This window comes from Flavonifractor porci, from assembly GCF_037572415.1.
Taxonomy (GTDB): Bacteria; Bacillota; Clostridia; order Oscillospirales; family Oscillospiraceae; genus Flavonifractor; species Flavonifractor porci.
On record NZ_JBBHLB010000010.1, the window covers coordinates 1 to 54,800 of the forward strand.

Genomic DNA, 54,800 nt, shown 5'->3' on the forward strand with positions numbered 1-54,800 from the left:
TGACGCCATTGGAAAAGCATAAGTTGTGCCTCGCCGCATAAAAAGTGGCCAGCAGAAATGAACTGCTGGCCGGGGAATTTTTATACTTTTTCACTGTCCTCTTGACGGGTAGCGGTTCATTGCGCAGCCTGCGTTTTTTCTTGCGGTCAGTTCAAATCTTCCGGCGTATGGTGGCCTGGGGCATCGTTGAAGAGACGATAATAGGGGATCTCGTCTTGGTAGGCCGGGTCCACGGCGGGAACGTAGGCCACTCCTACGCCCATAAAGGAGCCGGGATCCGCTCCGCCGTGCATCCAGTCGGCAATGACCTCATCCCAGAAGTCCTGGGTAAAGAGGATACGGTACACGGGCTGGATATAGGGGTAGGCGGAAAAGTCGTATTCAATGGTGACCTGTAGGATCTCCGCCTGGTCGGGGTAGGCGGTATAGTGGCTGCTCCAGTAGTCCCCGGAGCGGAAGCTGGCCAAAGCGTCCGACTCCGAGCGGAGAGGGTAGGTACCCTTGACCAACGGATAGGTGTTTTGGCTGACTATGCCCTCCTGGGTGGAAAAACGGCGGAAGGTGTAGTTGTAGAGCTGCTCGCTCAGGGGTTGGGTGGGATCATCCACGAAAAAGGTCTGAAGGGAAGAATATAGCTCCCCGGCAAAGGTATAGCTCTCCAGCTGTTCCTGGGCCAGTGTGGCGCGGGACACAGCGGTCAGCTTGTGGGTCAGGCGGGCTTCGAACTCCTCCTGCCGGGCGGGATCAAACAGAATGGTCTGTGTCCCCAGACCGTCCAGCCGGATCTGGGAGCCGTCGGCGCACAGGGCCGTCAGAGTGGGCGGACGGGGGATGTGATAGTACTCAAGTGGGTCCCACTGATAGTCGGTGATGGTCAGTCCATACTCCAGAGCCAGGGCGTCGGCCAGGGTGCGCTGAAGGGTATCATCTGTCAGAGTTGGCTCCTCGTAGACTTTCAGCTCGGTCAGCTCGTCCAGCCGCCCGGCGGTGGGATTCTTGACCATGAGCTGGCTGGGGTCGGTGACGATGGAAAAACTCTCGTCCCACATCTGGGGGGCGGTAGGGGTGGGTGTGACCACCGGCTCCGGGGTGCGGGCCACGCCGGGACCGTCGGGGTCCATTTCGGTCCGGCCGGACAGCCATACGCCCCCGGTGACTGCTACAGCCAGAGCCGCCGCCGTGGCGGCGATGGCCATAGGCTTACGGGAGGGCCGCTTTTGTCCCTGAGCCTGCTTCATGGCGGCCAGGGTGCGCTCCCGCCAGGCGGGGGAGGGGGTCGCGCCGCCCAGAGTGCTGCGGTAATCCTTGTCGTTCATGCCCATTCCTCCTTCAGCGCGTCTTTCAGCTTGGCTCTGGCCCGGCTCAGCCGGGAGAGCACCGTGTTCCGGGGACAGCCCAGCAGATGGGCGATCTCGGCGGCGGTATAGCCCTCGATGTAGTGGAGGTATACCGGCCAGCGGTATTTGGGAGGCAGGGCGGCCACCGCCTCCCAGGTGCCGCCTGGCTCCGGCGGCGGGGCGGCCTGACGGGCCTCCTCCAGAGGAACGGTGCGCCTGTGCCAGGGGGAGCGCCCCCAGCTTTTGCAGCGGTTGGCGGTGGCCCGTATGAGCCAGGCCTTCAGGTGGGTCTCGTCGGCAAAGCGGGGATCACTCTGGATGAGGCTCACAAAGACCTCCTGGGCCACGTCCTCCCCGTCGGCCACACTGCCGGTGCCCTGGATGGCCATGCGGTAGACCAGCGGACCGTAGCGGTCCAGGATCTCCTCACAGAAGAGGGGATTGCCATTGAGGGTGGGCATTGCGTTCACTCCCTTCTTGTCCTTCTGCTCAGAAAGCGCGGCGGCGGGCCAAATGATTGCATCCGGGTAAAAAAAGCGGGCGGCCAAAAGGCCGCCCGCGGAATCGCAGGTATTTTACTTGATTTCCCGGACGGGGACGTTCCAGATATCCTTGGCGTAGTCCCGGATGGAGCGATCGGCGGCAAAGATGCCGGAGCGGGCGATGTTCATCAGAGACATCTGGTTCCAGCGCTTGGAGTCCTGATAGGCCAGGCCAGCCTGGACGTGAGCGTCCCGGTAGCTCTCAAAATCGGCCAGCAGCAGGTACTCATCGGCGGGGCTGCCGTCGCCGAAGAGCAGCCGGCGGGCGATGTCATCATAGCTGATGCCGTCGCCAAAGCCCAGATTGAGCTGCTCGATCACAGAGCGCAGATCGGGGTTGTGGATATAGTACTCATAGGACTTGTAGCCCTTGTGCTTCAGTTCGGCCACCTCGTTGGCCTTCAGACCGAAGAGGAAGATGTTTTCGTCGCCCAGCACCTGGTGCATCTCCACATTGGCGCCGTCCAGGGTGCCGATGGTAACGGCGCCGTTCATCATGAACTTCATGTTGCCGGTACCGCTGGCCTCCTTGCCGGCGGTGGAGATCTGCTCGGAGAGCTCGGAGGCGGGCATCAGTTTCTCGGCCAGGCTCACCCGGTAGTTCTCCAGGAAAACCACCTGGAGCCGGTCCTTGCAGATGGGGTCCTTTTCAATCATCTGGGCCACGGAGTTGATCAGGCGGATGATCCGCTTGGCCACGGCGTAGCCGGGGGCCGCCTTGGCGCCGAACAGGTAGGTGCGGGGGGTGAAGTCGAAGTGGGAGTCGTTCTTCATCCGCTGGTACAGATAGATGATGTGCAGCACGTTGAGCAGCTGGCGCTTGTACTCGTGGAGACGCTTCACCTGTACGTCGAACATGGCGTCGGTGTTGAGGAAGATGCCGTGCTCCCGGGCCACCCAGGTGGCGAAGGCCTTCTTGTTGGCGGTCTTGATCTCGCCCAGGTGGGTCAGCACGCCGGCGTCGTCCTTAAACTTCTCCAGCTCCTTCAGAGCGTCGGGCTGGAGCAGGTACTTGTCGCTGCCGCAGCAGTCCCGGATCAGCTCATCCAGGCGGGGATTGCACTCGCTCAGCCAGCGGCGGTGATCGATGCCGTTGGTCACGTTGGTGAACTTATCGGGGGTACGCTGATAGGCGTCGTGGAAGACATCCCTTTTCAGGATGTCGGAGTGGAGGGCGGACACGCCGTTGATCTTGAAGCAGGCGCACACGCACAGGTTGGCCATGCGGACCTCGCCGCCCCAGATGATGGCCATGGGAGCCACCTTGGACAGGTCGCCGTGGAAATAATCGGTGAGCGCCTTCTGATACCGGTTGGAGATCTCGATGAGGATCTGCCAGATCCGGGGCAGCCAGCGCTCAATAAGCTGCTGGGGCCAGCGCTCCAGAGCCTCGGCCAGCACGGTGTGGTTGGTGTAGGCGACGGTGTGGGTGACGATATACCAGGCCTCATCCCAGCCGTAGCCCTCCTCGTCCAGCAGAATGCGCATCAGCTCGGGAATGGCCAGGGTGGGGTGGGTGTCGTTGATCTGGATGACGTGCTTCTGATGGAAGTTGCGCAGGGTGCCGTACTCCGCCCGGTGCTTGCGCACGATGGACTGGATGGTGGCGGACACGAAGAAATACTGCTGCTTCAGGCGCAGGGACTTGCCCTCGTAGTGATTGTCCTCGGGGTAAAGGACCTTGGAGATGGACTCCGCCATGGCCCGCTGCTCCACCGCCTTCAGGTACTGACCGGAGGAGAACAGGTTCATATCCACCGGCGTGGGGCTCTTGGCGTCCCACAGACGGAGCAGGTTGGCGTGTTTGGTGCCGTAGCCGGCGATTTCCATATCCTTGGGCACAGCCAGGACCACATCATAGCCGGTGTGCTGGACACGGTGGTGGCCCAGCTCGTCCCAAACGTCCTCCACCTTGCCGCCGAAGCGGACCTCTTCAGTCTCGTCCATCTTGGGAATGAGCCAGGCGTCGCCCAGGCCCAGCCAGTTGTCGGGCAGCTCCACCTGCTGGCCGTCCACGATCTTCTGCTTGAAGATACCCAGCTCATAGCAGATGGAATAACCGGTGGCGGGGATGTCCAGGGTGGTCATGGAGTCCAGATAGCAGGCAGCCAGACGGCCCAGGCCGCCGTTGCCCAGACCGGCGTCGGGCTCAGCCTCAAACAGATCAGGGGCGGAGAAGCCCAGCCCCTCAATGGCCTCCTTCAGAGGCTCCAGCACGCCCAGGTTGTAGGCGTTCTTCATCAGGGAGCGGCCCATGAGGAACTCCAGGGACAGATAGTGGACCTGGCGCTTGTGCTCCTCGATCACCTTGTCCTCAGACTTCATCTGCCGCTCGGAGATGATATCCCGCAGCACCATGGCGCAGGCCTTAAACATATGAAGGCTGGTGGCCTCCTCCACGTCACGGCCGAAATTGCGGCGCAATTTGCCGGTAATGAGGGTCATCAGCTCTTTTTTCGTGTATTTATGCAATGCAGACATCTCCTATACAGTTAGGATGGCAACAAAATAAGCACTCCGCAGGGAAAATCCCCCTGCGGAGCGGAATTTTATCACAACTTTATTCCAGTTGTCAAGAGAAGGAAAACCTTCCCGTTACTTCCCGGTGACCCAGCCATAGATCTCCCGGTAGGCGGCGGCGGAACGCTTCCAGGAGAAGTCGGCGGACATGGCGTTCTTCTGGAGGCCCTTCCAGGCCTTCGGATCGTTGTGATAGAGGTTTACCGCGTCGGCAAGTACGCCGGTCATCTCGTGGGCGTTGATATTGGCAAAGGAGAAGCCGGTGCCCTCGCCAGTGAACTTGTTATAGGGAATGACGGAGTCCCGCAGACCGCCGGTCTCACGGACCACAGGGACGGTGCCGTAGCGCATGGCGATCATCTGGCTCAGGCCGCAGGGCTCCGAGATGGAGGGCATGAGGAAGATATCGGCGCCGCCGTAGATGGCGGTGGACAGGTTGGGGGAGTACATCATGTGGGCGGCAAAGCGGCCGGGATACTGATTCTGGGCCTGGCGGAAGGCCTCCTCAAAGTTCCAGTCGCCGGTGCCCAGCACGATCATCTGCACATCCATGCCCATGATGTCGTGGATGGCGGCGGTGACCAGGTCGAAGCCCTTGTGCTTCACCAGACGGGAGACACAGGCAATGATGGGGGTGTCGGGATTTTCCCGCAGGCCGGACATCTGCTGCAGGGCGGCCTTACAGTTTTTCTTGCCCGCCATCTGCTTGACGGAGAAGAACTTGGTCAGCCCCTTGTCCCGCCAGGGATCATACACCTCGGTGTCGATGCCGTTGAGGATGCCCCGCAGCTTGTGGCGGTTGTCGGCGATGACACCCTCCAGCCCGTGGGCGTAGAAGCTGTACTGCAGCTCATCGGCATAGGAGGGAGACACGGTAGTCACATAATCAGAGGCGTAGATAGCGCCCTTCATCAGGTTGACGTCACCGTGATAGGCCAGCATATGCTCGTTGAAGTAGCCGTCGTTCAGACCGAACAGGTCCTTCAGAGTCTGGCTGCCGTAGCGGCCCTGATACTCGATGTTGTGGATGGTGAACACGCTCTTCGTGTCATACAGCTGAGGAATGCGATGACGCTCCTCCAGCAGATAGATGGGCACCAGGGCAGTCTGCCAGTCGTTGCAGTGGAGCACATCGGGGTGCCAGTTGAGCCAGCCCATGGACTCCACAACGGCACGGGAGAAGTAGGCGAAGCGCTCGCCGTCATCGTAGTGGCCATAGATAGAGGAGCGCTTGAAGTAATATTCGTTGTCCACAAACCAGTAGGTAACGCCGTCCCGCTTCAGCTCAAAGATGCCGCAGTAGGGGGTGCGCCAGGCCACGGTGACGTGGAAGCACTGCAAAAAGGTCATCTGGCTGCGCCATTCCTCGCCGATCCCCTCATACAGAGGCAGGATCACCCGCACGTCGTGGCCGTCCTTGGCCAGAGCCTTGGGGAGAGCGCCGGCCACGTCGGCCAGTCCGCCCGTTTTGATAAAAGGAGCGCACTCAGAAGTGGCAAACAGAATATTCATACATTACCTCCAACCATAAATTTACTTGGATGCTAGACGCCTCCGGGGAGACGCCGCAGGAAGGGGAGGCGGCGGCGTTTTGCCGCCGCCTCCCCGTGCGCAGGTCAGACGATCTCGTTTTTGGCGATGGCCAGGGGATAGGTGCTGTGGCCCATCAGCATCCGGCCCGGATTGACCCGGACGTTCTTGTCGGTGATGGCATATTTCAACACGGCGCCGGCTTGGATGGTGGTGCCCTGCATCAGTACGCAGCCGGAGACCTTGGCGCCCTTCTCCACCCGGACGCCACGGAAGAGGATAGAGTTTTCCACCTCGCCCTCAATGATGCAGCCGTCAGCCACCAGAGAGTTGAAGGAGCGGGAGTCGGGGCCGTAATAGGTGGAGGGGTCGGAGCGGTCCTTGGTACGGACAGGACGGTCGGGGGCAAAGAGCTGCTCCCGGACGGCGGGGTCCAACAGCTCCATGCTGCGGGCAAAGTAGCCCGCCACAGACTGCAGCCGGGCGGCATAGCCGTCAAACACATAGGGGACAATCTTCAGCTGGCCCACCATGGCCTGGAGCACGCCGATGCTGAAGGAGTGAATGTTGTGGGCGGCACAGTGATCCACCAGGGAGAGCAGCAGCTCCTTGGAGAGGATGTACACTTCCAGAGATTCGCAGCCCTGGGCAATGGGGGGATGGACCGACACGTCGGTGATCCGTCCGCCGGCGCCGATGGTGAAGTAGTCGCAGCCCTTGGGATCGCCCTTGGGATGGCCGGTACACACGGCGGTAATGTCGGCGTCGTTGCGGATATGGGCCTCAAAGATGTCCCGCAGGGGGAGATTCACCGCCAGGTCTCCGCCAGCCAGCACCACATGGTCCTGCCGGATGTTCTGCAGGTAGGAACGGATCCCCGCCAGGGCGTCCATACGGCCCTTGTACAGACCCTCCCGTCTGCCGGAGTAGCTGAAGGGAGGCAGAATGCGCAGGCCGCCGTGCTTGCGGGACAGGTCCCAATCCTTGCCGGAGCCCACATGGTCCAGCAGGGACTGATAGTTGGCGTGGACGATCATGCCCACGTCGGAGATACCCGCGTTGACCATGTTGGAGAGCATGAAGTCAATGACCCGGTACCGGCCGCCGTAGGGGATGGAGCAGGTGTTGCGGTTCTGGGTCAGCTCCCGCAGGTCGGGGTTGGAAAGGTAGGAGAAGATGATGCCGTGCAGTTTGTTCATCATTTCACCCCACCTCCTTTCACGTTACGAGTAATCATGGCCTTGGGAGAGACCACGGCGTCGGGGCCCACGGTCAGGTTCTGAGCCACCACGGCCACGCCCCAGTCCTCAGTGCCGTCGGGGGAGGTGCCCACCCGGGCCCGCTCGCCGATGACGCTGTTTTCCGCGATGATGGAATACTCCACCACGGCGCCCGCCTTGACCACGGTGCCAGGCATCAGGATGGAGTAGCGCACCACGGCGCCCTCCTCTACGATGACGGAGTGGAACAGGACGGAGTTCTCCACAGTGCCGTATACCTCGCAGCCGCCAGTGACCATGGAATGGTCCACCTTGGCGTTCTTGCCCATAAAGTGAGGAGGCTTGGTGGGGGTGCGGGCGAAGATGGGCCACTCAGAATCATACAGGTCGATACCGTTGTCGGGAGAGAGCATATCCATGTTGGCGTCCCACAGGGAGTCGATGGTGCCCACGTCCTTCCAGTAGCCCTTGAAGCGGTAGGCGGTCATCTTCTCGCCGGCGTTCAGCATGGCGGGAATGATGTTTTTGCCGAAGTCGTTGGCGCTCTTCTCGTCCTCCTCGTCGGCGATGAGGTACTCCCGCAGCTTCTTCCAGGTGAAGATATAGATACCCATGGAGGCCAGATTGCTCTTGGGCTTTTTGGGCTTTTCCTCAAACTCGTAGATGTCGTCGTTCTCGTTGACGTTCATGATGCCAAAGCGAGGGGCTTCCGCCATGGGAACCTCCAGCACGGAGATGGTACAGGCGGCCTTGGAATCCTTGTGGCGGCGGAGCATATCGGCATAATCCATCTTATAAACGTGGTCGCCCGACAAGATGAGCACGTAGTCAGGATCATAGGTATCCAGGAAGTTGATATTCTGATAGATGGCGTTGGCGGTACCCTTGTACCAGGTGCCCTTCTCACCCTCCCGCATATAAGGGGGGAGGATATGGACGCCGCCGTAGGAGCGGTCCAGATCCCAGGGCTCGCCATTGCCGATGTAGGCGTTGAGCTCCATGGGGCGGTACTGGGTCAGCACACCCACGGTATCAATGCCGGAGTTGATGCAGTTGGACAGGGGAAAGTCGATGATGCGGTACTTACCACCGAAGGGGACTGCGGGCTTGGCCACGTGGCTGGTGAGGGCGTGAAGGCGACTGCCTTGGCCGCCGGCCAGCAGCATGGCGACACATTCCTTTTTCATTCTATCACCTCAGAGTTTGAACTGGAACAAACTGATAAACTCCGGCTGCCCGGAGAGGGGTCACTTTTCCTTCTTTTTCCGTACAACGGGCTTGGCGGACTCGGCCTTGACGGCGGGGACGGCGGCCTTCTTGCGGACGGCGGGCTTGGGAGCCGCCTCCTTCACCGCAGGAGCAGCCGCCTTTTTGCGCACTGCGGGTTTGGGTGTTTCCGCCTTTACCGCCGGAGCGGCAGCCTTCTTGCGAATGGCGGGCTTGGCGGGAGCCTCTTTGTCCGCTTTCTTTTTGCGGACGGGGAACTTGCGGGTACACTGATAGATCACCGCGCTCATGGGCGGCAGGGAGATGGTAATGGACTGCTCCCGGCCCTGACTCTCCACATAACGGCTGCGGACCGGCTCATGGTCGCCGCCGCCCTTGCCGCCGAAGTCGGGGATGTCGGAGTTAAAGATGCAGGTGTAAACGCCGGGAACGGGCACGCCCACGGTATAGCCGGTGCGGTCCACCGGGGAGAAGTTGCACACGATGACCAGAGCGTCTCCCTTGGCGTCCTTTCGGAGGAAGGCTACCGTATTGGCCTGATTGTCGTCGGCTTCGATCCACTCAAAACCTTCCCAGGAGAAGTCAAGCGCCCACAGCTGGGGATGGGCCAGATAGAAGGCATTGGCCTGCTTGAAGAACTGCTGCAGCTGGCGGTGGGGCACGGCCCACTCCTGATCCGGGTCCAGCAGGTGCCAGTCCAGGGAGTGCTCATAGTGCCACTCGTTCCACTGGCCGAACTCGCTGCCCATCATCAGCAGCTTTTTGCCGGGATGGGTGAGCATATAGGTATAGAAGGCCCGCACACCGGCGAACTTCTCCTCGTTGGTGCCCGGCATCTTGTTGATGAGGGAGCCCTTCATATGTACCACCTCGTCGTGGGACAGGGGGAGCACGAAGTTCTCCGAGAAGGCGTACATCAGGGAGAAGGTGATGTCTTTGTGGTTGAACTGCCGGAAATAGGGGTCCAGCTTGATATAATGGAGGATGTCGTTCATCCAGCCCATGTTCCACTTCAGGTTGAAGCCCAGGCCGCCCTCCAGGCCGCCCTCGCCCACCGGGTGGGATACACGGGGCCAGGCGGTGGATTCCTCGGCGATCATCATCACGTCGGGGTGGTCCTTGAAGATCTGCTGGTTGAGCTCCTGGATGAAGTCTACCGCCTCCAGGTTTTCATGGCCGCCAAACATATTGGGCACCCACTCGCCGCCCTGGCGGCCGTAGTCCAGATAGAGCATGGAGGCTACCGCGTCCACCCGCAGACCGTCGATATGGAACTGCTCCAGCCAGAAGAGGGCGGAGGAGAACAGGAAGGAGCGGACCTCGTGGCGGGCGTAGTCAAACACCCGGGTGCCCCAGTCGGCGTGCTCGCCCTTGCGGGTGTCGGCGTACTCGTAGCAGGGCTCGCCGTCAAACTCATACAGGCCGAAGGCATCCTTGGGGAAGTGGGCAGGTACCCAGTCCAGGATCACGCCGATACCCGCCTGGTGGAGCTGGTCCACCAGCCACATAAAGTCGTGGGGGGTGCCAAAGCGGCTGGTGGCGGCAAAATAGCCGGTACACTGATAGCCCCAGGAGGCATCCAGAGGATGCTCGGTGATGGGAAGCAGCTCCACATGGGTGAATCCCATCTCCTTCACATAGGGCACCAGGTACTTGCCGATGTCCCGGTAGGAGAGCATCTCGTCCTCACCGGTACGCCGCCAGGAACCCAGATGGACTTCATAAATATTCAAAGGTTTCTGGTAAATGGGATTGTTCTTCCGGTAGTCCATCCAGCTGTCGTCGCCCCAGCCATAACCGGACAGGTCATAGAGCTTGGACGCGGTGCCGGGACGAGTCTCGGCGTGGAAGGCGTAGGGGTCGGCCTTGGCCAGCACCCGGCCGGAGGCGGTATGTACCGCGTATTTATAGCTGTCAAACTGTTTCAGACCGGGAATAAAGGCTTCCCAGACACCGTCGGAAAGCAGTTCCATGGGGTGGTCGGAATCGTTCCAGCCGTTGAAATCACCCATAACAGCGACCGATTGGGCGTGGGGGGCCCAAACCCGGAAGACCCAGCCGTCCTGCCCATTCTGCACCGCAGGATGAGCGCCCATAAACTCCTGGGCCCGTACCGCATGGCCCTGTGAAAAATCATGGAGGATCGAACTCGGTTTGGTGGAAGCCATAGGTATCCTCTCCTTGTTGGCAGCCCCCAGAACAACTGGAATGACGTAAACTGGGGGTTCTTGTCATTGGTAATAAATAAAATCCAAAATACATGGATTTTATTTGTGTAAAGTATACAACCATATGGCAAGATAGTCAAGATAGGGATTGCCAATCGAAGTGTAAAATTTCCAGAAATATATGCAATATCTTTTGTAAAGAACGCGCAAGGTCCGCCGCAGTTTTACTGCGGCGGACCTTTGTCCACGGCGCTAGCCGGCCATGAGCAGGGTGCGTACCAGACGCAGGAAAATACCAGGGGCGGAAAGCCGGGCCACAGCCTGATTGGCCACGATGGGGATCTGGGCCAGGTCCTGGCCCCCGGCGGTCACCGTCATTCTGCCCAGGGTCTGACCCGCCTCCACCGGGGCCTCCACATCCTGACACAGCTCCAACTGAGTCTCCACCTGATTGACCATGGAGCGGCTGACCAGAATGCGGGTGGGCTGGGAGAGAACGGGCTGAATGGTTTCCTGTTCCCCCAGCAGCACATCCACCGGCGGCAGTGCCTGGGAGGGGTAGACGTCCATCAGGGTATAGTTGGCAAAGCCGTAGTTGAGCAGGGTTTGAGCCGCTGCTGTCCGGGTATCCTTGGTGGTGGATTTGAGGATGACGGCAATGAGCTCCATGCCGTCCCGCTCCGCCGTGGCGGACAGGCAGTAGCCGGCTGCGTCAGTGGAGCCGGTTTTCAGCCCGGTGGCTCCCTCATAGAAGCGGATCAGCTTATTGGTGTTGGCCAGCTGGAACTGACCGTTCCGGAGGGAGTCCATCCAGATGGTGGTGTAGTCCCGGATGGAGGGGTGGTTGCGGATGAGCTCCCGGCTCATGAGGGCGATGTCGTAGGCGGAGGTGAGATGGCCCGCCGCCGGCAGGCCGGTGCAGTTGACAAAGCAGGTGTCCGTCATACCCAGCTGAGCGGCCCGCTCATTCATTTTGGCCACAAAGGCCTCCTCGCTGCCGCAGAGGTGTTCGGCCAGGGCCACCGAGGCGTCGTTGCCGGAGGCCACCGCCACCGCCTTGAGCAGATCGTTTACCGTCATCTGCTCCCCTTCTTTTAAATAGACCTGGGAGCCGCCCATGGAGGCGGCGTGGGCGGAAACGGTGACCAGATCGTCTCTGGACAGGCTGCCGCTGTCGATGGCCTCCATCACCAGCAGCAGGGTCATGACTTTTGTGACGCTGGCAGGTTCCAGTTTATCGTGGGCGCTTTGCTCATAGAGAACGGTGCCTGTCTCCTTTTCCATCAGTACGGCCCCCGCCGCGTCCACGGTGGGCGCACCAGCGGCGGACGGATCGGCCTCGGCGGCCTGGACGGGCAGAGCCAGTAGGGTGGCGGCCACCAGGGCCGCGGCCAGTTTTTTCATGGTGTGTGATGCCTCCAATGCTGAAATGCTCTGTGGGAGAGGATATGGAGAGGAAAAGGCTTCTATACGGCTTTTGACGGGGGTAATTTTTTCTGGTACAATGGCAAAATCATTCAAAAGCACTGGGAGGCGGGAGGATGGAGCGCACCATTACGGTGATACTGTCCGGCGGACAGAGCTGCCGGATGGGCTGTGACAAGGCGGGGCTGTCCCTGGCGGGGAGAAGTTTTTTGGACCGGATGGCGCAGGAGCTTTCCCCGCTGTTTGGTGAGGTATATGTGTCGGTGGACCAGCCGGGACGCTATCCCGGATACCGGGAGCTGCCCGATCTGCGGCCGGGCCAGGGCCCCCTGGCGGGGCTGGAGGCCGCCTTTCTTCGCACCGGGGCGGAGGCGGTGTTTCTGGCCGCTGTGGACCTGCCCTTTGCCGGACCCGCGCTGGCGGCCCGGGTGCTGTCAGAGGCAAAGGGTGGCGACGCCTGGGTCATTCGGCGGCGGAGCGGGGAGGCGGAGCCTCTATTTGCCCTGTATCGCCGCAGTTGCCTTGAGACGCTCAGCGCGTGCCTGGACCAGGGACGCCGGGCCATGAAGGCTCTGCTGGATCGGGTGGACTGCCGCTGGCTGGAGGAAGGCGATCTGGGGGAGTTTGATCTGGAGCGGGTTTTGTGGAATGTAAACACAAGGGAAGACTACTGCCGGGCGGCACAGACAGAATGATGAAATGAAAAATTCCTCTTTACAATAGCGCTTTAGTGTGGTAATATACGAAAGCAACCACGACACACATGGTTTGGAGGAATGTACATGAAACGCAGACTGACTGCTTTGGCCCTTGCGCTGGGCCTGACCTTTACCCTGGCTGCCTGCGGCGGCACCGGCGGTACCGCCAATACCCCTGGGGGCAACAGTGAGAGCCCCGCCGGCAATTCCGGGACTCCTACTGCCGAGAGCGATATGGCTTATGTGAAGGAGAAGGGCACCCTCGTCGTTGGCATGACCGATTTTAAGCCCATGGACTATAAGGATGAGAACGGTGAGTGGATCGGCTTCGACGCCGACATGGCCAAGGCTTTTGCCGAGAGCCTGGGCGCGAAAGCGGAGTTTATTGAGATCAACTGGGACAATAAGCTGATGGAGCTGGACACCAAGGGCATCGACGTGATCTGGAACGGCATGACCATCAACGACGAGGTGAAGGCCGGCGCCTCCGTGTCCGAGCCTTACTGCCGCAATGGCCAGGTGGTGGTGGTCCCCGCCGACAAGGCTGAGGATTATCAAACTGTGGAGAGCCTCAGCGGCCTGAGCTTCGCCGTGGAGAACGGTTCCCAGGGCGCCGCTCAGCTGGATGCGCTGAATTTGAACTATGTGGCCAAGACCACCCAGGCTGACGCCCTGATGGAGGTGGCCTCCGGCGCCTCCGACGCCTGCGTCATTGACCTGCTGATGGCCGGCGCCATGATCGGCGAGGGCACCAGCTATCCGGAGCTGACCTACACCGTGCAGCTCAACGACGAGGAGTACGGCGTGGCCTTCCGCCAGGGTTCCGACCTGACCGAGGCCTTCAACACCTTCTGGAAAGAGGCCTATGACGCCGGTACCGTCATGGAGATGGCCACCACCTACGGCGTCCAGGAGTCCGTCATCGAAAAGTAAACTATCCTGCGGGGATGGGGCAGAGAGTCGTGGACTCTCTGCCCTTCCCCGGCCAAAAGAGGGAAACGCTATGCTGATGTCTGTTACGCTCACCCTGCTGGAGGGGTTTGTGGTCACCCTGGAGCTCTTTCTCCTGACCCTCCTGTTTGCCCTGCCTCTGGGTCTGGTGATCTCCTTTGGCTCCATGAGCCGGTGCGCCCCCCTGCGCTGGGTGGTCAAAACTGTGGTGTGGATCGTCCGGGGCACCCCCCTGATGCTTCAGATCATGGTGGTGTTCTACGGCCCGGGCCTGATGTTCGACCTGCCGCTGCTGCCCCGGTTCACCGCGGCGGTAGTGACCTTTGTCATCAACTACGCCTGCTACTTCTCCGAGATCTACCGGGGCGGTATTCAGGGCGTACCGGCGGGCCAGCAGGAGGCCGGTCTGGTGCTGGGCATGAAGCGCGGCCAGATCTTCTTCAAGGTGACCCTCCTTCAGGTCATCAAGCGCATTGTGCCTCCCATGGGCAACGAGTTCATCACCCTGGTGAAGGATACCGCCCTGGTGCGGGTCATCTCGGTGTATGAGATCATCTGGATGGGTGAGTCCTACATTAAAAAGGGCATGATCTGGCCCCTGTTCTACACCGCCGTGTTCTATCTGGTGGCCAACGGTATTCTCACCCTGCTCTTCAGCTGGTTTGAGAAGAAGCTGAACTATTTCAAGTAAGGAGGCCCGGACCATGCCTGTTTTGGACGTACAGCACATTGAGAAGCATTTTGGGGCCACCCGGGTGCTGGAGGACATCAGCTTTTCCCTGGAGCAGGGACAGGCTCTGGCCATCATCGGCTCATCCGGCTCCGGCAAGACCACCCTGCTGCGCTGCCTGAACTTTCTGGAGACGCCCAACCAGGGCAAAATCTTGGTGAACGGCGAGGCCCTCTTTGACGCCGACGATCCCGCCACCCAGCGGGAGGCAGAGGTACGCAAAAAGCGGCTCCACTTCGGACTGGTGTTTCAGTCCTTCAACCTGTTCCCTCAGTACACCGCCCTGGAGAATGTGACTCTGGCCGGGGAACTGCTGGCCAAGGAGCGGCCCGACTTCAAGCAGAACAAGAAGGCCATCCTGGAGGAGATCCGTATCCAGGGTCAGGCCCTGCTGGAGCGGATGGGCCTGGCCGACCGGGCGGGCCACTATCCCCACCAGCTCTCCGGCGGCCAGCAGCAGCGGGTGGCTATCGCCCGTGCGCTGGCCCTCCAGCCTGACATCCTGTGCTTTGACGAGCCCACCTCCGCACTGGACCCGGAGCTCACCGGCGAGGTACTCAAGGTGATCCGCTCCCTGGCCGAGCAAAAGACCACCATGATCATCGTCACCCATGAGATGGCCTTTGCCCGGGATGTGGCCGACCAGGTGATCTTCATGGACGGCGGCGTCATTGTGGAACAGGGCCCCGCCCGGCAGGTCATCGAGAATCCCCGGGAAGAGCGGACCCGTCAGTTTTTGTCCCGCTATTCCGAGAATTGAAAAGGGTCAAAAAGCGTGGTATCATAAGCTGGATACCACGCTTTTATACTGCAAGGAGTTGACGCCATGGAGGAAGCCATTTTTTTGCCGGTGCTTTCCCACTTTGAGAATGAGAATTTCTGGACCGCCAGCGGCGGCCGGATGCGCTACCGGGTGGACCCGGTGAAGGGGGACGAGGAGAATCCCCCCTCCCTGACCGCCCAGGTTTGGGAGGGGCCCTGGCGGCTCCAGGACAGCACTGTGGAGAAGACGAAGTCCTTTCCCATGACGGAGGAGGGGCTGGAAGAGCTGCGGTCCTGGGTATTGGTCTGGCAGAAGACCATCAATGCCCGGCCGCCCAGAAGCCTGAAGGAGACCCTCCAGGCCAGAGACGCCCGCCGGGCGGAGCTGGAGGAGCAAAGCAAGGAAGGATGACCGCAAATCTGTGAAGCGCATAGGATGACCCGGAGGGGTTGCCAATGCACATCACAGAGCATATTCTCACCAACAGCGACTGCTATAAGGCAGGACGCACCATCAAACCCAAGGGGATCATGGTCCACTCCACCGGCGTGGCCCAGCCGGACGTCAACGTCTTTCTCAAGGCCTGGAACAAACCGGGGGTGAACGCCTGTGTCCATGCCATCGTCCACCGGGGGGGTGTTACCGAGACCCTGCCCTGGAACTGGCGGGGATGGCACGCCGGCGGATCGGCCAATAACACCCATATCAGTTTTGAGATCCTGGAGCCTGCCGGGCACACCTACAAAGGCGGCACCATGATCGGATACGACCCGGTAAAAAACAAGGCCTATTTTCAGCAGGTATACGACACGGCGGTGGAGCTGTGCGCCTATCTGTGTGAAAAATACGGCCTGGACCCGGAGCGGGACATCATCGACCATGCGGAAGGCTGCAAGCTGGGGCTGGCCTCCAATCACGCGGATGTGGGGCACTGGTTCCCCAAGCACGGTAAGAGCATGGACACCCTCCGCGCCGATGTGAAAGCGCGGCTGAAGGGGGGTGAACCGGAGATGACGCAGGAGCAGTTTGACGCGGCCTTCACCGCCCGTGAGGGGGAGATTTCCGCCCGGACGGTGAGCGAGTGGGCCAGAGAGGCCTGGAACAAGGCCAAGGATGCCGGTGTATTCGACGGCACCGCTCCCGGCGCTCCCCTGACCCGGGAGCAGGCCGCTTTGATTTTGGAACGTCTGGGTCTGCTGGGGAAGTAACAGGAAGAAGAGGAGGAAGTTAAAATGACCTGGGGAACCTACTATTTCTTTTACGAGTGCCCGCAGTGCGGCAAGAAGTACCGCTATGAGCTGGAGTTTGCCTCCGAGCCTGAGTTTGGCTTCTGCCCCGACTGCCATGTGATGGGCACCTTCGTGGGAGAGACCAAGGACAACAAGCAGGGTGAGGACAAGTTCGTGGATTACGAATTTGTGTAAGACTTGCAACGCAAAAAAGGACGCCGGGAGGCGTCCTTTTTTGCGTGATCAGTCGGGCTGCTTGACGGTGCCGCTCTGGGTAATGTCCAGCATATCGGCGGTGATGTCGATGGTGTAGGGGTTGAGCCCGGAGGTGTTGACGATCTCCAGCACCTTTTCCGGGTAGAGTTCGTAGCACCAGTCTATGCCCTTGTAGCGTACCGTGCCGTCCCCCGGCAGGGAGGTGGCGGTCACATTGTCGAAGTTGAAGGACAGGCCCTTGTCGGCGAAAAAGGCCAGGTCGGTGACACTCAGGTCGGTCTCCACGTTCTCCATAAAGATATCGTAGTAGGTGGGCAGGTTGAGGGGCTGGGAGATGGCCTTCTTCAGAACTGCCATAATGAGTTCCCGCTGCGTCCTGGTACGGCCGATATCTGCGTCGGGATAAGCGTCGTAGATGTTATGGGGATAGATACCGGGACCGTCGGAGTTTTTCCGGCAGCGTACCACCTTCAGGGCGTCAGATCCGGTGAGATACTGCATTCCGGGTTCAAAGTGGATGTGCAGATCCTGGTCGGGATCGTCATAGGACATATGCACCGGCACATTGAAGTTGACGCCGCCTACCGCATCCACCAGGCGTACAAAGCCCCGGGTGTTCACCTTTACATAGAAGTCGATGGGGAAACCCACGATGTTCTGGACCTCTTCCTTCAGCGCGTCGATGCCGTTGTAGGGGTACATACTGCACAGCTTATAGAAGTGCTTTCCCTTGCTGGAGACGCCCTCGATCAGGGTGTCCCGGGGGATGGAGACCATGGCAATGGTCTGGTTTACCGTGTCGTAGGTGGCCACGATCATGGTGTCCACGTTGCCGCTGGCCTGGTCGCTGGCGCACAGCAGGAAGGTATAGGTGTACTCCTTTCGCTGACGAGCGGGCTGGGTACTCTCCTCCGGGTCGGGGGACTGGAGAGAGACATGTTCGCTTTCCTTGGGCGGGGGCGTCTCCTCCGCGATCTTGGGGGGCTGAGCCAGCAGCTTGAAGGTAACGATGAAGGCCAATACCAGCGCCGCCACTACTGCCAGAACAATAAACAAAATCTTGGCCGCCTTCTGTCCGGGAGACAGAGGGATTTTCTCTTTTTTCATCAGCCGCTTGGCCATGGCCACCACGCCTTTCTTTGGTAATATATGCCGTTATGTATTGCTTTTATCGCTAGAATGACCGCATTATATCGAATTAGACGGCATAAGACAAGGAAAAGTTTCCGTGTTTTCGGTTTTTTTGACAGGAAACCTGAAACCTTACGCCTCTCCCACAAGCCGGCTGCGGATGCTGAGAGTGGCGGCGGTGAGGGAATTGACCGCTCCCAGCAGATCCATCAGCAGCTGGTTCTGCCGGGTCAGCTCCTCCAGCACCCGGTCCATCCCCTCTCCTCCGGCGGAGGGCGGGGACCAAACCGGGCCGCTCCAGCAGGGAATGGGATGGGCGTACCGTTTCATGGCGGGCTCCATGGGCTGGCTCTGGGCCAGAATGGCGGCGGCCCGCTGCCGGGCCTCCTGGTCCCGGGCTCTCTGACAGGCGGGTTGGTTCATAGAAAACACCTCCTTTTCACCCCTTATCCTATGCCGGTGGGCACTGCCCGGTCCGTCCCGGGCAGAATTGGGGAATTTGCCCGTTGACATTTTCCGGGGACATGATACACTGAACTGGACCGTATGGAGAACAAACGCTCATGCGGCCCAGAAAGGAACGAGGTACCATGAAGAAACTGCTTGCACTGGGCCTGACCGTGGCCCTGGCGTTGGGCCTTGCCGCCTGCGCTTCCAATCCCGCTCCGGCGGAGAGCACCCCTCCCGCCGAGACTACCCCCGTGGCGGAGACCACCCCCGCCCAGTCTGAAACCCCTGCTCTGGAGGGAACCGAGATCAACCTGGGCCTGCTCAACGGCCCCACCGGTATGGGCGCCGCCAGGCTGCTCTCCGACAACGACGCCGGTAAGACCGTCAACCACTACAATGTGACCATGGGTTCCGATCCCTCCACCGATATCGTGCCCAAGCTGAACAGCGGTGAGCTGGATATGGCCGCTCTACCCACCAACGTGGCCGCCAATCTGTACAACAAGACCGGCAACGTGCAGCTGCTGGCCCTGAATACTCTGGGCGTGCTCCACATTCTGGAGAACGGCAATACCGTCAACTCTCTGGCCGACCTGTCCGGCAAGACCATTTACGCCATCAACCAGGGCACCAACACCGAGTATGTGCTGGACTACCTGCTGACCCAGAACGGCCTGGACCCGGATATCGATGTGGACATCCAGTGGAAAACCGGCGAGGAGGTCACCACCCTGATGGCCTCCGGTGAGATCGACCTGTGTATGCTCCCCGTGCCCGCCGCTACCACCGTGCTGATGCAGAACAGTGATGTACGGGACGCCATCGACCTGAGCGACGCCTGGACCCAGTCCGGAGCCTCCGGTACCTTCACCATGGGCTGCGTGGTGGTGCGCACCGAATTTGCCCAGGAGCACCCAGAGGCGGTGGCGGCCTTCCTGCAGGAGTATGAGGCCTCCATCAACTACATCAAAGACAACCCGGAGGAGGGCGGCCAGCTCATCGAGCAGTACGGCATCGTGCCCAAGGCCGCTATTGCCACCGCGGCCATCCCCCAGGCCAACATGATCTTTACCGCCGGTGAGGACCTGAAGTCCATCTCCAGCTACTATGAGGTGCTCTTTGCCGCCGACCCCACTTCGATCGGAGGTTCCATCCCCGATGACGCCTTCTACTACATCCCGTAATTTCAAACAAAACAAATTACTGCGAGCTGTCATACCCCTGGCCTTCTGGCTGGGGGTTTGGCAGCTTGCGGCCTTTTTGGTGGACGTGAGGACCAACGGCCACGGAGCTTTGCTGCTGCCCTATCCCCTGCTGGTGGCCCAGCGGCTGTGGGCCCTGGCGGGACAGGGGGCCTTCTGGCAGTCGGCGGCGGTGACCCTGGGCCGTATCTTCGGGGGCTTTGCCGTCGGCGCGGCGGCGGGGGCTCTGGTGGCGGCGGCCACCTCCGCCCTCCGGGGGGCGGACTGGGTGCTCACCCCGGCGGTCAAGGTGATCCGGGCCATCCCGGTGGCCTCCTTTATCGTGCTGGTGCTGCTGTGGGCCCCATCCTCCGGCTGGGTGCCCGCCATCGTATCCGGCCTGATGGTGCTGCCGGTGCTGTGGGGCAACGTCAGTAAGGGCGTGGCTCAGACCGATCCCCTGCTGCTGGAGGCCGCCCGGGCCTACCGCTTCGGCCAGGGCAAGACCTTGCGTCTGGTGTACCTGCCCTCGGTGCGGCCCTACTTTGTCAGCGGCTGCGCCACTGGTCTGGGCCTGGCCTGGAAAGCGGGGGTGGCCGCCGAGGTGCTCTGTCAGCCCAAGCTGGCCATCGGCACCCAGCTCTACCGGGCCAAGATCACCCTGGAGACCCCCGACCTGTTCGCCTGGACGGCGGTGGTCATCGTGTTGAGCTTTGTGCTGGAATACGCCCTGGGCATCCTGTTCCGGTGGCTGGGAGGGGGTAAAACGTGATATCAGTCAAAGATATTACCGTTTGTTTTGGGGAAAAGACAGTATTGGACCGTTTTTCTCTGGATCTGCCGGAGACGGGGATCACCGCCCTGTCCGGTCCCTCCGGCTGCGGCAAGACCACCCTGCTGCGGGTGCTGGCTGGACTCCAGCCGGTGGAGGAGGGGACTGTGGCCACCCCGCCAAATCCGGTGATCCTCTTCCAGGAGAACCGGCTGATGCCCTGGCGGACGGTGGGGCAGCACATTGCCGATGTGCTGCCCCGGGAGCGTCGGGGGGAGGTCTCCCGCTGGCTGGTCCTGGCGGAGCTGGAGGGGGAGGAACAGCGCTACCCGGCCGCCCTGTCCGGCGGTATGGGGAGGCGGCTGGCTCTGGCCCGAACGCTGGCCTGCGGCGGCGGGCTCATCCTGCTGGACGAGCCATTTGCGGGGGTGGATGCCCCCAGGGCCGCCCGCATCCTGGAGCGGGTGCGGGGGCTTGGGCTGCCGGTGGTGCTGTCCAGCCATGAACGTGAGACGGTGGCCCTGTGTGACCGGGTGATCGCCCTGGAAGGGCCGCCCCTGGGGCTAACGGACCGCGCAGAAAACAGAGGACTCCGATCCTAACAGGATCGGAGTCCTCTGTTTTGCTTTGTGGGTCGGGGGGATCAGGCGCCCATCAGAGCGCTGGCAATGGGATAGCCCACAAGAACGGTGACGATGATGGAGACCACCATCAGGATGGTGCCGTAGGTGATGACCTGGCCGGTTTTGGTCCATCCGGAGCCGATGGCCAGGGGTACATTGGGGTGCGCGGGCGGGGTAACGAAGGCGTAGCTGGCCAGCATACCGATGATCATGGCGATGGCCGGGGTGCTGACCGCCCCGTTGCTGGCCATGCACAGGGGAATGGCCACGGCGCACACCACGGTGACGGTAACCATGTTGGAGGCCACATTGGTCATGACGGCGGCCCAGATGGTAAAGACCAGGATGAGCAGCCAGACAGGCAGTCCGCTGAGTGTGGGAGCAATGGCGCTGCTCAGCCAATCGGTCAGACCGATGTCCGCGTTGGTCATGGCGGAGCCCAGCGCCAGCGTGGCGCCGGCCATGATTACGCTGCCCCACTCCACGCCCTTCTGCATGGCCTCCTTAAAGTTCATCAGGGGAGCGCCGTCCACGGAGAGCAGGCAGAGGGCCACTGCGCCCACCAGCGGGGGGAAGGCGGTTCCCTGGGTATCCAGGAAGCTGGCCACGGTGGGCAGGGCCGGCTCAATAAATTCAGGCAGCACCCACATGGCTACCACCAGGAAAAAGATGGTTAGGGTGGCCTTTTCCCGGCGGTCCGCCGGAGTAACGCTTTGCTTCAGTGCCTGGAAATCCAGCCTGGAGACGCAGGACATATCCGGGCGCAGCACGAACCGGAACAGAAGGATCATGATGACAAAGCAGATCACTCCCACCGGCATGGCGAAGGCCATATAGTGGGCGTAGCTGACGGCGGTGCCGGTGGCGTTCTGATAGAAGCCCATAGCCATGATGGGAAAGACGTGGGCGATGGGCGTCATGCCGCAAGAGATAGCGGAGGAGAAAAGCTGGCCCAGCATCAGGGCGTTGGCCAGCTTGTCGTTTTCATGGAGATCCAGTTCCTCGCAGATGGCTTTGAGGATGGGTAGGTAGATCACAAATACCACCGAGGGGGACATGACCAGACCGATGACCAGAATGGACGCGCAATAGAGAATGAAAAAGGCCCAGGGGCTTTTCCGGGCCAGGCGGCTGCTGATAAACAGAATGGCGCAGCGCTTGACGAAGGAAGTTTTGGAGATGGCGTAGGTACACATGAAGGTGAACAGAAGGAATGCCACAGTGGAATTACCCAGAGAGTTGGTCAGAACACTGCCCATGGTAAGCTCGGGCACCGTGACCAGGGCGGCCAGCGCCAGAAGACTGGGCCAGTCGATGGAGAGGGTCAGCCACAGGATCAGCGCGCCAATGAAGATGCCCAGCACCTGCATGGCGGAGCTGGTCATGCCGGCGGGGGCGGGCAAAAAGCGGAAGCCAGCGATACACGCCAGTGCGGCTACAATGGAGACTGTGCGTTTCATGATAGATACCTCCTTGTTCAGAATGGGTTATATACACGCGCCCTGACGGCGCAGTTCGGCCTGAATTTCCGCCGTACCCGCGTCCGGCTGGAGCACGGACAGCGCGGCGGCCACACCGGCGGCGTGGCCGGTGGCAAATCCGGTTCCCATGACGCGGACGGAAGCAAAGGCCACCGGATCGGCGCTGACCAGGCGGCCGGCGCCCCACAGGTTGGCTGTACTGCGGGATTTCAGACAGCGGAGAGGAATATCATAGTAGCCGTCGTCCTTAACCCACAGGTACTGTGCGATCTTGTTGATGTCTGTGTGCATCTCGCAGGGCCAGCTCCCCCGAGCCACGCCGTCGGGCTGTTTGACGCCTTCCAGCACATCCTGGCCGGTAAGGGTGTACTGGCCAACCAAATGCCGGGTATCCCGCAGCCCCAGCTTATAGCCGGAGGAGACCAGCCGGCAGTGCTCCATGCCGGGCAGGTATTTGCGGAAGGCGGCGATGTATTCCTGACATTGGGCCCGGGTGTTCTGTTCACAGGCGGTCAGGGTCTCGGCATCCAGAGCGGGGACAATTACGCTGGGCAGAATGGCGTAGGCGGTGTCCGGCGCGGTGCGAAAGACGATGCCGGACTCCTTGGTCAGGTGGGACAGCCCGTCCGCCTTGGCTCGCTGAAGGGCCTTCTCCAAAATCGCGGGAGCAAATTTTGCCTCCGGCCCCACATGGTCGATCCGCATCATTTTGGTGGAGAAATAGCCGCCTCCCCTGCCGTCGCCAAAACGGCATTCCGCCCCGGCCAGATGGGCCAGATTGCCGTCTCCACTGGCATCCACAAAGGCTTTGCTGTAAAACTCGTAGGCACCCTCGTCATCCACACAACGAATGGAGCGGATGACGCCGGTCTCGGGATCAGTCTGTGCCCCGATCAGTCTGCAGTGGAGCAGGAGCTTCAGAGAGGGATGCTTCTGGACCAGCAGGTCCAGCGCGTACTTCAGTGCCTCTTCATCCAGGGTCACGATGGCATTGTTGACGGAGGAGAGCTTGTAGCCGTCATAAGCGCCCAGCTGGGCCAACAGGTCCAGTACCTGCTGTCCCACGCCCTTGACGATCTGCTGGGGCGGATCGCTGTGGGTGAAAAAACCGCAGTAGGACGCCACGTTGGCATTGGTGGCCTGTCCGCCCAAACTGCCGTTGCGCTCCACCAGCAGGCAGCTGGCCCCGGCCTGGACGGCGCCCACGGCGGCGGCAACGCCTGCGGCGCCGCCACCCACCACAATGACGTCATAGTTTTGCATATTTTTCATAAAAATGCCTCCTGTTTTCGTTGAATACCTTGGATGAACCAACTATATCATTGGAAATAACATTTGTAAAAATCATAATAACTATTATATTGATAGCTAATAACTATTAAATTTGGGGTGGACCATTGACAGTGGATAGGGGAACGCCTATACTCAAAGGAGTTGGGAGGGGGAAAGACGATGGAACGGAGCCAGCTGCTTTATGTGGTCACTGTGGCGGAGTGCGGCAACATTACCCGGGCGGCGGAAAAGCTGCATCTCTCCCAGCCCTCTTTGTCCAACCAGATCATTCATCTGGAACGGGAATTGGGTGTACCGCTATTTTCCAGGATCAGAAAACGGGTTTATTTGACCGAAGCGGGGAAGGCGTTTGTCCGGTATGCCCGGCGGATCCTGAATGATATGCAGGCATTGGGGGAGTTGATGGAGGATTATGCCGCCAACCGCGATGGGCGGGTGCGGATTGGTGCGCTGCCCATTATGTGTTCCCTGAGGATTCCCGAGCTGGTTCATGCCTTCCACAGCTGGAATCCCAATATCACGCTGTCCCTGCAGGAGCGGGGCAGCGTGGAACTGCTTCATGCGTTGGAACAAAATGAGATTGATGTTGCATTTGCCATCATCAATCCGTCGGAGCCCTCCATGGGACAGATGAGCAGTCTGCCGCTGATCCAGTCAGAGGTGTGCGCGGTGGTCCATATGGACAATCCGTTGTCCCGTCAAAAGAGCCTGGATCTCAAGCAGTTAGCGGACCAGGTGCTGATCACTCCCAATCAGGATTTCAATCTCTCGGGGATCATTCTGTCCCATTTGGCCAGCCTGGGGATCCAGTGCCAGGTGCAGAATGTGTGCAGTCAGATCGACTCCTGCCTGGCGCTGGTCAATAAGAATATGGGCGTCAGCTTTTGCACACGGACCACCACGGAATATTATCACTATCCGGATGTGGTAGCGATGACGCTTGACCCGGCTATTCAGCGTACGGTTTATCTGGTGTATAAGAAGGACCCCCGGTACGACCCGGCGTTGGAACAATTCATCCGCTTTTCACAGAGATTTTTAAGAGAACATATAGTTGAATGAAGAATCTGTTAAAAAGAGCGAAAGCGCGTTGCGCTTTCGCTCTTTTGTGATAAAATGGGAACCATGAATTTTTGGTAAAGGCAGCGTAATGATATGAGCAACATTACTGAAACGCCTGAGGCGCCGGAGGTACTGGAGCCCCAGACGCCTCAAAAGCGGCGGTTCCGGCTGAAGTGGCCCAAGCTGACCATGAGTCCCCGGCAATACTGGTGGACTACCATGGTCCTGCTGATCGTGGTGCCCCTGATCTCCTTCACCATGGTGGAGTATCTGAATTATAACGATCCTTGGAAGGACTTTACCCCCGCCCAGATCCTGCTGAATCTGGTGTGGTACTACTTTGGTGAGCTGATCTTCTACTTCCTCCGGGGCCGGCGCAGCGGCGCGGTAAAGCTGGGCCTGGGCATCGCCTGGGGCTTCGGCTGCGCCAACCACTACCTCATTGCATTCCGTGGCCGTACGCTGTTCCCGGGAGATTTCCTCACCCTGGGTACCGCTGCCAACGTGGCGGGCAACTATAACTATTCCCTGTCCCAGCGGCAGTGGGTGACCCTGATCATAATGATCGCGGTGATCCTGGCCATGAAGGTACTGCCCAACGAGCCCCGGAAAAAGTTCTCATGGAAGGTGTTCGGAGCCTCGGCGGGAGCGGCCGCGGTGTTCCTGTCGGTGTTTTTCGGCACCAGTATGGTGGAGAAACTGGGGATCGAACCCTCTATGTGGACCACCCGGGGCAACGGCCTCTTCCTCAACTTTGCCGTGTGCATGAAGTACATGAAGGTGGACAAACCGGACACCTACTCCCAGCAGACCTTAAACGATCTGGGGACGGAAAATGTCAGCGACGATCTGTCTGTGACGGTAGTGGACCCGGACGGCACGGTGCGGCCGGTGAACGTCATTGTCATTATGAATGAGTCCTTTTCCGACCTGAGTGTGCTGCCGGGGGTGGAGACCAACCAGGACCCCATGCCCTTTATTCGCGCACTGACAGAGGATACCATCAAGGGCTATGCCTATTCCTCGGTGTTTGGCGGCACCACGGCCAACTCGGAGTATGAGTTCCTCACCGGCAATACCACCGCCTATCTGCCCGCCGGTACGGTACCCTATCAGATGTACGTCTCTGACGGGGACCCTACCCTGGTGGGCCAGATGTCCGACCTGGGCTACCACACCATTGCTGCCCATCCTTACCGGTCCTCTGGCTGGAATCGCCCCTCGGTATATAAGAACTTCGGCTTTGACGAGGTATATTTTGAAAGAGACTTCCAGAACCGTACCTATATGCGGGGAGATGAGAAATCCGGATATGTCACCGATCAGTGTGACTATGAGAATCTGATCCGGCTGTATGAGGAGAAGGAGGCGGGGGAGCCCCTGTTCCTCTTCAACGTCACCATGCAGAACCACAGCGGCTATCAGTTGTCCTGGGACAACCTGCCCCGGGAGGTGTGGCTCACCGGCAGCCTGGAGGGCAGATTTCAGACGGTGAACCAGTACCTGTCCCTCATCTACCAGAGCGACCAGGCCTTCGAATACCTGATCGACTACTTCTCCCGGGTGGAGGAGCCCACCATGATCCTCCTCTTTGGGGACCACCAGCCCCAGGTGGCCACCAACTTCTACACCGACGTGCTGGGGGAGAACCCGGATACCGCTCTGGCTCAGAAAAAGCAGATGGTACCCTTTGTGCTGTGGGCCAACTACGATATCCCGGAGGCGGATGGGGTGGAGCTCTCCCTTAACTACCTGTCCGCCCTGCTGATGGATACCGCCAACCTGCCCATGACCGGCTACCAGAAGTTTTTGTCCCGGCTGTGGGAGGCCGCCCCGGTCATCAATACCGTGGGTGTGCGGGATGGGGAAGGCAACTGGTACGGGGAGAACGAAACGCTGCCCGACCAGTTGGATAAGACCATCCAGGCCTATAAGGTACTGCTGTATAACAATCTTTTTGATAAATCCAACCGGCTGGAGGATTTCTTCCACCTGGCGGAATAAGTAGTGCGCCGACGGAGAAGAAACTGCTCGGTTTTTGATTTTGTGGCATAACAATGCTCCCTCCATGAGAGACAGCGAAATAAAACGCTGCCTCTCGTGGAGGGAGCATATCACGGCCTTTGGGGGCACGTTTGATTTGGTTATGCGTAGATACCGGTGGAGAGGTAGCGCTCGCCGGTGTCGGGCAGAACGGTCACGATGGTCTTGCCCTGGAAGTCAGGCCGCTTGGAAAGCGCCCGAGCCGCCCAGGCGGCGGCGCCGGAGGAGATGCCCACCAGGACGCCCTCTGCCCGGGCCAGCTCCTTGGCGGCGACAATGGCCTCCGCACTGGGGACGGTAAGAACCTCATCCACCACACTCCGATCCAGGGTGCCGGGAACAAAGCCTGCGCCGATGCCCTGGATCTTATGAGGGCCGGGCTGGCCGCCGGACAGGACGGGGGACTCAGCGGGCTCTACCGCCACTACCTTAATGTTGGGGTTCTGCTCCTTCAGGAAGCGGCCCGCGCCGGTGATGGTGCCGCCCGAGCCTACGCCGGACACCAGTACGTCCACTGTGCCGTCGGTATCCCGCCAGATCTCCGGGCCGGTGGTCTCATAATGGGCCTGGGCGTTGGCGGGGTTATTGAACTGGTCGGGCATCCAGGCGGAGGGATCGGCCTCCAGCAGCTCCTTGGCCTTGGCAATGGCACCGCTCATGCCGCGGGCTCCCTCAGTGAGCACCAGTTCCGCCCCCAGGGCGGACAGCAGGGAGCGGCGCTCCTGGCTCATGGTCTCAGGCATGGTGAGCACCACCCGATAGCCACGCTGACGGCCAATATAGGCCAGGGCCACACCGGTATTGCCGCTGGTGGGCTCTACAATAGTAGCACCAGGCTTCAGCAGGCCGGCCTCCTCAGCGGCCCGGATCATATACAGGCCGGCCCGGTCCTTGGCAGAGGACAGGGGATTAAAGCTCTCCAGCTTGCCCCAAACGATGCTGTCAGGGGCAAAGCGCTCCAGGTGGAGCAGGGGGGTATTACCGATCAATTCAGGAATGGTATGGGCGATCTTCATAGTATATATCCTCCTGGGTGATTTTTTAGGTTGTTATCAGCATACCATATAAATCCTATGAATTCAATAGGAATTTTGGACAATAAACAAGGCCCGCCAGATGGCGGGCCTTGTTTTGATGTTTAGAAAATCAGAACATGGGAACGACGGCGCCGGGCCAGGTCTCTTCCATAAAGGTCTTGACCTCATCGCTCTTCAGAGCGGCCACCAGGGCCTGGATGGCGGGATCGTTCTCCTTGCCCTCCTTAACAGCCAGCACGTTGACGTAAGCCTGAGCGGCCTCGCCGTCGGTGGACTCCACAGCCAGAGCGTCGGCGGCGTTCAGACCGGCCTGCAGAGCGTAGTTGCCGTTGATAACGGCCAGATCCAGGCTGTCCAGAGAACGGGGCAGCTGAGCGGCCTCCAGCTCCTGGATGTCCAGGTTCTTGGGATTCTCGGCGATGTCCAGCTTGGTGGCGGTGAGACCCACGCCTTCCTTCAGGGTGATCAGGCCCTCCTGCTGGAGCAGGAGCAGAGCGCGGCCCTCATTGGTGGGATCGTTGGGTACACCAATGACAGCGCCGTCAGGCAGGTCGGCCAGAGAGACGGTCTTGCCGGCATAGATGCCGAAGGGCTCATAGTGCAGGTCAGCCACGCTTACCAGATGGGTGCCGTTCTCAGTGTTGAAGTCGTTCAGGTAGGTAATGTGCTGGAAGTAGTTGGCGTCCACCTGGCCGTCCTCGGTAACCATGTTGGGCTGGATGTAATCAGTGAACTCCTGGATCTCCAGGGTAATGCCCTGCTCAGCCAGGACCTCCTTGGCGACCTTCAGGATCTCAGCGTGAGGGGTGGGGGAAGCGGCCACCTTGATGACGGTGCCCTCCAGAGAGGCGCTGTTCTCGGCGCCGGGGGTCTGGGAGTTGCCGGCGGGGGTGTTGGCGGTGCCGCCGCCGCAGCCAGCCAGCAGGCCAAAGGACAGAGCGCCGGTCAGGAGCAGAGAGACAAACTTCTTCATGGTACATTTCTCCTTTTCGTTTCTTGAAGTGCTGCCCAAATTTGAGTACAAAAAAACGCCCTTGAAACAAATTCAAGGACGAGAGCTTTCCGCTTCGTGGTACCACCTTGCTTCACCACTGCCTCGCGACAGGGGCCTTATGGAGTACAGCCATACTCCTGCGCGCTGACGGGCGCACCCGTCGCAGCCTATACCTTGCGGTAGTCGGTGCGCCGCTCCGAGACCATCTTCACCAAAACCTTCCGTACCCGTTCCCACCATACCGGGCTCTCTGTGCCGTATCTTTCTGGCTACTCTTCTCTTCATTGCGTTTGAGGGGCGTATTCAGTTCTCACTGGGTTGCAATTAGTTTACAACTGAGAGCCGTTGCTGTCAAGCGGTCACATTGACTAAAAAAATATCCGGCAAACCAAATAGTTTGCCGGATATCACAAATTTACAGCAGGCCGTTGGGCTCCCGCTTTTCTGCATCAATTTTATGGGAGACCGATTTGGAGCGGCGTTTTTTGCCGCCCTTGTCGGTGATGCGGTGGTCCAGGCCGACGGCAATCTTGGTGCCGATGGTCTGGAAGACCTGGACCAGAATGACGATGAGGACCACTGCCACAAACATAACACCGTAGTTATACTTGTTATAGCCATAGTTAATGGCGATTTTACCCAGTCCGCCGCCGCCGATAAAGCCAGCCATGGAGCCGTAGCCCAGGATGGTAATGAGAGCAGTGACAAAGCCGGCTACCAGACCGGGCTTGCTTTCGGGCAGGATCACCTTCCAGATAATTTGGAAAGGGGTACAGCCCATGGACTGAGCGGCTTCGATGACACCCTTGTCCACCTCTCGCAGGGAGGTCTCCACCAGTCGGGCCACAAAGGGAGCGGCGGCGGCCACCAGAGGCAGGATGGCGGCAGGGGTGCCGATGGTGGTACCGATGATGGGCTTGAACACGGGCAGGAGCATCATCATCAGAATGAGGAAGGGGACTGAGCGAAGAATATTGATGACGATGTTGATAAACTTCATCAGGGGGCCGGGCAGGGGGCGCACGCCGTCCTTTTCGCCGGCCACCAGGATCACACCTAGGATCAGGCCCAGCAGACAAGCCAGCACAGTGGCCAGCACGGTGGAGTAAATGGTTTCCCAGATGCCATAGAGCATCTCCTGCTGCATGGCGGGCTCGGTAAGGGCGGCCATCATTTGGTTCAGAAACTTATCCATGATAGTCGGGCACCTCCTCCACAGTCACGTCCTTCTGGGCGCGGAGATAATTCATGGCCTTGGAGGCCTCGGTTTTGTCCTCCGGCAGGCCCAGCAGCATGGAGCCAAAGGCTTTGCCGTTCACATTGCGGGTATCGGCACCCAGAATGTTGACCTTGACCCCGCAGTCGATGGCCAGGGAGGCGATGAGAGGCTCGTAGGAGGAGCCGCCGTTGAACACCACCCGCACCACATTGGCCACGGGGAACTGGTCGATATGGGCCCCCTCGGGGAATACCAGCTTGCGGCCTGCCTCGGTCTTGGGGTTGGAGAAAACCTCCTCCACCGTGCCGGTCTCCACCATATGCCCGTGGTCCAGAATGGCCACGTGGGTGCAGATCTCCTCCACCACCGCCATCTCGTGGGTGATGACCACCACGGTGATGCCAAGACGCTGATTGATGTCCTGGATCAGCTTCAGGATAGAGCGGGTGGTGGTGGGGTCCAGAGCGGAAGTGGCCTCGTCACACAGCAGCATCTTGGGGTTGGAGGCCAGAGCACGGGCGATGGCGATGCGCTGCTTCTGGCCGCCGGACAGCTGGGCGGGGTAGGCGTTGGCCTTGTCGGGCAGGCCCACGATGTCCAGGTACTCCAGAGCACGCTTTTTGGCCTCCGAAGCCGGGACGCCGGCGATCTCCATGGGGAAGCAGATGTTCTTCAGGCAGGTCCGCTGCATCAGCAGGTTGAACTGCTGGAAAATCATGCTGATGGACCGGCGGGTCTGGCGCAGACGGGCGGGGGAGAGCTCCATCAGGTTCTCCCCGTCGATGAGGACCTCTCCCTGGGTGGGCCGCTCCAGCAGGTTGATGCAGCGCACCAGGGTGGATTTACCCGCGCCGCTCATGCCGACGATACCAAAGATATCCCCGTCCCCAATGGTCAGGTTGATATCCGACAGGGCCTCAAAGTCCCCGTCCGCCGTGGGAAAGACCTTGGATAAGTGTTTCAGTTCGATCACAGGTCTGTTCTCCTTCGTCTGATTTGTATGTAATACCTCCGGTTTTGACAAAACACCGGGATGTTTGCATCGGGAATATTCTATGACAACCGGGACGGGCTGTCAAGGTGTTTCGGGGCGGAAGAGAGGGGGCGATGTGGGCATCGGCCCCTACAGGGATGCTGGAGAATGGTCAGAGCAAAAAGAAACAGCCGGGCCATTGGCCCGGCTGTTCAATGACGCTATTAGTCGGTCACGAAGGGCAGCAGCGCGATCTGACGAGCACGCTTGATGGCCTCAGTGAGCTGACGCTGATGCATGGCGCAGGTGCCGGTGGTGCGGCGGGGCAGAATCTTGCTCCGCTCGGACAGGAACCGACGCAGCTTCACGGCGTCCTTATAGTCGATGTGCTCCACCTTGTCCACACAGAAGGTGCAGACCTTGCGGCGCTTACGGCCGCGGGGGCGCTCTCTATCCATAGCCATAACTGGAAAACCTCCCTTGTTCCGGGCCTATAGTCCGGCTTGTTTTATGATGCGGCATCCGCCGCTGTGTTCGGTTTAGAAGGGCAATTCGCCGTCATCCTCGGTGAGTTCGGCAAACTGGTCGCCGCCGGCAGGGGCGGAATAGCCGCCGCCAACAGGGGCCGCGGGGGGCGCATAGCCGCCGGGCGTGCCGTAGCCGCCGGAGGGCGCGCTATATCCGCCGCCCTCGGCGTCCCGCTTGGAGTCGCCAAAATACACGTTGTCGGCCACCACCTCGGCAGTGCGGCGCTTGTTGCCGTCCCGGTCGGTCCAGTCACGCAGCTGGAGCCGGCCCTCCACCACGGCCATACGGCCCTTGGTGAGAAAACGGGAGACAAATTCCGCCGTCTGACGCCAGGCCACGATATCAATGAAATCGGTGGCCTTTTCGCCGGTGGTCTTGTCCTTAAAGTCCCGGTCCACAGCCAGAGAGAAGGAGGCCACGGCCGTCCCGGTCTGAGTGTGCCGGAGTTCAGGGTCACGGGTCAGACGGCCCATGAGAATAATACGGTTCAGCATGAAGCCTCTCCTCTCTTACTCGTCCTTGCAGACGATCAGGGAGCGCATCACACCGTCAGTGATCCGCAGGATACGATCCAGCTCACGGGGGAACTCGGGCTTGGACTCGAAAGTCATCAGCACATAGTAGCCCTCGGTCAGGTCATTGATGGGATAGGCCAGGTGGCGCTTGCCCCACTCGTCGACCTCAGCCAGGGTGCCGTTCTGCTCCACCAGAGTCTTGAACTTCTGCACCATGGCAGCAGTGGCCTCCTCGCCCAGGTTGGGATTGAGGATGTAGACCACCTCGTAGTTACCGCTGAGTTTTGCCATTTTCTTTGCACCTCCTTATGGACATATGGCCCCCGCCCTCTGCGGGAGCAAGGATGGCTTGTCACAAACAAGCCCTATTATTATATAAGATATTTGGAAAAAGTCAAGATTTTTTCGCGGAAAAATAAAAAATAAAAAACTTTCAGATTCTGTGCAATATTTGGGCGGCCTGCCCCATTGTATAGGCAGAAGGGCCGGTGAGGCCCATGAAGGAAATCAAAAATTTCATTGTAAAGGAGTGTTTCACATGAAAAGAGGATTTGGAACAGGTTTTGTGTCCGGTATGCTGGTTGTAGCTTTGGCAGTGGGATTGGGAATGACCGCGATGGCGGCTACCAGAACCATTAAAGTGGAAGACGACATTCAGGTGACCCTGAACGGTGCGCGGTTCCAACCCAGGGATGCCGATGGAAACAAGGTGCCCCTCTTCTCCTACAACGGCACCACCTATGCCCCTGTCCGGGCCATCTGCGAGGCCGCCGGCCTGAAGGTGGATTACGATTCCGCTACCTATACCGCCGTGCTTACCACTCAGGACCAGTATATCGCCTCCACCCCCGGCGCATCCAATTATATTACGGTGGAAAAGGCCAAGAGCGCGGCCCTCAATCATGCAGGCGTGAAGGCCAGCGAGGCTATCTTTGTGAAGGCTGGACTGGATTGGGATGATGGCCGGGTGTACTACGAGGTAGAGTTCTATGCCGGCAATACTGAGTACGACTACGATATTGACGCGGTGAGCGGCGCGGTGCTCTCCTATGATCGGGAGTGGGATGACTTCTCCCTGAAGGGTAGCGGCAGCAGCGGCACCGCCACCCAGGACGACCTGATCAGCGAGTCCAAGGCCAAGCAGATCGCCTTGGCCAAAGCGCCTGCCGGTACCACCGTGGTCAAGTGCAAGCTGGACCGGGACGATGGCCGGTATGTGTACGAGATTAAGATGCGCAACGGCAACATGGAGTACGACTGCGACATCAACGCGGTTACCGGTGTGATCATCGACTGGGATGCCGACCGGGACGACTGATCCGGTGACACAGACAAGTAAATAAAGCAAAATTTGGGACTGCTCCGGGATGAAGGGAGCGGTCCCAAATTTTTTTTGACTTTTTTTCTCCTTCGGTGTACGTAAACATCCAACTTTTGGCCCTGGGACGCCAAGGGTGAGGAGTGAGTGCGGTGGAAAGTGAGAGGGGCAGGCTGTTGAAGCAAATAGAAAAATTGGCCAGGTGCAAAGCAAACGACGCGGTCAAGCTGGCCTTTTTAGAAGAAGGAGAAGTTGGGGAGATCGACAGCCTGGACTTGACGGCGCTCACCGGATTCAAACGTACCGACAAAGGAGCTGTGGAAATTCAGTTGGTGGATCGACTAACGGTACTCAAACTGCTGGTGGAACTGGCCGGAGGTCAGGAGGAACAGCAGGTTGCGGAATTCTTTCAGGCATGGGAACGGAAGGCTGAGGAGGAGAGATGAAGTTTCGGACGTTTTCCCCCAAGCAGAAGCAGGTGCTTATCTGGTGGTGTGACCCGGCGGTACGGGACAGGGAAGCCTTGATCTGCGACGGGGCGGTGCGCAGCGGCAAGACCATGTGCATGGGTCTGTCCTTCTTCTGCTGGGCCATGCGGACCTTCCATGGTCAGGCCTTCGGCCTGTGCGGCAAGACGGTCACCGGATTGCGGCGCAATCTGCTGGGCTCTCTGCTGCCGGTACTGAAGGAGCTGGGCTTTCAGTGGGAGGAGAAGGTATCCAAAAATCTGCTTACCGTCCGCTTCGGCGGGCGGGAGAATACCTTCTACCTCTTCGGCGGCAAGGACGAGGGCAGCGCTGCCCTGATCCAGGGCATCACCCTGGCGGGGGTGCTGTTGGACGAGGTGGCCCTGATGCCCCGGTCCTTTGTGGAGCAGGCCTGCGCCCGGTGTTCGGTGGAGGGGAGCCGGATGTGGTTTTCCTGCAACCCGGAGGGGCCGGAGCACTGGTTCTACAAGGAGTGGATCCAGAAGAAGGAGGAACACAATGCCCTCTACCTCCACTTTACCATGCAGGACAACCCGGCCCTCTCCCCCAGGGTCATCCGGCGGTATACCCGCAACTTCAGCGGGACCTTCTACCGGCGGTTCGTACTGGGAGAGTGGGCGGCGGCAGAGGGACGGGTGTACGACTTTTTTGACGAGAGCTATGTGAAGCCTGTGCCCCAGGGTGCGATGGAACAGTGGTGCATCTCCTGCGACTACGGGACGGTAAATCCCTCTTCCTTCGGCCTCTGGGGGCTCCAGAAGGGGATATGGTACCGGGTGAAGGAGTTTTACTACGACTCTCGGCGGGAGGGCAGGCAGAAAACTGACGGAGAGTATGCCCGTGACTTGGAGCAGCTGGCGGGAGGGAGGACCATCCGGCGGGTGGTGATCGACCCCTCCGCCGCCAGCTTTATCGAGCTGCTGCGGCGGCAGGGCTGGCGGGTAGAAAAGGCCAACAACGATGTGCTGGCCGGTATCCGCATCACCGCCGATCTGTTACGGCAGGGTAAGTTGGTAATCTGCGCTCCCTGCGCCGATGCCATCCGGGAATTTTCCCTCTATTGCTGGGATGAGAAGGCGGTGGGGGACCGGGTACAGAAGGTCCACGACCACGCCATGGACGATATCCGGTATTTCGCCGCCACGGTGGCGGCGGGAGGCGAGAGCGGATTTTTCGGTGGGCTGTGCGTGGAGCGGGGGCGGTTTTGAGAGGATGAAAGCGGGCGGCCATAAAGGCCGCCCCTACAAAAACCGGAATGAAGGAGTGTGGTTATGGGACTGTTCCATAAGAAAAGTGGGCCGGAGAGCGGCGGACTGGCTGTTCAGATCCGGGAGGGCGGCAGGCACCCCTTCGGGGTATTGGACGGCTATGTGCCCCTGCAGCAGGGAGAGATTGCCCTCTACCGCAGCATTCGGGAGGCGGTGCCCATTGTGGACGCCGCTATCTGGAAGCTGATCCGGCTGGCGGGCGGGGTAAAGGTGGAGTGCGGAGACAAACGGGCTCAGGAGGAGCTGGAGTGGTTTTTACAGCACGTGGACACCGGACGGGGCCAGCGGGGCATCCAGTCCTTCCTGGACTGCTATCTGGACTCCATGCTTACCTGCGGCCGGGCGGTGGGGGAGATCGTGCCCGACCGCAGGCGGCGGGACATTGCCGCTCTGCTCTGCGGCAATGTGGCTGACATTGAAATCAAGGAGGGGGCCACCCCCATGGAGTTTGCCATCTGGGGCCGGGGGACCGACGGTACCATGCGGGAACTGCCCCGGCAGGAGCTGCTCCTCTTCACCCCCTTTCAGCCTGAAACGGACAGCCCCTACGGGGTGAGTTTGTTGCGGTCCATGCCCTTCCTGACTGAAATTTTACTCAAAATTTATCAGGCCATCGGCATGAACTGGGAACGGATGGGCAATGTCCGCTTCGCGGTGGTATACAAGCCGGGGGACAATCCTCTGGATCAGAGCATGGTGCAGGAGCGCAGCCGCCAGATCGCCCGGGAGTGGTCCGCCGCCATGCAGGCGGGCAAGCACGGCAATGTCCGGGATTTTGTGGCGGTGGGCGATGTGGACATCAAAGTCATCGGCGCTGACAACCAGGTGCTGGACAGCGAGGTGCCGGTGCGGCAGATCCTGGAGCAGCTGGTGTCCCGCACCGGCATCCCGCCCTTCCTGCTGGGATTGTCCTGGTCCTCCACCGAGCGGATGAGTACCCAGCAGGCAGATATGATGACCAGTGAGATCACCGCCATTCGCCGGGGGCTGGAGCCGGTGGTGGAGCGGATCTGTGAATTATGGCTCACCCTCCACGGCTACCGGCCTCAGGTAAGTGTGGACTGGGCGGACGTGAACCTCCAGGACCTGGTGGAGGAGGCCAGAGCTCAGCTCTACTGGCAGCAGGCCAGAACCGTGGAGATGGACAATGAGGCCAGAGAGAAGGGAGAGACGGTATGAACATCAACAAGCAGGCTGGGGTGGACCAGAGCGCCGCCCTGGACCAGACCGAGCTGGGGCTCATCAACGCCATGAGCCGCAAGAAGCTGACGGAGGAGGAGGTATACACCTTCGCTGTGCGGCTGTGCGACAACGAGGTTGACCGGGACGGGGAGCGGTTCCCGGCGGAGACCCTGGAGGAGCTGGCCCCCCTCTTTGTGGGAAAGAGCGGCATCTTCGATCACCAGTGGAGCGCCGTGGGCCAGACCGCACGCATCTATCGCACCGAGCTGGTGCGGGATGAGAGCGTCCGCACGGCGGCGGGGGATGCTCTGTGTTACCTGAAAGGCTATGCCTATATGCTGCGCACCGAGAGCAACAAGGACCTGATCGCGGAGATCGAGGGCGGCATCAAAAAGGAGGTGAGCGTGGGCTGCGCGGTGGAGGAGGCCAAATGCTCCATCTGCGGAGAGAACATCCATGACAGAAGCCGGTGTGCCCATGAGAAGGGCAGAGAATACGGCGGCAAGCTGTGCTGGGCCGATCTGGTCCACGCCACCGACGCCTACGAGTGGTCCTTTGTGGCGGTGCCGGCCCAGAAAAACGCGGGGGTGATGAAAAGCATGAGGCAGGACATGGAACGGCTGGAGCGGGAGGCCGCCCTGGGGCGCAAGTACCTCCAGCAGCTCAAGGACGAGGTGGTACGCCTGGGCGGCGTGGCCGGGCTGGCCCTGGAGCAGGAGACGCTGAAGGGCATCGTTCGGAAGCTGGAGGAGCCCGAACTGGACGCGCTGAAGAAGGCCTTTGAGGTCCAGGTGGACAAGGCCTGGGGCGTGGAGACCCAACTGCCCGCCTGGGAGCGGCAGGTCCCGGCAGAGGGACGGGACGGGGCATTTTTGATCTGAGAGCGGTGTAAAGGCCGCCCCTACGAAAAGAAAGGAGCAAAAAAATGAGCAGCAAGATTTCCTTTGAAGGTATCGGCGAAGTGGTGGCTACCTTTGCCTGCGGCGAAGGTGTGTCCGCCGGTCAGGTAGTCAAGGTAACGGAGGATGGTACGGTGGGTGCCTGTTCCGCAAGCGAGAAGTTCTGCGGTGTGGCTCTGTCTGCCGAGAACGGCTATGCCGCCGTCCAGCTGGGCGGACTGGTAAAGGTGCCTACCAGCGGCGGCAGCATTACCGCCGGCTGGTGCAAGCTGTCCGCCGACGGTTCCGGCGGCGTGAAGAAGGATGACTCCGCCGGTGTGGAGTACCTGGTGGTGCGCGTGGAGACTGACGCGGCCGTGATCTGTCTGTAAGAAAGGGAGGATGGGAATATGAGCTATCGGTTTGACAATCTGAGACTGGAAAAGGGTATGTACAACGAGGCGGGCCGCACTTTTACCCAGGTGCTGGAGCGGGAGGACCCTTCCGAGCAGTACAAGGGCACTCCTCTGGAGGGCCTGGACGCCTATCAGCGTCAGCTCAAGCGATTTGACATCAAGGTGAAGGGTGCTGGCAGCGACGTGGTGGAAAAATTCTTCTCCACCAGCCAGTCCGCCGTCCTCTTCCCCGAGTACATCGCCCGGTCGGTGCGCCAGGGCATGGAGGAGGCTGACCTGCTGCCCCACATCACCGCCGCCGTCACCCGCTTCGACGGCATGGACTACCGCTCCATTGCATCGGTGCCTGAGGATGACCAGAAGGCCCTGCGCCATGTGGAGGAGGGCGCGGCCATCCCCCAGACCCAGGTCAAGACCCAGGAGAACCTGGTCAAGCTCCACAAGCGGGGCCGGATGCTGGTGGCCTCCTACGAGGCCATCCGCTATCAGAAACTGGACCTGTTCTCCGTCACCCTGCGGCAGATCGGCGCCCATATCAACCGGATGCACCTGGAGGATGCCATTGATGTACTTCTCCACGGCGACGGCAACAAGAACCCCGCCAAGGAGTATACCGTGGGCTCCGACCCCATCGGCGGCTCCGCCGGCACCCTGACCTACGACGATCTGGTGGACTTCTGGGCCCAGTTTGACCCCTACGAGATGAACACCCTGCTGGTATCCGGCGATATGATGCGCCAGCTGCTCAAGATGGATGAGTTCCAGAATCCCCTTACCGGCCTCAACTTCCAGGGTACCGGCAAGCTGGCCACCCCCCTGGGGGCCACCCTGCTGCGTACCTCTGCCCTGGAGAGCGGTAAACTCATCGGCCTGGACAAGAACTACGCTCTGGAGATGGTGCAGGGTTCCGATGTGATGGTGGAGTATGACAAGCTCATCGACCGCCAGCTGGAGCGGGCCGCCATCACCAGCATCTCCGGCTTCGCCAAGCTGTTTACCGACGCCGCCAAGGTGCTGAAGCTGAAATGATGGAGGAGATCATGGCGATGGCCCAGAGTCTGGGCCATGTGGACGACAGCCAGGGTCCGGCGCTGGAGGCCCTGTGCCGTATTGCGGCAGAGGAGATGACCGGACGGCTGAGGGAGGGAGTGACGCCGGAGGACTGCGGTTCGGCCTTCGTACTGGGGTGCGCCTGGGTGGCCTTGGCAGGGCTGGCCGGAGGCCAGTATGGCGGTGGGACCGAGTTTACCGCCGGAAGCGTCACCATCCGAGAGGCAGACTGCGTTCAGGGTCGGGAGCGCTCCGCCGCCCTCCGGCTCCAGGGCGAGACGGTGCTGGGGCCCTATTTGATGGACCGGGGATTTCTGTTTCGGGGGGTGGAGGGATGACCGACCGCTGGAGACAGATTTTATCCAGATATGGTCAGACCGTCACCCTCTACCGGCAGGGACAGGAGGAGGGCACGGCGTGCCGGGCCTTCCTCCAGCCCGTTCAGGAGAAGGGGGCGGATTTCTTCCAGCGGCGGCCCACCCCTCTGGGTCTGGTGCGGCAGGACCGTTGGATCTGCCTGGGCGGACCGGACATGGCCCTGGATGAGCTGGGCGACGGGTATATTGCCTGGGGAAACCAGACCTTTACGGTACGCAGCGCCCAGCCGGTTTACCTGGGGGAGGAGCTGGTGTACTGGTGGGGGCTTTTGGCGGTAAGGGACTGAGGGGAATCTGGAGCAGTTTGGCGGGCGACCATAAAGGTCGCCCCTACGGATAGAGAAACGGAAAGCGGGGGAGAGCAATGGAGTTTGGAACGATCCGGGAGCGGATGGCGGACTATCTGCAGGAGCAGGGGATCGACGCCCAATGCGCCTACCCGGAGATGAGGCGGGCCCGGAGAGACGGGGTGGTGGCGGCCATCTCCCTCCGGGCCTGCCAGGGGGGACCGGAGGGATTCCGGGACTATCTGGGAGAGCGGTACGATCAGGAGAGCGGACAGTGGCAGGAGCTGTACGGGAGGAAGATCGTCCTCACCTTCGGGCTGGATCTGTACGCCCCACAGGGCTGCGGCGCGGCGGGCATCCAGGAGACCTTTGACCGGATGGCGGAGGCCTTGCAGCGGGAGGGACCGCCCGGCCTCACCCTCCAGGAACTCTCCTGCGGAGAGACGGAATTTGACCAGGGGGCCGGCCTCTACCACCGGACGGTGGAGGCGGTATGCCGGGGCTACCTGTATGCGGTGGCCCAGGAGGGCGGCACCTTCCTGGACTTTATTGTGAGAGGAGAGAGCCGGATTTGAGTATGACGATCCATGAACGGCCTGGAGTATACTCCAGCTACGACGCCTCCACTGTGATCAGCGGCAGCGGCGGCGGCCGTACGGTGGGCCTGGTGGGCCTGGTTACCGAGGGGGAGAGCGGCAAGTTGTACACCCTCAACCGCTATGAGGACGCGGTCACCCAGTTTGGTCAGGAAGAGAACCTGACCAAACTGGTGCAGGTGTTGTTCCGCAACGGCGCGGCCAAGGTGGTGGCGGCCCCGGTGAACGGAGAGGAGGACTATCAGGGCGCCTTTGACCTGCTGGCGGCAGAGGAGGATATCTCTGTGGTAGTGTGCGACAGCACGGAACTGACCGTCCAGCAGGCTCTGCGGCAGAGTGTCTGCGACGCATCTCAGGCCCGCCGGGAGCGCATCGCCGTGGTGGGCGGCGCCCAGAGCGAGAATGTGGAGGCACTGGTCCAGCGGGCGGAAGGGCTCAACAGCGAGCGGGTGGTGCTGGCGGCCCCCGGCGACGACACCGGCCTGGCTGCTGCTGCGGTGGCGGGGGCCATTGCGGGAGAGAGCGACCCCGCCATCCCTCTGGGGGGCGCGGAATTGAAGGGCCTGGAGGGGATGGAAGCCCGGTACGCCGACACCGAGATCGACACCCTGGTGCGGGGCGGCGTCACCCCCCTGGAGAATGTGAGCGGCGTGGTCAGCGTGGTGCGGGGCGTCACCACCCGCACCAAGACCGGAGAGGTGGAGGACGCCACCTGGCGGGAACTGACCACTATACGCATTGTGGACGACGTGATCCCCACCATCCGAAACGCCCTGCGGGCCAAGTTCCGCAGGACCAAGAACACCGAGCAGACACGGGGGGCCATCCGCGCCCAGGTGGTGCTGGAGCTGGAGAACAAGCTGGCCAGGGAGATCATTACCGGCTACGATCAGGTGACGGTGGAGGCGGACACGGAAAATCCCACCGTCTGTCTGGTGGACTTTACCTTTACGGTGGCCCACGGCCTCAACCAGATCTGGCTCACCGCCCACATCACGGTATAAGGAGGGAAGAACATGAGAATTTCTGGTTTTCCCACCAGCAGCGACATCTATCTGGAGATCGACGGGAAGAAGGTGGCGGTAGTCCAGAGCTATACCGCCAAGACCACCCGCTCCAGTCAGAGTGTGGAGGCCTTCGGAGAGGAGGAACCGGTGGCCACTATCCCCGGCCCGCGCACCCATGTGCTGGAGCTGACCCGGCTGTACGCCACCGACGAGGCCATCCGGGACGGCATCAACTTCCACGACCTGGAGGACTTCAGCCTGGTAATCTGCAAGCCCGACCGGAAGATCATCTACTCCGGCTGCCAGTGGAGCGCCATCGGCGAGACCGGCGCTCTGGGCGCCATGGTGGTGGAAAAGATCACGGTGGTGGCGGCCAAGCGGATTGAGACGGCGGTATGAGGAGAGAGACGGGTATGGAATCGTTGCTGAGCCGGAGGGACAGGCTAACCCTGGAGGACGGCACCCAGCTGCGGCTGCTCTCCGCCCTGGAGGTGCTGGAGGCACGGCGGGAGGGAGAGGAACTGGCCCAGGGCGAAGGGGAACGGGCCCTGTGCGCCAACGCCTGCCTGCTGGCCCGGGCTTTGGAGGAGGAGGGCAAGCCGGTGTTTCAATCCGGCCGGGCGGTGCTGGAACACCTCAGCGCCCGGGAGGTGGCCCAGCTGGCCCGGCTGTGGGATGCGCTGGACCGGGCGGAAAATCCCTCCCCTGAGGATGGGGAGGAGGAGGCCCGGGCCCTAAAAAAAGCCTGGAGCATACGCCTTATGAGCGCCTTCGCTGGCGTGTGCTCAAGACATTTGGGGCCCTTCCCACGGAGGAGCGGGCCCAAAAAATGAAGGCCAGAGACTACCTGTGGTGCGCCCTCAACCTAATGCTGGACCGGGAGGAAGTGCTGGAGCAGCTGTGTCCCTCCTGCCGGCAGAAGGCGGAGGAGTCCTGCTGCCCGGTATGCGGACAGCCAGCGGGAGCCACCGTGGGTGAACAGAACGCCTCCTTCGATCAGGAGCGGTTTGAACGGCTGATGCGGGGGGAGCAGGCATGATCGACTATATTGGACAGCTGCTGGAGCAGCAGCTGGAGCGGGAGGAAAGGGATGGGACCTGGGAGGCCGGTCCGGTGCGTGTCCCCCTTCCCGCTGTGGGAGAAGAAGAGGCCGGACAGAGCGGAGAGAACACGGAAGAGGCTGTCCTGTCCGGTCTGGAGGGCAGAGACTGGGGCGGCTTGGCTCTGACGGCGGGCGGTTCCGGAACTGTCACCGGCGGAGAGATCCGCCGATGGGCGGCGGGGCTGGACGTACTGGGTCAGGCCGGGGAGCGCCGGACGGATGGCGGGCCGGAGCCTGACCGGACCTGGACGGAGGCTGTCCGGGAGCTGGATCAGGCGGTACGGATCAGCCTGGCGGGCCTTCCGGCAGCGGAGCGGCAGACCCAAGTGGTGACATTGGAGCCGCCGGGCAGAGAACAGAACGGCGGCGAGGATGCGCTGCGGCGGCTGGACCGGCTGGTGCGGCGGGACGCACGAAGATTTGACGGGGGGTTTCAACTGCTGTGAGACTGGCGGCAATGCGCTATAAAAACTATGTATGGCCCCACAATCCCAGGGTGTATTCCATCGCCTTCAAGCGGAAGGTAGGGGCCAGAGAGGTGCCCTTCGGCCACTATGCCCTGCAGGATCTGGGACCCTCTTACCGCATCATGCGAGGAGAAGGAGAGTTTATGGGGGAGGGGGCCTACGATGAGTTCAAGAAGCTGGCCACCGTCTTTTACAACGAGGGGCCGGGTATCCTGGTCCATCCGGTATGGCAGACGGCCAACGCCTATTTTGTGGAGCTCTCCCTCAGTCAGGAGCCCAGAGCGGACTATGTGAAGTACACCTTCACTTTCTGGGAGGAGTTCGGCGGGCACAGCACGGGCACCCGAGTGACCACCACCTCTGGCGGAACGACGGGAGGGACTGCCCAGGATGGTTCCACCGGCAAGCAGTGGTACACCGTGGTACGGGGGGACACCCTATGGGGCATCGCCCGGCGGCATGGGGTTGGTCTGAGTAAACTGATTGCCCTCAATCCCCAGATCAAAAATCCCAACCTGATCTATCCGGGCCAGAAAGTGCGGGTGGCGTGATGGAGGCTGTACTGCACGGCTGGAATAAGAGTCAGATCGCCCTGCCCCAGATAACGGAATGGAAGTTTCAGTATGGGCTGGGCACCCCCTGCGACAGCTTTGAGGTGCGCTGCCTGTGGGAGCCGGAAGAGGATTTGCTGGCGGAGGCGGTGCGCTTTACCGCTGATGAGAGCGGCCAGCGGGTATTTACCGGCGTGGTGGACGAGTGCGAGCGAGGCTGGGACGAACAGGGTGGTTTTTTGACCATATCTGGTCGAAGCATGGCGGCTCGCCTGCTGGACAACGAGGCCCTGGGTATGGACTACCAGGTGGCCACCTGGCAGGACATCCTGCGGGACCATGTGACCCCCTACGGGGTGGAGGCGGCGCCGGGGGCCAAGCTTACCGCCGTACCCGGTTTTTCCGTGGCGGTGGGAAGCAGCGAGTGGCAGGTGGTCTATGAGTTCTGCCGGTATTACGGCGGGATCACCCCCCGGTTCGACCGGTTGGGGCGGCTGGTGGCGACTCCCTGGGAAAGCGGGGAGAAGCTGGTGCTGTCCGAGGACACGGGAGTGACCGCCCTCACCCTGCGGGATCAGCGGTACGGCGTGCTGTCCCAGATCCTGGTGCGGGACAGAACCACCGGGGCGGTGCAGACGGTGGAGAACCAGGGCTTTGCCCGGCGGGGCGGAAGGTGCCGGAGGGTGCTTACCATGCCGGGGAAGAGCAGCTATCAGACCATGCGCTATTCCGGCAGCTACCAGCTGGAGCGGTCGGCGGAGGAGCTGCGGCAGCTGGAGCTGGAATTGCCCGGAGCCTTTGTGGCCTGGCCGGGAGAGCTGGTGGAGGTTCACCTGAACAAACCGGTGGGCCGGGGTACCTGGCGGGTAGCCGAAATGGTAAGCGGAATGGATGAAAATGGGACCTATACCCGGCTGGTGCTGGGGGACCCGGCGGCATTGAAGTAGGAGGGAAGCGAAATGTGGCTGGCGCAGCAGCAGCGGCGTAGAAGCAAAGATGGCGGCTCTCAGGTGGGCACCGTTACCCTGGGGGGCGACCCGGCGGGGGTGTGCCTGGACGGAGAGCGTCGGGACCTGCCGGTATTTGCCCCCGGCGGCTATGTATGGCGGCCCATGCGGGGGGAACAGGTGCTGGTCCTTAAGACCGGCGCCGACGGCGAGGCCCCCTGCGTGGCGGGGGCGCGGTGTGCTGAGAAGTACGGCGTAGCGGAAGGTGAGGTGCTGCTCTACAGCGGAGGCACCTCCATTCGCCTGGGCCGGGACGGCACGGTGTCCGTGACCGGCAAACTGCTGGTCAACGGCAAGGAGGTCATGACAAGGGAGTGAGCGGATGGAACTGATGGTACGGGACGGCGACTATGTGCCCGACGAGGGGGGCGGCTACCGGAGAGCGGAAGGCGGCCAGGAGTTGCTCCAGCGGGTGCTGTGGAAGCTGTCCATTCCCCGGGACAGCTTCCCCTTTCTGCCCAACCTGGGCAGCCAGCTCTACCAGCTGGGCCGCTGCAAGCCCGCCCAGCGGCAGAACCTGGCCCGGCAGTATGTGGCCCAGGCCCTGGAGGATGAGCCTGACCTGACGGTGACCGCCGTGAGCCTGGAGGAGGACGGCACCATGGAGGTGGCGCTGGCGTGGCAGGGGGAGGAGCTGAAGCTGACGGTTGAGACGGGAGGGATTTGGTGAGATCCATTGACGATATCTATGGAGAGATGACGGCTATCTTTGAGCGGGAAACCGGCGTGGCGCTGGCCGGAGACGGAGATATGGCGGTACGGCTGTACGCCGTGGCTGCCCAGATCTACGCCTTATACATCCAGGCCGACTGGGTGAACCGCCAGTGCTTTCCCCAGAGCGCGGAGGGAGAGTATCTGGACAAGCACGCCCAGCTGCGGGGACTGGAACGCCGTGGGGCCGTGGCGGCGGAGGGGACCATTCGTTTCCAGACCGACAGCGCCGCCCAGGCCGATCTGACCATCCCGGAGGGGACGGTGTGTATGACGGCGGGGCTGATCCGCTTTGAGACCACTCAGGAGGTCACCCTCCAGGCCGGTGAGACACAGGTGGACGCCCCGGCAACCGCCCTGGAACCGGGGACGGCGGGCAATGTGGCGGCGGGTACCATCCGGGCCATGGCGGTGGCCCCGGTGGGGATCAGCCGGTGCACCAACCCGGAGGGTTTTTCCGGCGGCCTGGATGCAGAGGACGACGAGACCCTGCGGGCCAGAGTGCTGGAGACCTTCCAGCGGATGCCAAACGGCGCCAACGCCGCCTACTATGAGCAGAGCGCCATGTCCTTTCCTCAGGTGGCGGCTGCGGCGGTGGTGTCCCGGCCCAGAGGGGTGGGCTCGGTGGACGTGGTGGTGGCTACCGCTGCCGGAGTGCCCGGTGAGGAACTGCTGGAGGAATTGCAGGCCTATTTTGAGCAGCGGCGGGAGATCGCCGTGGATGTGCAGGTGCGTGCCCCAGAGGTACAGAATGTGGATGTGACTGTTCAGATCCAGGCAGCGGCCAACCGGGACGGGGAGACGGTGCGGCAGAGTGTGGAACAGTCCATTCGGAGCTGGTTCAACGGCCAGCGGCTGGGCCAGAGTATCCTGCGGGCCAAGCTGGGCCAGCTGATCTATGAGGTGGACGGGGTGGAAAACTACACCATCGCCGCTCCCGCCGCTGATGTGACAGTGGAGCGCGATGTGCTGCCCCAGCTGAACAGCCTCTCGGTCACCCGGTCGGAGGGGACGGCATGAGCGGATACGCACAATATCTGAAGGAACTGCTGCGGCCCCTGCGGGTATACGAACTGGAGGGTACTGCCAACGGCGGGGAGCTGGAGGCCCAGGGTCAGGCGCTGGACCGCGTGGAAGCCGGTCTGGAGGAGATCCAGCGGGAGATGCTGCTCTCCACGGCGGAGGACCGGGGGCTGGAGGCTGTGGAAAGCCTGCTGGCCCGGCGGCCGGTGACCACCGATCTGGAAATGCGGCGGGCGGCTTTGGCCGCCTTGCTCCGCATCGGCGGGGACAGCTTTACCCTGACGGCTATCAATGACAATCTGAAAGGCTGCGGCATCAACGCTCAGGCCCGGGAGACCGGGAAGGCGGGACAGGTGGAAGTCTACTTCCCTGATGTGCCCGGAATCCCCGATGGGTTTGAAGAGTTGAGGGAGATCATTGAGAGTATTCTGCCTGCCCATCTGGGGATTGAATATGTGTATTGGTACATCACCTGGGGCGGGATGGAAGAAAAGTTCTCTACCTGGGGAGAGATCGAGGCCCTGGGACCCACCTGGGAGGAACTGGAGAAAATGGTGGAATAAAAGGCGGCCCGCATTCTGCGGGCCGTCTTTTGACACTTTAGGAGGTGGGGGAATCCTGGCAGACCAGATTGCCGTCGGCGTCATAGCCCTGACACCAGGCCAGCCAGACCGCACCGCTGTCATCGGATGGGCCGGGTGCCAGGGTGGAGGGAGCAACCCACACGCCGTCGGCCACCTGGGTAAAGGTGGGGGAGACGCCGCGGCTGTCGATGGCGGCCTGGGGATCGGCCCGCTCACTGGTACCCAGAGAGATTAGCTGGGCCTCCACCCGCACCACCCTGGGGTCGGTGCAGATCACCACAGGGGTGGCCTCATAACCAAGACCAATATCGGGTTGAGAGCCGAACAGATTGCAGTAAATGGGATCTTCCAGCTGGGTGAGATCCAACTGCCAAAAGGGAAGGGTATCCGCAGGCCGCCACAGGAAACCGGCCAGCCGATCCAGGGTATAAAACTGCACGGTGTCCCCCTGGCGGCCCACAAACCACCAGGTGTTTTTTGGTACATAGTCACCCCGGATCTCCTGGTATTGGATGGGGCCGGAGGCCAGGATGGTGTTATCTATCACATAGTGTTCCCGGTTCAGACGCCCACACGCGGCGGCGGAGGAGGGAAGGGGGGTATCCAGGGCTACCCAGGCGGAGAGCAGTCCCAGGCACAGCAGCAGGATGCTCAAGGCCCAGCGGATGCGGGGTAAGGTGTAATAGCGGAAATGGGTCATGACAGCGGCACCTCCTCATCCAGCTCAATGCGGAGTATGACCTGGTCGCCGGGTTTGCCCAGCGTGACGGTGAACCATTGGGCGCCGGGGGTGGGATTGGTGATGGCGAGATACCCGCTGGCGGTCAGAGGCGAGGTGGACAAGGTGAAGCAATAGGCCTCTCCGGTGGCGCCGGTGGAGTCGATCCAGGTATACGGTACCTCGTACAGCTCCAGGTTATCCAGCCACAGCTGCCAGTGGGAGACTGAGAGGGAGGCCTGGACCTCCAGCCGGGAGGGGAAATTCGGGTAGTCCGGCGTGCGAACCAGGGCTGCGTCGTGGGCAGTTATGGTATAGCCGCCCACTGTTCCGCCGCCGGAGGCGGAGCCGGAGACCACCAGGGTCTCATTGACTTGAGCGGGAAGGGTACAGGAGGGTGGGAGCAGGGAGTCATGGGCGAACAGGCCGGTCTGATGCAGGCCGCTGGCCACGGTGCTGACCAGAATGAGCATGATGCCCAGCACGGTGAACAGGGCCGTCAGGCCGGGAAACAGGGGGCTGTGGCAGCGGTCCAGCTCATGGCCGATCTGATAGGGATCTCCCATAGCCTCCACTGCCCGGTGTGCGGCCTCCTCGGGTTCCATGCCCTGTTCCTCCAGTGCGGCGGCGTGGTCCTCCAGATGGGCGGTCAGCTCCTCCCGGGCCAGACGCTGGGCCAGCGGCAGACGGATGACAGAGCACACCTGGTCGCAGAATTGTTCAAATGGCTGGCACAAGGCGGATTCACCTCATTCCCTGTCTTCGGTGGGATCGTAGGAGCAGACCAGATTGCCGGCGGCGTCGTAGCCCTGGCAGAAGGCCACGAAATGGCCGCCGTTCTTGGGGGATGCCCAGGGGATCAGGACATAGGGGGAGGGACCGACCCATACCCCATCTCCCGCCTTGGTAAAGGTGGGGGAGACTCCGCGCTGGGCGATGGCGGCCTGGGGATCGGCCCAGTCCTCTTCCGACAGGGCAACCAGTTGGGCCTCCACCCGCACCACGGCGGGGTCTGCGCAGAGGAGGATGGGGATAACCTTATAGGCATCCAGGCCGGGGGGACCATCCATGGAGGTCAGCTGAAAGACATCAAAGGTACATCCCATGGGCTGATCCTGGAGGGAGAGCTGATAGGAAAGGCCATTGGCAGCGCGGTCCAATGGGCGCCAGAGGAACCCAGCCATCCGCTCCAGCACCTGGAGCTGAAAGCGATCACCGCTGCGGCGTATGAACCACCAGCAGTCCCGGTCGGTATAATCACTTTTGATAATGATCCCTTCCTCCGTCATATCAATGGGGCCGGAGGCCACGATCTCGCCGCCGGAGCTGTAGTTTTCCCGATCTATCCGGGCGCAGATGGCGGCCGGGGAGGGGAGCGGGGCATCCAGTGAAAGCCACAGGAAGAAGAGACAGAACAGAGCGGCTATGATACTCAGGACCAGCAGGAGGCGGGGCAGAATGTAATAGCGAAAGTGTTTCATGCCGGAGGCACCTCCTCATCCAGAGTGATTTCAAGGGTGCATTGATCGCCGGGCCTGCCCAGAGTGACGGAGAACCAGCTGCAGCCGGGGGTGGGGGCCTCCAGAACCAGATGCCAGTTCTGGGCAAGGAGGGTGGAGTCCGTGGAATAACAGGAGACCGTACCGGAGGCACCGTCGGAGTCGGTCCAGATGGCAGGGATGGCGGGGGTCAGGTGGTCCAGCCAAGGCTGCCAGTGGGAGACGGTGACGACGGCCTGGATCTCCAGCTTGGAGGGACGGAATTTGGTGCTGGGGCGGTGGACCAGAGCGGCGTCTTTGGCCTGGATGGCATAGCCGCCCACATGGCCGCTGCCCTGGGCTTCTCCCTCGCAGAGCAGGTCTCCATCGTTCCAACCGGGCAGGGTGGGAGGGGGCAGCAGTACGGTTTCATAGCGGAAGAGACCAGTCTGATGCAGAACGCTGGCGCAGAAGCCGATGAGAAAGAGGGCGCAGGCGCACAGGGCAAAGATTTTGGACAGCCGGGGGAGCAGTGGGCTGTGACAGCGGTCCAGCTGGCGACCGATCTCTTCCGGATCTCCCATGGCCTCCACAGCCTGGACTGCGGCCTCCTCAGCAGAGATCCCCTTCTCCTCCAAAGCGGCGGCGTGGTCCTCCAGGTGGGCGGTCAGCTCCTCCCGGGCCAGACGCTGGGCAGGGGGCCAGCGGATAGATGCACACACCTGATCGCAGAAGTGCTCGAAGGGCGGCTTCATAGGAGACTCACCTCATTCCGAATTTGTGGGATCGTAGGAGCAGACCAGATTGCCGTCGGCGTCGTAGCCACGGAGCCAGATGGACAGGGTGCCGCTGTGACCGCTGCCGTCAGGCAGGGCGGGAGTGGGAGAGGTAACGGGCTCTCCCGCCCACACGCCATTTCCGGCGGAGGACCAGGAGATGGATACGCCCCGGTCAGCCAGGGCCTCCTGGGGATCCTCCCAGTATCCCAGCCACAGAAACTCCCCCTCTACCCGGATTACCGCGGGATCAGTGCAGATGGCCAGCGGGATCAGTTCGCTTTCTATGACCGGATGAACAGAGGCGGGGTCGGTATCGTCTATGTAGGAGTAGAAGGAGTTGGCTGTGTGCCAGGGGTAAAGGGTATACTCGTCCAGCCCAGGGAGAATGTGCAGATCATAGCCGGGTACCGTCCACAGCAGACCGGCAGTGCGCTTTAAGTTGGCCACGGCGTAAGTGTCGCCGGAGCGAAGCACTGCCCAGGCGTCGGTATCCGGTTCGGCTTGATTCAGTCGGACAGGACCGGAGGCCACCACTTCCCCGCCGGTAAAGCCGTTGGCGGGACCGGCCTGGGCGCAGGCCAGGCCAATGGTGGGCATGGGCCGCTCCAGACTTACCCACAGCAGGAACAGGGCGGCCAGCAGAGCCAGGGTACTGAGGGCCAGCAGCAGCCGGGGCAGGATCACATAGCGGAATCGACTCACAGCGGGGGCACCTCCTCCTGCAAGGTGATGTAGATGGTAACGCTTTCCTCTGGGGTGTTAAGGGTAAGAGTAAATTGTCGGGCGCCGGGTGTGGGATTTTGGAGCTCCAGTACGGTGGAGCTGCCTAGCAGGCTGTGCTTCACCGGCTCGGAAATGATGGCTGAGCCGGTGCCGCCGGCATCATCGGTCCAGGACAGTTCGCCCCGCAGGAAATTCAAGGGCGGCTTCCAGAATTGCCATTGGGTGATGTTGAGGGGGCACTGGAGCAGGTATTCCTGCCGCGGTTTTTCTTCCGGGCAGGCCAGGGAGAGGAGGACCAGGCCGGCCTCTCCCGAAGGCGAGATATGATAACCGGACAGTTGGCCGCCGCCCACGGCGGAGCCGGAGACCTCCAGTGTACCGCGGTCCTGATCGACCAGGGATTCCGGCTGGGGAAAGACACCAGAGAGGGCGAAGAGGCCGGTACCTGCCCGAAAGCCGATCACCAGACTCAGGAGCAGCACCGCCAGAGCCGACAGGGCAAAAATGCGGGACAGTCGGGGGACCAGGGGGCTGTGGCACTTGTCCAGTTGATGCCCCAGCTTGTAGGGGTCCCCCATGGCTTCCACCGCCCGGCGTGCGGCATCCTCGGACTCCATGCCCTGTTCCTCCAGCGCGGCGGCGTGGTCCTCCAGATGGGCGTTTAATTCTGCCCAGGCGGCATACCGGGCGGGCTTCCAACGAATCAGAGAGCACACCTGATAACAGAAGGTATCAAAGGGTTTGGAGGCCATACACTCACCTCAATTCATAGCGGGTCGTCCAGGATTCCGGTTCGGGGGATTGGTAGATCAGCTTTCCGTCAGCGTCGTAGCCGCGGAGGCGGATACGGTCCATTTGATAGGCGGGGAGCAGGTTTCCGGTGAGCTGAAACCAGAAGCAGCCCTCTGCCACCGGGCCCTGGCGGAGGGTATTCAGGTCATAGACCCTGCCGGCGTCCGACTCGGAGAGCAGCACCGGGTATTCCACCTCCACCTGGACAATGTCCGGGTCGCCGGCCAACACCAGAACAACACCCAGATTGTGGGGTGTGACGGCACTCAGCGGCTGTTCCGGGTCCCGGTAAAGGGATACGAGCGTGCCGGAGTCCCAGAGCAGCCCTTCCCGGGACAGACCGCACCAGGCGTACCAGTTTCCCATGCGCAGCAGGTACTGGCGGTCGTAGAGAGGGCCGGACCCCAGATCGGCCACCACCTGGCCGTCCTCCCAGTAATACCGGGTCTGGGTGGCCCGCAGGGCCTGTCTGGCGGTAAACATGGGGAAATCCAGGGTGACAGCCAGGAAAACCAGAGTGAGCAGCAGAATCACAGCGTCCCGCAGGATGCGCCATTTGCGGCCCCGCTGGGAAATAGGACGTTCAGCCATCTGCTTCGCCTCCCTTCAGCGGAACGGTGAGGGAGAGACGGACCTCTCCATAGCGGTCGAAGCGGAAGGTCAACTGGGTGGCTGCCGGGTCCACGTTGGTGACGGTGAGGCAGTAATGAGTGGCAAAGGGGAAATCACCCATGGGGGTGCTGGCCTGCACTCTGGAAAAGACGGTTTCGTCCAGAGCCTGCCGCTCTCGGGTAGAGGGATAGCGGTTGCCCACATCGTCCTCCGCCCACAAGTCATAGCCAAAGGCGGGACAGCGCAGCCAGGGGTTGGATTGCGTTACCTGAAGGATACAATCCACATAGCGGGCGCCGGAGTAGTTCTCAATGCCGACCTGTTTTATGGTGTAGGTATAGGGCGGGTCCTGATAGACAGCATTGGTCTCATACTGAGCCACAAGATTGTCCGGGTGGATATGCCGCTCAAAGTAGAGGGCGGGATCGCTGCTGACAGAATCGGGCTTGCCGGTCAGGTTCTCCAAGGTGCCGGGCAGGTGGAACAGGCAAAATATAACGATGATGGCCGACAAGAACCAGACAACCGCCTGAAACCAGATTTGGAACCAGCCCAGCAGGGGACTGTGGCTTTCATTCAGGGCCCGGCCCAGTTCTTCCGGGTCTCCCATGGCACTCACTGCCGCCGCTTCGGCCTCCTCCGAGGTTAGGTCGGGGCGGGCCTCCAGCAGGGCGTCCCGGTGGTCTTCCAGGTGGGCTGTGAGTTCGGCGGTAATGGCGTCGTGGTCGGGGGAGAAGCGGACAAAGGCGCACACCTGTCTGCAAAATGTCTCGCAGCGATTGGAGGCCATACACTCACCTCAGTTCATAACGGGTCGTCCAGGATTCCGGTTCAGGGGATTGGTAGATCAGCCTTCCGTCGGCGTCGTAGCCCTTGACCTGGAGGTCCTCCGGAAAGACGAAGCCGGGGCCTGACGTATAGGAAATCAGGAAGCAGTTCTCCGTGCTCTGGGTCTGGCTGGCGGAGAGCAGGGTGTAACCCTGTTTTGTTTCAGCAGAAATGGGGAACGTGATCTCCACCTGGGCGATCTCCGGGTCGTTGGAGATCACCAGTACCGCACCGGTTCTCCAGTCGCTGACCACCAGAGGCACCAGAGGGAGGTTGGGGTCATTTTTTACCGCGTCCAGGCCGCCGGTCTGCCAGAACAGGCCGTAGTGGTTGACGCCGCACCAGGCGTACCAGTCCCCGTGGCGGAGAATGTAATAGCGGTCGTACTGGCCAATCTTGACTTTGTTGGCCTCCCGGGAATAATCCAGGGTGGTGATGACCTCCCCGGGACCGAAGAAATAGCGGTCCTGGGTGGCCTCCAGAGCCTGTTCGGCGGTGAGGATGGGAAAGTCCAGCCGGAGCACCAGCACCACCAGGACTATTGCCAGCAGCAGGGCGTCCCGGAGGATGCGGCGCTTGCGCTGGGCGGGGGTGACGGAGCATCTGGCCATGTCAGTCCCCTCCTTTCAGCGGCAGGGTCAGAGAGATGGCGTTCTCTCCGAAGCGGTCAAAGCGGAGGGTGACGGAGGTAGCCTCTGGATGGATACCGCCCACCCACAGATCGTAGTAGGAGGCGAAGGGATAGATGGCGGTAGGATTGCCGGAGGAATCCCCGGCGGAGGTGGGCAGCTGGTACAGCTCCTGCTGGCCTCTGGAGGGGTAACGGTTGCCCAGATCGTCCTCCGCCCACAGCCATTCCCGAAATTCCGGCCCCCGCTGCCAAGGATTGGGGTGGGTCACCTTCAGCAGATAGTCCAGATGCAGGGCCTCGTCTCTGTATTCGCTGGCCTCTGTGCGGGTAACAACTGCCCGCTGGATGGAAAAGGTGTAGCCCTCATATTGCCAAACAGCCCCAGGGGTGAAATCGGCCACCACGTCGTACTCGTCATAATGCTCCAGAAGATAGCCCATCCCCACGCCGTCGTAACTGGGGGGCGCGATCAGGTTGGTAACCGTTTCCTTTGCCTGGGGCAGGGCAAAGAGCAGGATGAGGATGGCCAGAGTCCACACTACCCGGCGAAACCAGATCTGAAACCAGCCCAACAGGGGATGATGGATCTGATCCAGCCAGCGGCCCAATTCCTCCGCATCCCCCATGGCCCGGACGGCTCTGGACTCGGCGTCCCGCAGGGTCATGTTTGGATAGGCCTCTAGCAGGGTGTCCCGGTGCTCCTCCATGTGGCCGGTCAGCTCTGCGGAAATGGCGTGGTGGTCGGGAGAGAACCGGACGAAGGAACATACCTGACCGCAGAATTGGTCTATGGTGAGCCGGGGGCCGCCGGGAGCGTCCATCAGGCCATGGCCGGGGCAGACCCGGCCAACACCGCGTTCACCGCCTGGGAGAAGGTGGTCCACTCCTTCTTCTTCTCATCCAGCAGCCGAAAGCCCTTTTTTGTAATGTGGTAATACTTGCGGGTGCGGCCGGTAGGGGCCTCCTTCTCGTAGGACTGGACCGCTCCCTCCTTCTCCAGGGTGTGGAGAATGGGGTAGAGGGTGCCCTCCTTCATGGAGAAGGTGTTGTCGCTTTTGGCCTCCAGTTCGGCGATCATCTGGTAGCCGTACTTGTCCTCTCCAGACAGGAGAGAGAGTACCAGCAGGGTGGTGCTGCCAGACAGCAGGGATTTATCCGCTTTCATGGGAAACCTCCTTTCAGATCAAAAACAATACCTCGGGTTTCTAGGTATATTATACCTAGAAACCCGAGGTATGTCAACAGAGGTTTTATTTCATCCGGCTGCGAAGGGGCCGGCCAGACAAAAAGCGGTCCAGATTGTCCAGAAATAGGGCCTGAAGCTGGTCCAGAGTGACCTGCATATGGTTATAGCCGCCGGCGGTGTGGGGGGTGATGAGGGCCCGTGGGGTGTCCCAGAGGGGATGCTCCGGGGGAAGAGGCTCCGGGTGGGTAACATCCAGTCCGGCTCCCAGCAGATGCCCCTGGGACAGGACTTCCGCCAGGGCGGCGCAGTCAATGGCGGAGCCCCGGCCGGCGTTGAGGAGGACGGCATCGGGCTTCATCAGCAGCAGGCGGCGGCGGTCCATGAGCCCGGCGGTATCCCTGTTGTGGGGGAGAACCAGAGCCACCACGTCGGCCTGGGGGAGCAGACTGTCGATGGCGGACAGGGGGAAAGTCTGGTCGAAGTCCTCCACGGGAGCGTCGGAGCGGTGGAGGCCCATAACGGTTTTGGACCCCAGCGCCCGGCACAGACGGGCAAAGTGGCGGCCGATGTCGCCGGTACCCCCTACCAGAACGGTCTGCCCCCGCAGGGAGCGGACGTGGCCTAAATCGGCCCAGGTGCGGGTGTTTTGTTGGTCCCGGTAGGCGGGCAGGCGTTTATAGATGGCCAGCAGCATGGCCAGCAGATGCTCAGAGACAGCGGGACCGTAGGCTCCGGCGGCGCAGGTGAGGAGCACTCCCTCGGGCAGTACACCGGGGACCAGATAGGGGTCCACTCCGGCGTTCCAACTCTGGACCCATTTCAGTTGGGGGAAGGTTTTGAGATCTGCCGGGGGGACAAAACCCATGAGGATGGTGGTGCGTTC

64 protein-coding genes (1 of these 64 running past the window's edge) are annotated in these 54,800 nt (G+C 61.1%); 33 read left to right on the forward strand and 31 right to left on the reverse strand.

What is annotated here, in order from left to right:
* Positions 1-146: 146 nt before the first annotated feature.
* The 8 genes from WHJ28_RS09940 to WHJ28_RS09975 all read right to left on the reverse strand — a co-directional run bounded on the left by WHJ28_RS09940 (position 147) and on the right by WHJ28_RS09975 (position 11,948).
* Positions 147-1,316, reverse strand: coding sequence for a hypothetical protein (locus WHJ28_RS09940; protein ID WP_340041979.1), 1,170 nt, complete (start codon positions 1,314-1,316; stop codon positions 147-149).
* Positions 1,313-1,798 (reverse strand): RNA polymerase sigma factor, encoded by a 486-nt coding sequence (locus WHJ28_RS09945; RefSeq protein WP_340041980.1) that lies wholly within the window; start codon positions 1,796-1,798, stop codon positions 1,313-1,315. The genes WHJ28_RS09940 and WHJ28_RS09945 overlap by 4 nt, the downstream gene beginning before the upstream one ends.
* A 114-nt stretch (positions 1,799-1,912) precedes the next feature.
* Positions 1,913-4,360 (reverse strand): glycogen/starch/alpha-glucan phosphorylase, encoded by a 2,448-nt coding sequence (locus WHJ28_RS09950; RefSeq protein ID WP_340041981.1) that lies wholly within the window; start codon positions 4,358-4,360, stop codon positions 1,913-1,915.
* 114 nt (positions 4,361-4,474) lie between these two features.
* Positions 4,475-5,911, reverse strand: a complete 1,437-nt coding sequence (glgA, locus tag WHJ28_RS09955) for a glycogen synthase GlgA (protein WP_340041982.1) — start codon at positions 5,909-5,911, stop codon at positions 4,475-4,477.
* Positions 5,912-6,015: 104 nt separating this feature from the next.
* Entirely contained in the window at positions 6,016-7,131 is a 1,116-nt protein-coding gene (gene glgD, locus WHJ28_RS09960; protein ID WP_340041983.1) for a glucose-1-phosphate adenylyltransferase subunit GlgD, read from the reverse strand.
* The gene (locus tag WHJ28_RS09965; protein ID WP_340041984.1) at positions 7,128-8,336 is read right to left on the reverse strand and encodes a glucose-1-phosphate adenylyltransferase; all 1,209 of its coding nucleotides are present in this window, start codon (positions 8,334-8,336) and stop codon (positions 7,128-7,130) included. The genes glgD and WHJ28_RS09965 overlap by 4 nt, the downstream gene beginning before the upstream one ends.
* A 60-nt stretch (positions 8,337-8,396) precedes the next feature.
* Positions 8,397-10,544, reverse strand: a complete 2,148-nt coding sequence (gene glgB / locus WHJ28_RS09970) for a 1,4-alpha-glucan branching protein GlgB (protein ID WP_340041985.1) — start codon at positions 10,542-10,544, stop codon at positions 8,397-8,399.
* 252 nt (positions 10,545-10,796) lie between these two features.
* Positions 10,797-11,948 carry a D-alanyl-D-alanine carboxypeptidase family protein gene (locus WHJ28_RS09975; protein ID WP_340041986.1) on the reverse strand — a complete coding sequence of 384 codons (1,152 nt, stop codon included), beginning with the start codon at positions 11,946-11,948 and terminating at the stop codon, positions 10,797-10,799.
* A 137-nt stretch (positions 11,949-12,085) separates the two neighbouring features.
* Between WHJ28_RS09975 and mobA the strand changes: the two genes are divergently transcribed.
* The 7 genes from mobA to WHJ28_RS10010 all read left to right on the forward strand — a co-directional run bounded on the left by mobA (position 12,086) and on the right by WHJ28_RS10010 (position 16,535).
* Positions 12,086-12,664, forward strand: a complete 579-nt coding sequence (gene mobA / locus WHJ28_RS09980) for a molybdenum cofactor guanylyltransferase (protein ID WP_340041987.1) — start codon at positions 12,086-12,088, stop codon at positions 12,662-12,664.
* Positions 12,665-12,751: 87 nt separating this feature from the next.
* Complete coding sequence (locus WHJ28_RS09985) at positions 12,752-13,600, forward strand: transporter substrate-binding domain-containing protein (protein ID WP_340041988.1); 849 nt, start codon at positions 12,752-12,754, stop codon at positions 13,598-13,600.
* 70 nt (positions 13,601-13,670) lie between these two features.
* Positions 13,671-14,309, forward strand: coding sequence for an amino acid ABC transporter permease (locus WHJ28_RS09990; protein ID WP_340041989.1), 639 nt, complete (start codon positions 13,671-13,673; stop codon positions 14,307-14,309).
* Positions 14,310-14,322: 13 nt separating this feature from the next.
* Entirely contained in the window at positions 14,323-15,108 is a 786-nt protein-coding gene (locus tag WHJ28_RS09995; protein WP_340041990.1) for an amino acid ABC transporter ATP-binding protein, read from the forward strand.
* Between the two features lie 66 nt (positions 15,109-15,174).
* Positions 15,175-15,522, forward strand: a complete 348-nt coding sequence (locus tag WHJ28_RS10000) for a hypothetical protein (RefSeq protein ID WP_340041991.1) — start codon at positions 15,175-15,177, stop codon at positions 15,520-15,522.
* Between the two features lie 44 nt (positions 15,523-15,566).
* Entirely contained in the window at positions 15,567-16,319 is a 753-nt protein-coding gene (locus tag WHJ28_RS10005) for a peptidoglycan recognition protein family protein (RefSeq protein WP_340041992.1), read from the forward strand.
* 24 nt (positions 16,320-16,343) lie between these two features.
* Positions 16,344-16,535 (forward strand): hypothetical protein, encoded by a 192-nt coding sequence (locus tag WHJ28_RS10010; protein ID WP_087189476.1) that lies wholly within the window; start codon positions 16,344-16,346, stop codon positions 16,533-16,535.
* A gap of 48 nt (positions 16,536-16,583) precedes the next feature.
* On the opposite strand, the gene WHJ28_RS10015 is transcribed toward WHJ28_RS10010, so the two are convergent.
* Positions 16,584-17,678, reverse strand: a complete 1,095-nt coding sequence (locus tag WHJ28_RS10015; RefSeq protein WP_340041993.1) for an LCP family protein — start codon at positions 17,676-17,678, stop codon at positions 16,584-16,586.
* A 141-nt stretch (positions 17,679-17,819) separates the two neighbouring features.
* The gene (locus WHJ28_RS10020) at positions 17,820-18,110 is read right to left on the reverse strand and encodes a hypothetical protein (RefSeq protein WP_340041994.1); all 291 of its coding nucleotides are present in this window, start codon (positions 18,108-18,110) and stop codon (positions 17,820-17,822) included.
* Positions 18,111-18,277: 167 nt separating this feature from the next.
* Here WHJ28_RS10020 and WHJ28_RS10025 point away from each other — a divergent pair, with 167 nt between their 5' ends.
* From WHJ28_RS10025 to WHJ28_RS10035, 3 genes are all read left to right on the forward strand, one after another.
* Entirely contained in the window at positions 18,278-19,321 is a 1,044-nt protein-coding gene (locus WHJ28_RS10025; protein ID WP_340041995.1) for an ABC transporter substrate-binding protein, read from the forward strand.
* 79 nt (positions 19,322-19,400) lie between these two features.
* Positions 19,401-20,090: an ABC transporter permease gene (locus WHJ28_RS10030; RefSeq protein WP_340041996.1), complete on the forward strand. Its 690-nt coding sequence runs from the start codon at positions 19,401-19,403 to the stop codon at positions 20,088-20,090.
* The gene (locus tag WHJ28_RS10035) at positions 20,087-20,692 is read left to right on the forward strand and encodes an ATP-binding cassette domain-containing protein (protein ID WP_340041997.1); all 606 of its coding nucleotides are present in this window, start codon (positions 20,087-20,089) and stop codon (positions 20,690-20,692) included. Before WHJ28_RS10030 ends, WHJ28_RS10035 begins: the two co-directional genes overlap by 4 nt.
* A 41-nt stretch (positions 20,693-20,733) precedes the next feature.
* Here WHJ28_RS10035 and WHJ28_RS10040 read toward each other — a convergent pair whose 3' ends face one another.
* Positions 20,734-22,173 (reverse strand): SLC13 family permease, encoded by a 1,440-nt coding sequence (locus WHJ28_RS10040; protein WP_340041998.1) that lies wholly within the window; start codon positions 22,171-22,173, stop codon positions 20,734-20,736.
* Positions 22,174-22,200: 27 nt separating this feature from the next.
* Positions 22,201-23,466, reverse strand: coding sequence for an FAD-dependent oxidoreductase (locus WHJ28_RS10045; RefSeq protein ID WP_340041999.1), 1,266 nt, complete (start codon positions 23,464-23,466; stop codon positions 22,201-22,203).
* Positions 23,467-23,646: 180 nt separating this feature from the next.
* On the opposite strand from WHJ28_RS10045, the gene WHJ28_RS10050 reads away from it, so the two are divergent.
* On the forward strand, positions 23,647-24,549 hold the full coding sequence (locus WHJ28_RS10050; RefSeq protein WP_340042000.1) for a LysR family transcriptional regulator: 903 nt from the start codon (positions 23,647-23,649) through the stop codon (positions 24,547-24,549).
* Positions 24,550-24,642: 93 nt separating this feature from the next.
* On the forward strand, positions 24,643-26,553 hold the full coding sequence (locus tag WHJ28_RS10055; protein ID WP_340042001.1) for an LTA synthase family protein: 1,911 nt from the start codon (positions 24,643-24,645) through the stop codon (positions 26,551-26,553).
* Positions 26,554-26,693: 140 nt separating this feature from the next.
* Here WHJ28_RS10055 and cysK read toward each other — a convergent pair whose 3' ends face one another.
* The 7 genes from cysK to rpsF all read right to left on the reverse strand — a co-directional run bounded on the left by cysK (position 26,694) and on the right by rpsF (position 32,149).
* Entirely contained in the window at positions 26,694-27,608 is a 915-nt protein-coding gene (cysK, locus tag WHJ28_RS10060; protein ID WP_340042002.1) for a cysteine synthase A, read from the reverse strand.
* Between the two features lie 130 nt (positions 27,609-27,738).
* The gene (locus WHJ28_RS10065; RefSeq protein ID WP_340042003.1) at positions 27,739-28,602 is read right to left on the reverse strand and encodes a MetQ/NlpA family ABC transporter substrate-binding protein; all 864 of its coding nucleotides are present in this window, start codon (positions 28,600-28,602) and stop codon (positions 27,739-27,741) included.
* Between the two features lie 436 nt (positions 28,603-29,038).
* Entirely contained in the window at positions 29,039-29,818 is a 780-nt protein-coding gene (locus WHJ28_RS10070; RefSeq protein ID WP_340042004.1) for a methionine ABC transporter permease, read from the reverse strand.
* The gene (locus WHJ28_RS10075) at positions 29,811-30,815 is read right to left on the reverse strand and encodes a methionine ABC transporter ATP-binding protein (protein ID WP_340042005.1); all 1,005 of its coding nucleotides are present in this window, start codon (positions 30,813-30,815) and stop codon (positions 29,811-29,813) included. The genes WHJ28_RS10070 and WHJ28_RS10075 overlap by 8 nt, the downstream gene beginning before the upstream one ends.
* A gap of 224 nt (positions 30,816-31,039) precedes the next feature.
* Complete coding sequence (gene rpsR, locus WHJ28_RS10080) at positions 31,040-31,279, reverse strand: 30S ribosomal protein S18 (RefSeq protein WP_007490771.1); 240 nt, start codon at positions 31,277-31,279, stop codon at positions 31,040-31,042.
* A gap of 75 nt (positions 31,280-31,354) precedes the next feature.
* Positions 31,355-31,837, reverse strand: a complete 483-nt coding sequence (locus tag WHJ28_RS10085) for a single-stranded DNA-binding protein (RefSeq protein WP_087269348.1) — start codon at positions 31,835-31,837, stop codon at positions 31,355-31,357.
* A gap of 15 nt (positions 31,838-31,852) precedes the next feature.
* On the reverse strand, positions 31,853-32,149 hold the full coding sequence (gene rpsF, locus WHJ28_RS10090) for a 30S ribosomal protein S6 (RefSeq protein WP_340042006.1): 297 nt from the start codon (positions 32,147-32,149) through the stop codon (positions 31,853-31,855).
* Between the two features lie 247 nt (positions 32,150-32,396).
* Between rpsF and WHJ28_RS10095 the strand changes: the two genes are divergently transcribed.
* The 21 genes from WHJ28_RS10095 (at position 32,397) to WHJ28_RS10195 (ending at position 46,149) form a co-directional block, all read left to right on the forward strand.
* On the forward strand, positions 32,397-33,176 hold the full coding sequence (locus WHJ28_RS10095) for a PepSY domain-containing protein (protein WP_340042007.1): 780 nt from the start codon (positions 32,397-32,399) through the stop codon (positions 33,174-33,176).
* Between the two features lie 176 nt (positions 33,177-33,352).
* The gene (locus WHJ28_RS10100; RefSeq protein WP_340042008.1) at positions 33,353-33,622 is read left to right on the forward strand and encodes an XRE family transcriptional regulator; all 270 of its coding nucleotides are present in this window, start codon (positions 33,353-33,355) and stop codon (positions 33,620-33,622) included.
* Positions 33,619-34,872 carry a PBSX family phage terminase large subunit gene (locus WHJ28_RS10105; protein ID WP_340042009.1) on the forward strand — a complete coding sequence of 418 codons (1,254 nt, stop codon included), beginning with the start codon at positions 33,619-33,621 and terminating at the stop codon, positions 34,870-34,872. Before WHJ28_RS10100 ends, WHJ28_RS10105 begins: the two co-directional genes overlap by 4 nt.
* A 63-nt stretch (positions 34,873-34,935) precedes the next feature.
* The gene (locus tag WHJ28_RS10110) at positions 34,936-36,111 is read left to right on the forward strand and encodes a serine/threonine protein phosphatase (protein WP_340042010.1); all 1,176 of its coding nucleotides are present in this window, start codon (positions 34,936-34,938) and stop codon (positions 36,109-36,111) included.
* The gene (locus tag WHJ28_RS10115) at positions 36,108-36,995 is read left to right on the forward strand and encodes a hypothetical protein (protein ID WP_340042011.1); all 888 of its coding nucleotides are present in this window, start codon (positions 36,108-36,110) and stop codon (positions 36,993-36,995) included. Before WHJ28_RS10110 ends, WHJ28_RS10115 begins: the two co-directional genes overlap by 4 nt.
* Positions 36,996-37,039: 44 nt before the next feature.
* Positions 37,040-37,384 (forward strand): hypothetical protein, encoded by a 345-nt coding sequence (locus WHJ28_RS10120; protein WP_340042012.1) that lies wholly within the window; start codon positions 37,040-37,042, stop codon positions 37,382-37,384.
* 18 nt (positions 37,385-37,402) lie between these two features.
* Positions 37,403-38,437, forward strand: a complete 1,035-nt coding sequence (locus WHJ28_RS10125; RefSeq protein WP_340042013.1) for a phage major capsid protein — start codon at positions 37,403-37,405, stop codon at positions 38,435-38,437.
* Entirely contained in the window at positions 38,434-38,796 is a 363-nt protein-coding gene (locus WHJ28_RS10130; RefSeq protein ID WP_340042014.1) for a hypothetical protein, read from the forward strand. The genes WHJ28_RS10125 and WHJ28_RS10130 overlap by 4 nt, the downstream gene beginning before the upstream one ends.
* The gene (locus WHJ28_RS10135; protein ID WP_340042015.1) at positions 38,793-39,122 is read left to right on the forward strand and encodes a hypothetical protein; all 330 of its coding nucleotides are present in this window, start codon (positions 38,793-38,795) and stop codon (positions 39,120-39,122) included. The genes WHJ28_RS10130 and WHJ28_RS10135 overlap by 4 nt, the downstream gene beginning before the upstream one ends.
* Positions 39,123-39,199: 77 nt before the next feature.
* On the forward strand, positions 39,200-39,697 hold the full coding sequence (locus tag WHJ28_RS10140) for a hypothetical protein (protein ID WP_340042016.1): 498 nt from the start codon (positions 39,200-39,202) through the stop codon (positions 39,695-39,697).
* A 2-nt stretch (positions 39,698-39,699) separates the two neighbouring features.
* Positions 39,700-40,722 (forward strand): phage tail sheath C-terminal domain-containing protein, encoded by a 1,023-nt coding sequence (locus tag WHJ28_RS10145; protein WP_340042094.1) that lies wholly within the window; start codon positions 39,700-39,702, stop codon positions 40,720-40,722.
* 12 nt (positions 40,723-40,734) lie between these two features.
* Positions 40,735-41,124, forward strand: a complete 390-nt coding sequence (locus WHJ28_RS10150) for a hypothetical protein (protein ID WP_340042017.1) — start codon at positions 40,735-40,737, stop codon at positions 41,122-41,124.
* A 14-nt stretch (positions 41,125-41,138) separates the two neighbouring features.
* Positions 41,139-41,558, forward strand: coding sequence for a hypothetical protein (locus tag WHJ28_RS10155; protein WP_340042018.1), 420 nt, complete (start codon positions 41,139-41,141; stop codon positions 41,556-41,558).
* Positions 41,555-41,764, forward strand: a complete 210-nt coding sequence (locus tag WHJ28_RS10160) for a molybdopterin oxidoreductase (RefSeq protein WP_340042019.1) — start codon at positions 41,555-41,557, stop codon at positions 41,762-41,764. Before WHJ28_RS10155 ends, WHJ28_RS10160 begins: the two co-directional genes overlap by 4 nt.
* On the forward strand, positions 41,761-42,273 hold the full coding sequence (locus WHJ28_RS10165; protein ID WP_340042020.1) for a hypothetical protein: 513 nt from the start codon (positions 41,761-41,763) through the stop codon (positions 42,271-42,273). Before WHJ28_RS10160 ends, WHJ28_RS10165 begins: the two co-directional genes overlap by 4 nt.
* Before the next feature lie 11 nt (positions 42,274-42,284).
* Complete coding sequence (gene safA, locus WHJ28_RS10170) at positions 42,285-42,845, forward strand: SafA/ExsA family spore coat assembly protein (RefSeq protein ID WP_425461129.1); 561 nt, start codon at positions 42,285-42,287, stop codon at positions 42,843-42,845.
* Complete coding sequence (locus tag WHJ28_RS10175; protein WP_340042022.1) at positions 42,845-43,792, forward strand: hypothetical protein; 948 nt, start codon at positions 42,845-42,847, stop codon at positions 43,790-43,792. Before safA ends, WHJ28_RS10175 begins: the two co-directional genes overlap by 1 nt.
* A 12-nt stretch (positions 43,793-43,804) precedes the next feature.
* Positions 43,805-44,170 (forward strand): hypothetical protein, encoded by a 366-nt coding sequence (locus WHJ28_RS10180; RefSeq protein WP_340042023.1) that lies wholly within the window; start codon positions 43,805-43,807, stop codon positions 44,168-44,170.
* A gap of 4 nt (positions 44,171-44,174) precedes the next feature.
* Entirely contained in the window at positions 44,175-44,522 is a 348-nt protein-coding gene (locus tag WHJ28_RS10185) for a hypothetical protein (RefSeq protein ID WP_340042024.1), read from the forward strand.
* Positions 44,519-45,583, forward strand: coding sequence for a baseplate J/gp47 family protein (locus tag WHJ28_RS10190; RefSeq protein WP_340042025.1), 1,065 nt, complete (start codon positions 44,519-44,521; stop codon positions 45,581-45,583). The genes WHJ28_RS10185 and WHJ28_RS10190 overlap by 4 nt, the downstream gene beginning before the upstream one ends.
* Complete coding sequence (locus WHJ28_RS10195; RefSeq protein ID WP_340042026.1) at positions 45,580-46,149, forward strand: DUF2313 domain-containing protein; 570 nt, start codon at positions 45,580-45,582, stop codon at positions 46,147-46,149. The genes WHJ28_RS10190 and WHJ28_RS10195 overlap by 4 nt, the downstream gene beginning before the upstream one ends.
* Positions 46,150-46,186: 37 nt before the next feature.
* On the opposite strand, the gene WHJ28_RS10200 is transcribed toward WHJ28_RS10195, so the two are convergent.
* The 12 genes from WHJ28_RS10200 to WHJ28_RS10255 form a co-directional block, all read right to left on the reverse strand.
* Positions 46,187-46,870, reverse strand: coding sequence for a hypothetical protein (locus WHJ28_RS10200; RefSeq protein WP_340042027.1), 684 nt, complete (start codon positions 46,868-46,870; stop codon positions 46,187-46,189).
* Entirely contained in the window at positions 46,867-47,625 is a 759-nt protein-coding gene (locus WHJ28_RS10205; RefSeq protein ID WP_340042028.1) for a permease prefix domain 1-containing protein, read from the reverse strand. The genes WHJ28_RS10200 and WHJ28_RS10205 overlap by 4 nt, the downstream gene beginning before the upstream one ends.
* A gap of 12 nt (positions 47,626-47,637) precedes the next feature.
* Complete coding sequence (locus WHJ28_RS10210; RefSeq protein WP_340042029.1) at positions 47,638-48,369, reverse strand: hypothetical protein; 732 nt, start codon at positions 48,367-48,369, stop codon at positions 47,638-47,640.
* Positions 48,366-49,121 (reverse strand): permease prefix domain 1-containing protein, encoded by a 756-nt coding sequence (locus WHJ28_RS10215; protein WP_340042030.1) that lies wholly within the window; start codon positions 49,119-49,121, stop codon positions 48,366-48,368. The genes WHJ28_RS10210 and WHJ28_RS10215 overlap by 4 nt, the downstream gene beginning before the upstream one ends.
* Before the next feature lie 12 nt (positions 49,122-49,133).
* Complete coding sequence (locus WHJ28_RS10220; protein ID WP_340042031.1) at positions 49,134-49,847, reverse strand: hypothetical protein; 714 nt, start codon at positions 49,845-49,847, stop codon at positions 49,134-49,136.
* A complete protein-coding gene (locus WHJ28_RS10225; protein WP_340042032.1) occupies positions 49,844-50,620 on the reverse strand; it encodes a permease prefix domain 1-containing protein in 777 nt (258 codons plus the stop codon). Before WHJ28_RS10225 ends, WHJ28_RS10220 begins: the two co-directional genes overlap by 4 nt.
* Before the next feature lie 4 nt (positions 50,621-50,624).
* Positions 50,625-51,251 carry a DUF5044 domain-containing protein gene (locus WHJ28_RS10230; protein ID WP_340042033.1) on the reverse strand — a complete coding sequence of 209 codons (627 nt, stop codon included), beginning with the start codon at positions 51,249-51,251 and terminating at the stop codon, positions 50,625-50,627.
* The gene (locus WHJ28_RS10235) at positions 51,244-52,062 is read right to left on the reverse strand and encodes a permease prefix domain 1-containing protein (RefSeq protein WP_340042034.1); all 819 of its coding nucleotides are present in this window, start codon (positions 52,060-52,062) and stop codon (positions 51,244-51,246) included. Before WHJ28_RS10235 ends, WHJ28_RS10230 begins: the two co-directional genes overlap by 8 nt.
* 4 nt (positions 52,063-52,066) lie before the next feature.
* Positions 52,067-52,711, reverse strand: coding sequence for a DUF5044 domain-containing protein (locus tag WHJ28_RS10240; RefSeq protein WP_340042035.1), 645 nt, complete (start codon positions 52,709-52,711; stop codon positions 52,067-52,069).
* A gap of 1 nt (position 52,712) precedes the next feature.
* Positions 52,713-53,615 (reverse strand): hypothetical protein, encoded by a 903-nt coding sequence (locus tag WHJ28_RS10245; RefSeq protein WP_340042036.1) that lies wholly within the window; start codon positions 53,613-53,615, stop codon positions 52,713-52,715.
* Positions 53,552-53,896, reverse strand: coding sequence for a PadR family transcriptional regulator (locus WHJ28_RS10250; protein ID WP_087269425.1), 345 nt, complete (start codon positions 53,894-53,896; stop codon positions 53,552-53,554). Before WHJ28_RS10250 ends, WHJ28_RS10245 begins: the two co-directional genes overlap by 64 nt.
* 85 nt (positions 53,897-53,981) lie before the next feature.
* Positions 53,982-54,800: the 3' portion of a D-2-hydroxyacid dehydrogenase gene (locus WHJ28_RS10255; protein ID WP_340042037.1), read on the reverse strand. The gene runs 138 nt beyond the window's last position; 819 of the gene's 957 nt are visible here — the last part of the coding sequence; the start codon falls outside the window, past its right edge — the gene reads right to left on this strand; the stop codon is at positions 53,982-53,984.

Coding starts and splice junctions, on each gene's coding strand:
- WHJ28_RS09940 (WP_340041979.1), bottom strand. CDS start 1,316: ATGAACGACAAGGATTACCGCAGCACTCTGGGCGGCGCGACCCCCTCC.
- WHJ28_RS09945 (WP_340041980.1), bottom strand. CDS start 1,798: ATGCCCACCCTCAATGGCAATCCCCTCTTCTGTGAGGAGATCCTGGAC.
- WHJ28_RS09950 (WP_340041981.1), bottom strand. CDS start 4,360: ATGTCTGCATTGCATAAATACACGAAAAAAGAGCTGATGACCCTCATT.
- glgA (WP_340041982.1), bottom strand. CDS start 5,911: ATGAATATTCTGTTTGCCACTTCTGAGTGCGCTCCTTTTATCAAAACG.
- glgD (WP_340041983.1), bottom strand. CDS start 7,131: ATGATGAACAAACTGCACGGCATCATCTTCTCCTACCTTTCCAACCCC.
- WHJ28_RS09965 (WP_340041984.1), bottom strand. CDS start 8,336: ATGAAAAAGGAATGTGTCGCCATGCTGCTGGCCGGCGGCCAAGGCAGT.
- glgB (WP_340041985.1), bottom strand. CDS start 10,544: ATGGCTTCCACCAAACCGAGTTCGATCCTCCATGATTTTTCACAGGGC.
- WHJ28_RS09975 (WP_340041986.1), bottom strand. CDS start 11,948: ATGAAAAAACTGGCCGCGGCCCTGGTGGCCGCCACCCTACTGGCTCTG.
- mobA (WP_340041987.1), top strand. CDS start 12,086: ATGGAGCGCACCATTACGGTGATACTGTCCGGCGGACAGAGCTGCCGG.
- WHJ28_RS09985 (WP_340041988.1), top strand. CDS start 12,752: ATGAAACGCAGACTGACTGCTTTGGCCCTTGCGCTGGGCCTGACCTTT.
- WHJ28_RS09990 (WP_340041989.1), top strand. CDS start 13,671: ATGCTGATGTCTGTTACGCTCACCCTGCTGGAGGGGTTTGTGGTCACC.
- WHJ28_RS09995 (WP_340041990.1), top strand. CDS start 14,323: ATGCCTGTTTTGGACGTACAGCACATTGAGAAGCATTTTGGGGCCACC.
- WHJ28_RS10000 (WP_340041991.1), top strand. CDS start 15,175: ATGGAGGAAGCCATTTTTTTGCCGGTGCTTTCCCACTTTGAGAATGAG.
- WHJ28_RS10005 (WP_340041992.1), top strand. CDS start 15,567: ATGCACATCACAGAGCATATTCTCACCAACAGCGACTGCTATAAGGCA.
- WHJ28_RS10010 (WP_087189476.1), top strand. CDS start 16,344: ATGACCTGGGGAACCTACTATTTCTTTTACGAGTGCCCGCAGTGCGGC.
- WHJ28_RS10015 (WP_340041993.1), bottom strand. CDS start 17,678: ATGGCCAAGCGGCTGATGAAAAAAGAGAAAATCCCTCTGTCTCCCGGA.
- WHJ28_RS10020 (WP_340041994.1), bottom strand. CDS start 18,110: ATGAACCAACCCGCCTGTCAGAGAGCCCGGGACCAGGAGGCCCGGCAG.
- WHJ28_RS10025 (WP_340041995.1), top strand. CDS start 18,278: ATGAAGAAACTGCTTGCACTGGGCCTGACCGTGGCCCTGGCGTTGGGC.
- WHJ28_RS10040 (WP_340041998.1), bottom strand. CDS start 22,173: ATGAAACGCACAGTCTCCATTGTAGCCGCACTGGCGTGTATCGCTGGC.
- WHJ28_RS10045 (WP_340041999.1), bottom strand. CDS start 23,466: ATGAAAAATATGCAAAACTATGACGTCATTGTGGTGGGTGGCGGCGCC.
- WHJ28_RS10050 (WP_340042000.1), top strand. CDS start 23,647: ATGGAACGGAGCCAGCTGCTTTATGTGGTCACTGTGGCGGAGTGCGGC.
- WHJ28_RS10055 (WP_340042001.1), top strand. CDS start 24,643: ATGAGCAACATTACTGAAACGCCTGAGGCGCCGGAGGTACTGGAGCCC.
- cysK (WP_340042002.1), bottom strand. CDS start 27,608: ATGAAGATCGCCCATACCATTCCTGAATTGATCGGTAATACCCCCCTG.
- WHJ28_RS10065 (WP_340042003.1), bottom strand. CDS start 28,602: ATGAAGAAGTTTGTCTCTCTGCTCCTGACCGGCGCTCTGTCCTTTGGC.
- WHJ28_RS10070 (WP_340042004.1), bottom strand. CDS start 29,818: ATGGATAAGTTTCTGAACCAAATGATGGCCGCCCTTACCGAGCCCGCC.
- rpsR (WP_007490771.1), bottom strand. CDS start 31,279: ATGGCTATGGATAGAGAGCGCCCCCGCGGCCGTAAGCGCCGCAAGGTC.
- WHJ28_RS10085 (WP_087269348.1), bottom strand. CDS start 31,837: ATGCTGAACCGTATTATTCTCATGGGCCGTCTGACCCGTGACCCTGAA.
- rpsF (WP_340042006.1), bottom strand. CDS start 32,149: ATGGCAAAACTCAGCGGTAACTACGAGGTGGTCTACATCCTCAATCCC.
- WHJ28_RS10095 (WP_340042007.1), top strand. CDS start 32,397: ATGAAAAGAGGATTTGGAACAGGTTTTGTGTCCGGTATGCTGGTTGTA.
- WHJ28_RS10105 (WP_340042009.1), top strand. CDS start 33,619: ATGAAGTTTCGGACGTTTTCCCCCAAGCAGAAGCAGGTGCTTATCTGG.
- WHJ28_RS10110 (WP_340042010.1), top strand. CDS start 34,936: ATGGGACTGTTCCATAAGAAAAGTGGGCCGGAGAGCGGCGGACTGGCT.
- WHJ28_RS10115 (WP_340042011.1), top strand. CDS start 36,108: ATGAACATCAACAAGCAGGCTGGGGTGGACCAGAGCGCCGCCCTGGAC.
- WHJ28_RS10120 (WP_340042012.1), top strand. CDS start 37,040: ATGAGCAGCAAGATTTCCTTTGAAGGTATCGGCGAAGTGGTGGCTACC.
- WHJ28_RS10125 (WP_340042013.1), top strand. CDS start 37,403: ATGAGCTATCGGTTTGACAATCTGAGACTGGAAAAGGGTATGTACAAC.
- WHJ28_RS10130 (WP_340042014.1), top strand. CDS start 38,434: ATGATGGAGGAGATCATGGCGATGGCCCAGAGTCTGGGCCATGTGGAC.
- WHJ28_RS10135 (WP_340042015.1), top strand. CDS start 38,793: ATGACCGACCGCTGGAGACAGATTTTATCCAGATATGGTCAGACCGTC.
- WHJ28_RS10140 (WP_340042016.1), top strand. CDS start 39,200: ATGGAGTTTGGAACGATCCGGGAGCGGATGGCGGACTATCTGCAGGAG.
- WHJ28_RS10145 (WP_340042094.1), top strand. CDS start 39,700: ATGACGATCCATGAACGGCCTGGAGTATACTCCAGCTACGACGCCTCC.
- WHJ28_RS10150 (WP_340042017.1), top strand. CDS start 40,735: ATGAGAATTTCTGGTTTTCCCACCAGCAGCGACATCTATCTGGAGATC.
- WHJ28_RS10155 (WP_340042018.1), top strand. CDS start 41,139: ATGGAATCGTTGCTGAGCCGGAGGGACAGGCTAACCCTGGAGGACGGC.
- WHJ28_RS10160 (WP_340042019.1), top strand. CDS start 41,555: ATGAAGGCCAGAGACTACCTGTGGTGCGCCCTCAACCTAATGCTGGAC.
- WHJ28_RS10165 (WP_340042020.1), top strand. CDS start 41,761: ATGATCGACTATATTGGACAGCTGCTGGAGCAGCAGCTGGAGCGGGAG.
- safA (WP_425461129.1), top strand. CDS start 42,285: ATGCGCTATAAAAACTATGTATGGCCCCACAATCCCAGGGTGTATTCC.
- WHJ28_RS10175 (WP_340042022.1), top strand. CDS start 42,845: ATGGAGGCTGTACTGCACGGCTGGAATAAGAGTCAGATCGCCCTGCCC.
- WHJ28_RS10180 (WP_340042023.1), top strand. CDS start 43,805: ATGTGGCTGGCGCAGCAGCAGCGGCGTAGAAGCAAAGATGGCGGCTCT.
- WHJ28_RS10185 (WP_340042024.1), top strand. CDS start 44,175: ATGGAACTGATGGTACGGGACGGCGACTATGTGCCCGACGAGGGGGGC.
- WHJ28_RS10195 (WP_340042026.1), top strand. CDS start 45,580: ATGAGCGGATACGCACAATATCTGAAGGAACTGCTGCGGCCCCTGCGG.
- WHJ28_RS10200 (WP_340042027.1), bottom strand. CDS start 46,870: ATGACCCATTTCCGCTATTACACCTTACCCCGCATCCGCTGGGCCTTG.
- WHJ28_RS10210 (WP_340042029.1), bottom strand. CDS start 48,369: ATGAAACACTTTCGCTATTACATTCTGCCCCGCCTCCTGCTGGTCCTG.
- WHJ28_RS10215 (WP_340042030.1), bottom strand. CDS start 49,121: ATGAAGCCGCCCTTCGAGCACTTCTGCGATCAGGTGTGTGCATCTATC.
- WHJ28_RS10225 (WP_340042032.1), bottom strand. CDS start 50,620: ATGGCCTCCAAACCCTTTGATACCTTCTGTTATCAGGTGTGCTCTCTG.
- WHJ28_RS10230 (WP_340042033.1), bottom strand. CDS start 51,251: ATGGCTGAACGTCCTATTTCCCAGCGGGGCCGCAAATGGCGCATCCTG.
- WHJ28_RS10235 (WP_340042034.1), bottom strand. CDS start 52,062: ATGGCCTCCAATCGCTGCGAGACATTTTGCAGACAGGTGTGCGCCTTT.
- WHJ28_RS10240 (WP_340042035.1), bottom strand. CDS start 52,711: ATGGCCAGATGCTCCGTCACCCCCGCCCAGCGCAAGCGCCGCATCCTC.
- WHJ28_RS10250 (WP_087269425.1), bottom strand. CDS start 53,896: ATGAAAGCGGATAAATCCCTGCTGTCTGGCAGCACCACCCTGCTGGTA.